The organism is Frankia sp. EI5c, from assembly GCF_001636565.1.
Taxonomy (GTDB): domain Bacteria; phylum Actinomycetota; class Actinomycetes; order Frankiales; family Frankiaceae; genus Parafrankia.
The window spans coordinates 57,672-101,482 of sequence record NZ_LRTK01000009.1 but is presented as its reverse complement, the minus strand read 5'-3'; the positions used below and the strand labels follow the sequence as shown (position 1 = coordinate 101,482).

General features: G+C 70.9%; 32 protein-coding genes and 12 pseudogenes (1 of these 44 only partly in view). 18 read left to right on the top strand and 26 right to left on the bottom strand.

Annotated features, from left to right (window positions below; all coding sequences use genetic code 11):
• Positions 1 to 803 (bottom strand): NAD(P)-dependent oxidoreductase (locus tag UG55_RS07820; RefSeq protein ID WP_242423948.1); only part of this gene is annotated, 803 nt, incomplete at its 3' end.
• 865 nt (positions 804 to 1,668) lie between these two features.
• On the opposite strand from UG55_RS07820, the pseudogene UG55_RS33435 reads away from it, so the two are divergent.
• The 5 genes and pseudogenes from UG55_RS33435 to UG55_RS45190 all read left to right on the top strand — a co-directional run.
• Positions 1,669 to 2,500: pseudogene (locus tag UG55_RS33435) on the top strand (helix-turn-helix domain-containing protein); the annotation flags it as partial.
• A 695-nt stretch (positions 2,501 to 3,195) separates the two neighbouring features.
• Positions 3,196 to 3,519 (top strand): 4a-hydroxytetrahydrobiopterin dehydratase, encoded by a 324-nt coding sequence (locus UG55_RS07805; RefSeq protein ID WP_066064946.1) that lies wholly within the window; start codon positions 3,196 to 3,198, stop codon positions 3,517 to 3,519.
• A gap of 564 nt (positions 3,520 to 4,083) precedes the next feature.
• Positions 4,084 to 4,481 (top strand): annotated as a pseudogene (locus UG55_RS33430) (replication initiator); the annotation flags it as partial.
• Position 4,482: 1 nt separating this feature from the next.
• Positions 4,483 to 5,523, top strand: a 1,041-nt coding sequence (locus UG55_RS07800) for a replication initiator (protein ID WP_242423919.1), incomplete at its 5' end; no start/stop codon positions are given.
• A 242-nt stretch (positions 5,524 to 5,765) separates the two neighbouring features.
• Entirely contained in the window at positions 5,766 to 5,894 is a 129-nt protein-coding gene (locus UG55_RS45190; RefSeq protein ID WP_255360442.1) for a hypothetical protein, read from the top strand.
• Here UG55_RS45190 and UG55_RS33425 read toward each other — a convergent pair.
• From UG55_RS33425 to UG55_RS33410, 4 genes and pseudogenes are all read right to left on the bottom strand, one after another.
• The gene (locus UG55_RS33425) at positions 5,891 to 6,130 is read right to left on the bottom strand and encodes a hypothetical protein (RefSeq protein WP_242423917.1); all 240 of its coding nucleotides are present in this window, start codon (positions 6,128 to 6,130) and stop codon (positions 5,891 to 5,893) included. The genes UG55_RS45190 and UG55_RS33425 overlap by 4 nt on opposite strands.
• 75 nt (positions 6,131 to 6,205) lie before the next feature.
• Positions 6,206 to 6,796, bottom strand: a complete 591-nt coding sequence (locus UG55_RS33420; protein WP_242423915.1) for a recombinase zinc beta ribbon domain-containing protein — start codon at positions 6,794 to 6,796, stop codon at positions 6,206 to 6,208.
• Positions 6,709 to 7,395, bottom strand: coding sequence for a recombinase family protein (locus UG55_RS33415; RefSeq protein ID WP_083986556.1), 687 nt, complete (start codon positions 7,393 to 7,395; stop codon positions 6,709 to 6,711). Before UG55_RS33415 ends, UG55_RS33420 begins: the two co-directional genes overlap by 88 nt.
• A 22-nt stretch (positions 7,396 to 7,417) precedes the next feature.
• Positions 7,418 to 7,549, bottom strand: a pseudogene (locus UG55_RS33410) (IS6 family transposase); the annotation flags it as partial.
• 616 nt (positions 7,550 to 8,165) lie between these two features.
• Between UG55_RS33410 and UG55_RS07780 the strand changes: the two are divergent.
• Positions 8,166 to 8,540 (top strand): hypothetical protein, encoded by a 375-nt coding sequence (locus UG55_RS07780; protein WP_066064927.1) that lies wholly within the window; start codon positions 8,166 to 8,168, stop codon positions 8,538 to 8,540.
• Between the two features lie 149 nt (positions 8,541 to 8,689).
• Here the strand turns inward: UG55_RS07780 and UG55_RS07775 are convergent, their stop codons facing one another.
• From UG55_RS07775 to UG55_RS33405, 4 genes and pseudogenes are all read right to left on the bottom strand, one after another.
• Complete coding sequence (locus tag UG55_RS07775) at positions 8,690 to 9,073, bottom strand: type II toxin-antitoxin system VapC family toxin (RefSeq protein ID WP_066064924.1); 384 nt, start codon at positions 9,071 to 9,073, stop codon at positions 8,690 to 8,692.
• Positions 9,070 to 9,283, bottom strand: a pseudogene (locus UG55_RS07770) (type II toxin-antitoxin system Phd/YefM family antitoxin); the annotation flags it as partial. The gene UG55_RS07775 and the pseudogene UG55_RS07770, both read right to left, overlap by 4 nt.
• A gap of 403 nt (positions 9,284 to 9,686) precedes the next feature.
• Positions 9,687 to 10,202 (bottom strand): hypothetical protein, encoded by a 516-nt coding sequence (locus tag UG55_RS28300; RefSeq protein WP_199865073.1) that lies wholly within the window; start codon positions 10,200 to 10,202, stop codon positions 9,687 to 9,689.
• 260 nt (positions 10,203 to 10,462) lie between these two features.
• Positions 10,463 to 10,681, bottom strand: coding sequence for a hypothetical protein (locus tag UG55_RS33405; RefSeq protein ID WP_066064917.1), 219 nt, complete (start codon positions 10,679 to 10,681; stop codon positions 10,463 to 10,465).
• Between UG55_RS33405 and UG55_RS27030 the strand changes: the two genes are divergently transcribed.
• Complete coding sequence (locus UG55_RS27030) at positions 10,607 to 11,104, top strand: LysR substrate-binding domain-containing protein (protein ID WP_242423942.1); 498 nt, start codon at positions 10,607 to 10,609, stop codon at positions 11,102 to 11,104. The two genes, UG55_RS33405 and UG55_RS27030, sit on opposite strands and share 75 nt — an antisense overlap.
• Positions 11,105 to 11,959: 855 nt before the next feature.
• On the opposite strand, the pseudogene UG55_RS33400 reads toward UG55_RS27030, so the two are convergent.
• The 4 genes and pseudogenes from UG55_RS33400 to UG55_RS07740 all read right to left on the bottom strand — a co-directional run.
• Positions 11,960 to 12,775: pseudogene (locus UG55_RS33400) on the bottom strand (cation:proton antiporter); the annotation flags it as partial.
• A gap of 1 nt (position 12,776) precedes the next feature.
• Positions 12,777 to 13,276 (bottom strand): cation:proton antiporter (locus UG55_RS33395; protein ID WP_242423912.1); only part of this gene is annotated, 500 nt, incomplete at its 3' end.
• 16 nt (positions 13,277 to 13,292) lie between these two features.
• Complete coding sequence (locus tag UG55_RS07745; RefSeq protein WP_066064904.1) at positions 13,293 to 13,775, bottom strand: cation:proton antiporter regulatory subunit; 483 nt, start codon at positions 13,773 to 13,775, stop codon at positions 13,293 to 13,295.
• 306 nt (positions 13,776 to 14,081) lie between these two features.
• Positions 14,082 to 14,483, bottom strand: a complete 402-nt coding sequence (locus UG55_RS07740) for a hypothetical protein (protein WP_128422891.1) — start codon at positions 14,481 to 14,483, stop codon at positions 14,082 to 14,084.
• A 573-nt stretch (positions 14,484 to 15,056) separates the two neighbouring features.
• On the opposite strand from UG55_RS07740, the pseudogene UG55_RS46160 reads away from it, so the two are divergent.
• Together UG55_RS46160 and UG55_RS33385 are read left to right on the top strand one after the other, a co-directional pair.
• Positions 15,057 to 15,917 (top strand): annotated as a pseudogene (locus UG55_RS46160) (lipase family protein); the annotation flags it as partial.
• A 1-nt stretch (position 15,918) separates the two neighbouring features.
• Positions 15,919 to 16,286 (top strand): lipase family protein (locus UG55_RS33385; RefSeq protein WP_242423901.1); only part of this gene is annotated, 368 nt, incomplete at its 5' end.
• Between the two features lie 101 nt (positions 16,287 to 16,387).
• On the opposite strand, the gene UG55_RS07730 is transcribed toward UG55_RS33385, so the two are convergent.
• The 7 genes and pseudogenes from UG55_RS07730 to UG55_RS07710 all read right to left on the bottom strand — a co-directional run bounded on the left by UG55_RS07730 (position 16,388) and on the right by UG55_RS07710 (position 23,693).
• Entirely contained in the window at positions 16,388 to 17,518 is a 1,131-nt protein-coding gene (locus tag UG55_RS07730) for an iron-containing redox enzyme family protein (RefSeq protein ID WP_083986553.1), read from the bottom strand.
• On the bottom strand, positions 17,515 to 18,252 hold the full coding sequence (locus tag UG55_RS07725) for a class I SAM-dependent methyltransferase (RefSeq protein ID WP_066064899.1): 738 nt from the start codon (positions 18,250 to 18,252) through the stop codon (positions 17,515 to 17,517). The genes UG55_RS07730 and UG55_RS07725 overlap by 4 nt, the downstream gene beginning before the upstream one ends.
• A gap of 138 nt (positions 18,253 to 18,390) precedes the next feature.
• Positions 18,391 to 19,224 (bottom strand): annotated as a pseudogene (locus UG55_RS33380) (MMPL family transporter); the annotation flags it as partial.
• Position 19,225: 1 nt separating this feature from the next.
• Positions 19,226 to 20,770 (bottom strand): annotated as a pseudogene (locus UG55_RS33375) (MMPL family transporter); the annotation flags it as partial.
• Between the two features lie 44 nt (positions 20,771 to 20,814).
• Positions 20,815 to 21,147: pseudogene (locus UG55_RS33370) on the bottom strand (RND transporter); the annotation flags it as partial.
• 186 nt (positions 21,148 to 21,333) lie between these two features.
• Positions 21,334 to 23,064 (bottom strand): SulP family inorganic anion transporter, encoded by a 1,731-nt coding sequence (locus UG55_RS07715; RefSeq protein ID WP_083986551.1) that lies wholly within the window; start codon positions 23,062 to 23,064, stop codon positions 21,334 to 21,336.
• A gap of 287 nt (positions 23,065 to 23,351) precedes the next feature.
• The gene (locus UG55_RS07710) at positions 23,352 to 23,693 is read right to left on the bottom strand and encodes a metalloregulator ArsR/SmtB family transcription factor (RefSeq protein ID WP_066064896.1); all 342 of its coding nucleotides are present in this window, start codon (positions 23,691 to 23,693) and stop codon (positions 23,352 to 23,354) included.
• Positions 23,694 to 24,029: 336 nt separating this feature from the next.
• On the opposite strand from UG55_RS07710, the pseudogene UG55_RS33365 reads away from it, so the two are divergent.
• The 4 genes and pseudogenes from UG55_RS33365 to UG55_RS07700 form a co-directional block, all read left to right on the top strand.
• Positions 24,030 to 24,465 (top strand): annotated as a pseudogene (locus tag UG55_RS33365) (helix-turn-helix domain-containing protein); the annotation flags it as partial.
• A gap of 215 nt (positions 24,466 to 24,680) precedes the next feature.
• Entirely contained in the window at positions 24,681 to 24,839 is a 159-nt protein-coding gene (locus tag UG55_RS29080; protein WP_157901501.1) for a hypothetical protein, read from the top strand.
• A gap of 59 nt (positions 24,840 to 24,898) precedes the next feature.
• Positions 24,899 to 26,011, top strand: a pseudogene (locus UG55_RS33360) (ABC transporter ATP-binding protein); the annotation flags it as partial.
• A 1-nt stretch (position 26,012) separates the two neighbouring features.
• On the top strand, positions 26,013 to 28,801 hold a 2,789-nt coding region (locus UG55_RS07700; protein ID WP_242423894.1), incomplete at its 5' end, for an ATP-binding cassette domain-containing protein.
• Positions 28,802 to 28,881: 80 nt separating this feature from the next.
• Here UG55_RS07700 and UG55_RS07695 read toward each other — a convergent pair.
• A complete protein-coding gene (locus UG55_RS07695) occupies positions 28,882 to 30,780 on the bottom strand; it encodes a CocE/NonD family hydrolase (RefSeq protein WP_066064887.1) in 1,899 nt (632 codons plus the stop codon).
• Between the two features lie 1,147 nt (positions 30,781 to 31,927).
• Entirely contained in the window at positions 31,928 to 33,892 is a 1,965-nt protein-coding gene (locus UG55_RS07690; protein WP_083986549.1) for a DHA2 family efflux MFS transporter permease subunit, read from the bottom strand.
• 163 nt (positions 33,893 to 34,055) lie between these two features.
• On the opposite strand from UG55_RS07690, the gene UG55_RS07685 reads away from it, so the two are divergent.
• The gene (locus UG55_RS07685; RefSeq protein ID WP_066064884.1) at positions 34,056 to 34,520 is read left to right on the top strand and encodes a MarR family winged helix-turn-helix transcriptional regulator; all 465 of its coding nucleotides are present in this window, start codon (positions 34,056 to 34,058) and stop codon (positions 34,518 to 34,520) included.
• 55 nt (positions 34,521 to 34,575) lie between these two features.
• Here the strand turns inward: UG55_RS07685 and UG55_RS07680 are convergent, their stop codons facing one another.
• The gene (locus UG55_RS07680; RefSeq protein WP_083986548.1) at positions 34,576 to 35,283 is read right to left on the bottom strand and encodes a TetR family transcriptional regulator; all 708 of its coding nucleotides are present in this window, start codon (positions 35,281 to 35,283) and stop codon (positions 34,576 to 34,578) included.
• A gap of 122 nt (positions 35,284 to 35,405) precedes the next feature.
• Here UG55_RS07680 and UG55_RS07675 point away from each other — a divergent pair, with 122 nt between their 5' ends.
• Positions 35,406 to 37,031 (top strand): MFS transporter, encoded by a 1,626-nt coding sequence (locus UG55_RS07675; protein ID WP_083986547.1) that lies wholly within the window; start codon positions 35,406 to 35,408, stop codon positions 37,029 to 37,031.
• 112 nt (positions 37,032 to 37,143) lie between these two features.
• Here UG55_RS07675 and UG55_RS07670 read toward each other — a convergent pair whose 3' ends face one another.
• The 3 genes and pseudogenes from UG55_RS07670 to UG55_RS33350 form a co-directional block, all read right to left on the bottom strand.
• The gene (locus UG55_RS07670) at positions 37,144 to 37,956 is read right to left on the bottom strand and encodes a TetR/AcrR family transcriptional regulator (RefSeq protein ID WP_242423888.1); all 813 of its coding nucleotides are present in this window, start codon (positions 37,954 to 37,956) and stop codon (positions 37,144 to 37,146) included.
• Positions 37,957 to 38,010: 54 nt separating this feature from the next.
• Positions 38,011 to 38,712: pseudogene (locus tag UG55_RS33355) on the bottom strand (MFS transporter); the annotation flags it as partial.
• A 1-nt stretch (position 38,713) separates the two neighbouring features.
• Positions 38,714 to 39,459 (bottom strand): MFS transporter (locus tag UG55_RS33350; protein ID WP_242423886.1); only part of this gene is annotated, 746 nt, incomplete at its 3' end.
• A gap of 239 nt (positions 39,460 to 39,698) precedes the next feature.
• On the opposite strand from UG55_RS33350, the gene UG55_RS07660 reads away from it, so the two are divergent.
• The 3 genes from UG55_RS07660 to UG55_RS07645 form a co-directional block, all read left to right on the top strand.
• Positions 39,699 to 40,259: a DUF1990 family protein gene (locus UG55_RS07660; RefSeq protein ID WP_083986546.1), complete on the top strand. Its 561-nt coding sequence runs from the start codon at positions 39,699 to 39,701 to the stop codon at positions 40,257 to 40,259.
• 115 nt (positions 40,260 to 40,374) lie between these two features.
• Positions 40,375 to 41,013: a TetR/AcrR family transcriptional regulator gene (locus UG55_RS07655; protein ID WP_128422895.1), complete on the top strand. Its 639-nt coding sequence runs from the start codon at positions 40,375 to 40,377 to the stop codon at positions 41,011 to 41,013.
• 2,373 nt (positions 41,014 to 43,386) lie between these two features.
• Positions 43,387 to 43,811, top strand: partial view of an ABC transporter ATP-binding protein gene (locus UG55_RS07645; RefSeq protein WP_083986544.1) — the 5' portion only. Its footprint extends 397 nt past the window's final position; the window shows 425 of its 822 coding nt (coding positions 1–425); it begins with the start codon at positions 43,387 to 43,389; the stop codon falls past the right edge of the window.

Sequence of the window (43,811 nt, the reverse complement as noted above, 5' to 3'; positions counted from 1 at the left end):
CCGGTGGCGCACACGATGACATCGGCGCGGCCCAATGCCTCGGACTTTGACCATTTCACCGCGAATCCGTGCGACATGGCTTCGACGGCGCGCACCGGATCTGTCTCGTACACGGTGGTGCGGACCGATTTGGCTCGGAGGGTGTTCGCCACGCTGCGGCCGATCTTGCCGTAGCCGATGACGCAGGTCTCACGACCATGCAGGATGTCCCCGTGCTCTCGGAGAAGCGATTCGGTGGAGAACACGATGGACTGACCCACCAGGTAGTCTTCCGGCTGCTTCAGCGGACTGCGGGCTACCGAGAAAACCGGGCAGGGTGGTTTCCCGCAAGCAAGGTACTTGCGGTACCCGTTCTCCGTGTCCTCGACGACTCCCACGATTCGTCCGCTGAACTGTCGACACAGGGAGGTCAGCGCGGGCGCGAAGTAACCGCCGATGTCCAGCAGGGCGAGATCTCGGCCCGCGGCCCGTTCTTCGACGTACGCGAGAACTTTCGCGGGATGGGTGAATCGGTCGCGGTCCAGGTCGTCGCAGTGGTACCGGCTGCTGATAGCGGCCCGCGTCGCCGGGTCACAGGACTTCGGCTTGGGGAGAATCGAGATCAGATCGTTCCCTCGCGCCACCGCTTCCAGGAAGAAGGGCCGGTCGGGCAGCATGTGAGTGATGACGATGGCCGCCACCTCGTGCGCCGACGGGAATGCGTTGTTGACCGCAAGGAAGTACTGCTCAATGCGTCTCCTCGCCGAAGGCTCGGCGAGGATCGTAGCGGGCGCGGTCCGGTCGAGGGTCAGACTGCCGTCCATCTCGTCCACGTTTGGTTGACTCCCGGATCAGGAGGGAATTGCACAGGGTTTGCTGTAGGGCTAATTCTCGTCGAGGGTACGAGGCGATGGGTCTGCCTCCTCGTTCATCGGCTCGCAGCCACCGACCTTCGTGAAGATCGTCCACGCGATGAGTTCGCATGCCTCTCGTGTGATGCGCCGCGTGATCCGCTGCGTCCGGTCCTCCACCTCCAAGGGGAGAATGACGTCAGCGTCCCGTAGCTTCTCGTGCGCCCAGACGTGTGCGTCGTTCCAGGTGCCGAAGATGGCGACCTGCACACCGTAGCCGTTCAGGACGGCGTAGGGTCGGATGCGCCGGGCGATCACCTCCCCGAGCTGAATTCCCCTCCGTCCCTGATCTTGATTATTTGGTTCTTGATCCATCGAGCTTCCTCCGTGATGTTCTCGATTCGTTCCAGTAGTGCGGCGNACGCAAGGGGCTCGACTGGGGCGCGACTCTTGTAGTCGATGAGCTTGCCTTCCAGCTCTTCCATCGCGGTGACGGCAACATCGCTCTGCAATCGCAGAATCCTCAGAGGAAGATCGCCCGACAGTTGCGGAATACCCGGCCAGCCTCCGCTCATCCGTTCCACTGTCCGCCTTCTCCCTCGTTCGACGTTCCGCCNGGAGCGGCACCCGAGGCCGAGGAGCCCACCGCCGTCATTTGAAAAACGGTTTTCCCTGACCCGGCCCCGGGGCCTGGAGACAAGTGTGGAACCAACGATTCGTGATCACTAGACGCGGCACGCATAGGCGCCATGCGTCGTAGGTATGAGCGGCCCACGGCGCTGGATAGACTGCGTAAGCACGATCCGGGCCCGGGAGGTCACGAAGGGGCGTCACTGCGATGAGTGACCAGGTAGACGATTCTCGCTACTGCCGGTGTGGCACGCGCCTCGCCCGGGACAACTACCGGGGATCGTGCGGGCCCTGCCAGCGCCGGGCTCGGGAACAGGGCACGGCCGCGCCGGAGGTCTCGGCCGGATTCTGGACCGCCTCCGATCAGCTTCGGGACGCCCTCGATGAGCGGCACATGGGCCGGGTGATCGCGGCCTACCGCAACCACCCTCATCACACTGTTCTCCTGTCTCAGGAGATGGTGGCCGGATGGATGGGCATCACTCAGACCCAGTTGAGCCGTATCGAGTCGGGTGAGCCGGTGACCGACCTTACAAAGCTCATCCGGTGGGCCGAGGTCCTGCGCATCCCGGAAGACCTGCTGTGGTTCAAGCTCCCACAGCCACGCCCCAGCGAGGCACGCCCCGCCCCGGTCGGCTCTCCCACCGCACCGGCGGTTCCCGGCATCCTCGGGGTGCCGCCCGCAGACACCGCCGGTCCTCCAGCCGACCCGTACCGGGTGATCGCACACGTAGGGGAGGTGGTCATCGTGGCCATCGACCGGCGCACGTTCCTCGCGGGAAGCGGTGCCGGGTTCCTGGTCGGGGGCGCGGTCATGCCCTTGGCGTCGTATCAGCAGGTCGCACCTGAGGCCATCGAGTATCTGGCGGCTCAGCTTGACGGTTACTACTGGGCTGATGCCGCGTTGGGGCCGCACACCGTGATTCCGTCGGTGCTGGTACAGCAGGAACTCATCCGGCAGTTCCTGCGGGTGGCCCGGGGCCCCGAACGGCACGCCCTGCTGCGCACAAGCGTCGCCTACGCGGGCCTGACGACCTGGCNCTACCAGGACGCCGGGGACCTCGTGAGCGCCTCGCACTGGGCGAACCAGGCTCTCGAACTCGCCCACCGGGTGGGAGACACCCAGCTCGTCCGGCACACCCTAACGAACAAGGCGATGATCTGCACCGACCAGCAGGACGGACCCGGCACCCTCGACCTGACCAACGCGGCCCTGACGGACGAGAACGGCCTGTGCGCAAAGGTCCGGGTACAGGCGATGCAGCAGACAGCCCACGGCTACGCCCTCATCGGTGACCGGCGCGGCGCAGACTACGCCCTGGACAAGGCCGCCGCGCTGCTGGCCCGCGTCGATGACGACTACCCGTGGTTCAACGCCTGCCGACGCACCCCCGGCTACATCGAGGTGCAGCGGGCGACCTGCTACAACCGTCTCGGTCTCGGCCGTGAGGCCCTCCCGCTGTGGGAGCAGATCATCTCCGCCCTGCCCGCTACGGCCCGCCGAGACAAGGGTGTGTACCGGGCACGGCAAGCCACCTCACATGCTCAGGCCGGGAACCCGGAGGCCGCTGCGGACGCGGTAACGCACGCGGTCACCGTCGCCCGGGAGACCAGTTCGGCGCGGCTACGACAGGAGCTTCACGGAGTTTGGCACCACCTCACACCGTGGCATGACCATGAGACCGGACAACAGGTCAAAGCTCTGCTGGCGACACTGTAGGAAGGGACGACGAGCATGGGACTACGCGACCCGCTACCGGCCGAGGAGATCACCCGACGTCTGGCCGCACTGGACGGATGGGTGAAGGCCGCCGACCGCGAAGAGATCCACAAGACGTTTCCCGTGGAGTACTACGCCGCGATCGAGGCTCTCGGCACGGTGGCCGAGTCCGCGAAGGAACTGGAGCACCACCCGGACGTCGAACTGCACTGGGGAGAGCTGACGTTCAGTCTCACCACCTACAGCGCCGGACAGCGGATCACCGATCTGGACTTCCGGCTGGTCGACCGCATCGAAGCCGTGCTGGCCCGCTACGTCCAGACGGAAGCGGCGGGATAGCTGAAAAGTGACCCGGCGGGCCTGGACTCTCCGGCCCGCCGGGCTCTACAGCCCCTGTTGGCCTGGGGCGGCTGCCTGGTCGATCGCCGAGCTCGCGCAGNGGCAAGTTCTTGATCCTCGGGGTAGGTTCGACGGCCCCGACTCATTCAAAAAAGTGGAATCTTCGTGCACACATAGGTATAGTAGGCATTGGTGTTCGGGGGGCCGCGGTCCCTGCGCCATGTAAGGCAGTACGCCAGATAGACGAGCTGTCCACGTTGAGCCGCCGGGGAGCGGCAGGACCGGGCTCGGGCTGCTGCACCGTGGGCTACGTGTCCTCGTGGTTCGCGTCCAGTCGTGTTGATGTTCCGTCTGGGGTGCAGATGTGCCGCATGTGGCGTGTCCTGTCGGTGTTCAGGGTTTGTCTCGTTCACGGGTTGACCGGGTAGGTCCGGCCGGCGGTTGAGGTCCGCCGCCGCTGATCTTCCGGTTTTTTTCTGTTCCCCGTTCTCGCTTTCCGTGTGGTGCTGCGGCTGGCCTGTGGGTTCGTCCGGGCTGACCGCGCCTGTGCGGTGAAAGGACGCGGTGGTTTCCGTGGACGTGGGCGTGAGCCTGCCCGAAAACCGGCTGGTGGCGGGTGGCTGTTCCCGACCGATTCGCCTGTCCGGCCATGTCGATCATGTGGATGTTGGTACTGGTGAGGTCCGTCGGGCGTTTACCTCGGCGGGTGAGCCGGGCGGGGTGCTGCATGTGCGGTGCAACAACCGGCGGGAAACCGCCTGCCCGGCCTGTTCGGCGGTGTACAAGCGCGACGCCCGGCGGCTGGTCCTGGCCGGGCTCGCCGGTGGTAAGGGTGTCCCGGAGACGGTGACCGGGCATCCGGCATGGTTCGTCACGCTGACCGCGCCATCCTTCGGGCCGGTGCACTCGCGGCGCCAGCACGGCAGCAAGGGCGGTCCGGTCCGGGCGTGTCACCCCCGGCGNGGGCTGTGCCCGCACGGGAAACCGGCGGGTTGTCATGAGCGGCACCGCGAGGATGATTCCCGGCTCGGTTCCCCGCTCTGCCCGGACTGCTACGGCTACGGCCGCACGGTGACGTGGAACGCGCTCGTCCCGCGGTTGTGGAAGGCCACCCGTGACGGTACGGAATCGGCGGTGGCGGCGGCGGCCGGTCTGACCGTGGCGGGGCTTCGCCGGTCTGCGCGGTTGAGCTTCGTCAAGGTCGCGGAGATGCAGCAACGCGGGGTTGTGCATCTGCATGTGGTGGTGCGGGTCGACGGGCCGGACGGTCCCGGCTCGGTTCCTCCGGGGTGGGCAGCTGGTGAGCTGGTCGCGGACGCTCTGCGGAGCGTGGTCGGGTCGGTGGCGGTGCCTGCTCCTGATCCGGACGCGGGCGCCCTCGACACCGGCGTCGGTGCCGGGGATGGGTGGGCGGTGCTCTGGGGTGCGCAGGTCGATATCCGGCGCATCGCGCTCGATGGACCCACTGACGTCGGGCGAGTGTCCAACTATTTGGCGAAGTACATCACCAAATCGGCGGCGGCCGGTGGGGCGTTGGATCATCCGGTGCGGTCGCTGGCGGCGCTGGGCCGGCTGGTCCTGGCCCCGCACGTGCGGCGGCTGGTGGAGACCTGCTGGCGGCTCGGTCAGGATCCGGCGTTCACCGTGGCGTTGGATGCGGCACTCGGCCGCGACTCCGGCGACGTCCCACGGCTGATCCGCTGGTCTCACCAGGCTGGGTTTGGTGGTCACTGGCTCACGAAATCGCGGGCGTACTCGACGACGTTCACCGCGTTGCGGACGGTGCGGCGGGTGTGGTCCCGCACGATTGGCGCGGCCATGGCAGGCCACGCGCCGCTGGATGCCTTCGGCCGGCTCGACGGCGACCCGAACACGGTCGTTCTCGGCACGTGGACGTATGCGGGCCGGGGCCTGCATCTCGGCGGCTACGGGTCTGACCCTCCCGATCTGCCAGCGTCTCGGGCGGCTGGTAGCCCGGTGGGCACCTGGCGGGCCGAACTGTGAGCACCGAAGGTGCTGTTCAGCCGTCGTTGTTCGATGACCTCGACGACACCGCTACGGGCACCTGTGAAACTGCTCCGGTCGTGGCTGGCCAGCAGGTCAGCACCGCAGGTTCCGAAGGTTCCTCGGCTGTTTCTGCCTCTGCGGCTACCGGGAGTCTGCCGCGGAAACCGACCACGGTGCGGGTGGGTGGGCGGGCCGGCACCCGACCGGTACCGGTGCCGGGTTCGGCGCGGTCTCGGCGGGTGTTCTCCGATGCGGCGGAGGAATGGGGTAGGCGTCAGGCGTTGGCGGCTCCGGTGTGGTCGCGGGAGAAACGGCGCCGGGTCGCGGCGCTGCTCGGGCTGGTCCTGGCCGACGATCCCGGCGGTTAGGTCTCTTCCCGCCAGACCGGGTCCAACAGGTCGGGGTCGAACCTGCGGCCCCTGCCGGCGGGGTGGACGACCACGGCAATCAGATGCTCTTTGATGATCGCGCGCTGGCGGGCAAGGCTGTAGTCGTCCCACTCGGCGCGGACATCGGCGGGGCGGGCGTGCGCGTTCGCGGTGGCCACCAGATGATCGTTCCGTCCCTTGAGAAGGGCTTCTTCCTGCTCCCTGAGCTCTTCCATGGTGGGGAAGTAGTCCTTCGGGGAGATCCGCCGGGGCACCGACGTCCACGCGGCGCGGGTCTCGGTGATGCTCTCCTATACCTCGGCCAGCGCGGCTTCCCCCTCCCACGGGGCAACCTCGACCACGGCGCTCGCGGTCTCCAATTCGATCTTGTTGAACAGTGCCGCCAGGATGTGATCATCGGTGTGGGGTCCGTGCCGGGAGACCTTCCCGCACCCTCCCTGCGTCGGCGCGGGGCACCGGTAGATCGCGTGCTTGCGTTCCCGGTAGGGCGGTGACCCGAACATCGACCGGCCACACCGGCCGCACGCCACCACGCCGCTGAGCAGGTAGCGGCGGGAGTTATGCCCCTGCTGGGCGTAGGTCCGATCTCCGATCTTGGCGATCACCTGTTCCCACCGGCGCACGCCGATGATCGCTTTCCACTGGCCTTTCACCGGGACCTCGATGGTCCGCCCGTCGGGGGTGCGTTCCTTGCGGGTGACGACCTGCATGTACTTCGCGACGTGGCCGTTGATGTTCGGTTCCTCGACGCCTCGGCCGCGTAGGCCGCAGATGCGGGGGTTGCGGTAGACCTTCAGCACGCTGCTCTTGGTCCACTTCTTCCCCCGGGTCCCCCGGATACCGGCGTCGTTCCACTCGTGCAGCAGATCGACGACCGGCACCCCGGCCAGGATTCGGCGGGCGCCTTCTCGCAGGATCGCGGCTTCGGCGAGATCCAAGGTGCGCTTGTCGTCCTTCCAGCCGAACGGACGGCTTCCCCCGACAGGAACCCCCGTTCGGCGCGGTGCCTGTGCGACCGGCGGACCCGGCGGGAGGTGTCCGCGCTGGCCTTGTTCGCCGCGACCGCCTGCGCGCGGGCGTTCGCCTTCCCGTACTCGGTGGTCAGGTCGACGCCGGGCCCGACGATCGGGCGGCGGTACAACTCGACGACCTCGATCGCGTCTTCCAGGTCGCGTAGGTCTCGGGTGAGACGGTCCAGGTCCCACACGATCGCCCCGTCCAGGAACCCGGACCGCAGGTCAGCCAACAGCTCGGCGTAGTCCGGGCGGATCACCCGGGAGATCATCGTGCCGTCTTCCAGCACGATCGTCTTCTTCTTCCAGGCCGATTTCTTCTCCTGGTAGACCTTCTCGATCGTCGCGCCGTGCTCGTCGGCGAACTCGTAGCCGTCTTCGTCCTGGCGTTCTAGCGCGTCATCCCCACCGACCAGTTCCGAATACCGGGTGTACAGACCAAGTCGCAACCCGTTCAACTTTGCCATATAAAAAGTGTAGTTCGTACGATCGTTGCACCCACCGGTACACAGTCACGTGATCAACCTCGAGGCCGCGCTCAGCGAGCAGCTCTTCGACGTCGCGGTACGACAGGGCGAACCGCAAGTACCAGCGGACCGCCAGCATGATCACCTCAGGTGGNAACCGGAACCCCGCGAACTCCGACGTCGGAACCGGTGGACAGGCACGACGTCGACGCATCACTCGATCATGACCGATCGACGGCCGCGAGACAGCGGACTCCGCCGATGCAACAGACCCATTATGAGCTATCGGAGTTGGAGGAGTGCACGGTACATNGGCAGGCATCGTCGATGATAGTGCACCCGCAGCGTCCATCNAAATCTAGGTAGTAAAGACACACTCAGATCGCGAGGAGGAGTCTCGGTTGCAAGTCAGGATCCCTCTCCGGGCTACCGCGATAGGAATTTTCAATGGAACAGTCTGCGGCCTCCTCATCGAGATCGCCGCAGTACTTCTAGACGCCATCGTGCAGGGTGATTTCGACTGGTCAAGAAGAGTCGGCTATGCCGCCATCACTGGCGGGACGGCGGCCGTGTTGACAATCCGAAGGGAGCTCGAAAAAAACAGCGTGCCACGTAAGTCATCGAGATCCGATGGCTGAATCATGCGCACTCGTTGCCGCCGTTAGGCCGTAAGGATGCCAGGGGCCCCGATTCGATAATCCACAATCGGCCCGGTTTCCAAGGTTGAGTAACTGGCATCCGTATCGAGCCTCCATCTCACTGACAGCCTAGTGCCGCGGCTGGCCTTCACCGCCACCTACAACGGCGACAGCACCCTGACCTCACAGACTTACCCCAACGGCCTCGTCGCCACCACCCGCTACGACAACAGCGGTGATGCCACCAGCCTCACCTACGCTAAATCCGGAACCCCCTGGCTGGCCTTCTCCCAGTCATCCTCGATCTACGGTCAGGTCCGCCTTGACGCCACCCCACCCGCTGGGAAAACCCTCGGCTACGACCCGGCCGGCCGGGTCACCACCGTCGCCGACGCCGTCAGCTACGGCGGACCCAGAATCTGCACCACCCGGATCTACACCTACGACGCCGACTACAACCGCACCGCCCTGAACAGTTATCCCGACGGAGCCTGTCAATCCCGGTGAGACATCAGGCTGCTTGGTTCGTGGGTAGCGCCTCCTCGGTCTCGATGATCGCTGGGGGCTGGTTGATCCACGCCCTGGTCGGCAGCGCGGGCGGGGCCGGTCGGCGGTGGAACCGCTCGGGGTGGGAGCCAGCAGGTTAAACGGCGAGCTTAGATCGTGACGATCTTCAGGAGGTCTTCCAGGCCGGTGAGGTCGGCGGCGTTGCGGGTGTAGATGCTGGCTCCGTGGGCGTGGGCGGTGGCTGCGATCAGCAGGTCCATGGTGCGTGCGCGTGGCTGGCGTCCGATTTCGACGACGCGGGCGGCGAGACGTCCGTAGCTGTCGGCGACGGCGTCGTCGACGGGCAGCGGGTCGAATCGTCGTTGGATGGCGCTGAGGCGGGCGAGCCGGGTCGCGCGGGCCTGGGGTGTCTTGGCGACAAGGATGCCGAACTGTAGTTCGGCGATGCTGATGACGCTGACGGCCAGCTCGCCGGGGATGGGGGTGACGCCTGTGGCGACCAGGACGCTGGTGTCGAGGACCCCGCGAGTCATCGGCCTTCCCAGGGATCGGTGAGGGAGTCGTCGACGAGGTTGCGGTCCTGCGGCCAGTCGGTGTCCTCCGGCTGTGCGAAGAGATCAGCCAGATCGTCCCAGCGCCGCCACACACGCGGACTCACCGGGCCGAGGACGGCTGCTGGCCGGCCGGCCACGGTGATGGTGAACCGTTCGCCGTCCTGGGCGCGGCGTATCAGGTCGCTGGCGNTCTGCCGGACCTCTCGGAGCCCTACCTCGTCCATCCTGCGAGGGTAGCACTTGTGCTACCTGCGTGTCGGTGCGCAGATGAGTCGGTGGTCGTGGCTTCGTTCGTCAGCTCTCCGAAGGGGTTACGTTCCGGCGGGTTGGGGGTGCGGGTAGGCGGTGGCGAGAGTGGTGCGCGTCGGCGGACGGCGGCGGGTCTACCACCCCGCCCCGTGGGACCGGCAATCCCGGCCTCGTCCGCCGCCTGCGCGGCTGTACCTCCCCCGAGCCGTTCTGATCCACTGTTCCCGCACGGATCCGCTCGGCCAACCGGCTGAAGTCGATGTCCCACGACGCGAGGCGCCGTGATCCGAATCTTCGTCCGGCTGGAGTTCTACCGGCTCGGCTGGCTACCTGTGAATGAGATTCAAAGGCTGCCGATCTGGGCAAGGCTGCCGACTCGGGCGACATCATGTCCGCCATCCCTTGGGCAGTGCCATATCGGCCAGTCCTCGGAAAATGAAAGATCAAATGGTCGATTGTGTTGTGGGCAGTCGGGCCAGGTCTGAAGATACAGCTCCATGACGAGTTCCTGGGTGCATTGGGCCACCGAGGAGACCGCATCTTCGAACGTCGCCGAATCCGCTTCCTGGTCGTCGCTTCTTCCGGCGTACGCGCTGTTTCCAGCGCCGCAGTAGCTGCCACTCGTGCCGACTGCGACGTAGACCAGTACGTAAGGTTCGTCCCCTTCTATGTCGGGGTCATCCATATCGGAGGAGATCCATCGGAGCTGGAGTCTTCCCAGCTGCGGGAGGGTGGCGTCGATGTCTCTCTGAACAATGAAGAGTGATCGCTCCAGATAGATTTTCGTTTCACTGCCGAGCAGTGCTTCTACTCGGTCGGTCGGACGCTCGAACCAGAGCTCGTCCACGGTTTCTCCCACTCCCCGATCGTATGCCCTCCGGGTCGGAAGATCTGTGCGCCATCCACTGCCTGGACGGGTGCGGGGCGATTCAGCTAGCCAGTGGTTCGGGCGCCGCGCCAACCCGGTCCGTCCCGGTCGCGCCCTGCTTCCGCCACACGGCGGTGCCTCGCAGCGGCACCTGGCCCAGTTCGCCGGCGACAGCGGAGGCGAGGGCGAACAGTTCGGCGGAGGACCCCGGTTTCAGGGGCGGTCGCCGCCGGCCGCCCAGCACCAGCTGGTCACACCCGGCACCGGCACGCGGTGGACGTCCTCGGCCGGTTGGCGAGGGCGGAGCGGGAGCTGGCCGTGATCCGCAGCGGCGACGGTGGGCTGCTGCGTGTGGGGGCGTTCCCGACCGCGAACATCTCCCTGATGCCCCCGCTCTGCGGGCGTTCGCCCAGGCCAGGCCGTCCGCCCTGCGCGGCGACGAGCTGCTCGTCGCCCTCCGGCGCGATCATCCGCTGGCGTCGACCGGAACGGTCGACCTGCGCGAGCTACGCGACGAACCCTGGCTCCAGTACGACTACGAGGACCGTCCCACGATGCTCGCCGATGCCTGCGCCCGGGCAGGTTTCACACCCGCGATAGATCATCAGGATCGCGGAGTGGACGGGGAAGTTCGGCTATGTCGCCGCCGGCCTGGGGTAGCGCTGGTCCCCTCCCTCGCCGCCTGGGCGGTCCCCGCCGAGCTCGCCCTGTGCCCGCTCAGCGACCCCGCCCTGCGCCGGACCATCTACACGGCACTGCCCGTCACCCCGCTGCCCGTCACCCCGCTGCCAGCCGCCCTGACCTTGCGGAACCTGCTCGCGACGGATGCGGGACGGTCCGGTGTCAGGCCGAGCCTCGGGCGCCAGCCGGGTACCCAGCCGGGCCCCGGGTGACGAAGGTGTCTGATCAGAGGGGATATCCCGCCCGTCGGGCCGGCCGCGGGGCCCGGCAGGCGGCGGCCCCGGGCCGGCACCGGGACCCCACCGTCCCACCCGTTCGACGTCCACGGCCCCGCCTGCGGACACCTCGGCCAGCGACCATCCGCCGAAGTGCGGCCACCGGGCCGCCGGCACCCCGCAGACGCCCACCGTAACGGCGCCACCAGGGCTTTCAGTGCACCCACAGACCCCGCAACACCCCTCAGTCACCCCCGCGCCGCGTGTCCGCGAGGATGCGCCGACAGCGACTGAAGAGCTCTGGGTGTCCTTCGCCCGCGGGGGTTGCGGCCCCTGCGTCACCGTGGTCGTCAAGGCGTCTCGGTAGGAGACACGAGGAGCTCTTCAGGTGCGGGATCGCCACGCTCGCGCTCGCGCCCGAAACGCCGACCACCATCGTCAGATCACCGAACGCACCCGCCGAGCGCGCCCGTTGTTCCTGCAGGGCGGTCAGGTTCCGCACGGCCGACCAGCACATCAGCGGCCGCAGCCTGGTGCGGCCGCTGATGTGCTGCTCGTCGGGGCCGAACTGCCCGTTCAGGAGGCCAGCCCGGACTCGTCACCTTCATCGGCCTGGCGGAATCGCTGACGACGCTCCAGCCCGACCCCCGCCCGAGCCTGCTCGTCGCCGGCCTTCTCCTCGCCGGCTACGCCACTGCCGCGATGGCCCCGGCCCTGCTCCTGGCCGAGCGCCGGGACGTCTGACCCCGATACGGCCTGACCCCGATACCGCCGCCGGCGGCGGTACCCGATACCGCCGCCGGCGGCGCCGAGTGATCGGCAGGCCACCGGGCGGCGGGTTGGGGCCGGTCGCTATTCGCGGGCCGCGTCGGTCGGCTTGTCGGACGGGACGGGCTGCGGTTCGAGGGCTTCCGGCGCGTCCCGTGGTTCGGGCGGGTTGACCTGCGCATGGCGCTGGGGTGGTGGTGCCGCCTGCTGCCTGCGGGCCGCGGTGGCCTTGCGCCGCCGCAGCGCGGCCTTGGTGAGCGGCTCGGCGACGCGGGCAGCGATCGGGCCGATGACGGCCATCAGCAGGACGTAACAGGCGGCGAGCGGCCCGAGGCGTGGCTCGACGTGGGCGGAGACCGCGAGGCCCGCGATGACGATGGAGAACTCGCCGCGGGAGATCAGGGCGGCGCCGGCGCGGAAGCGTCCCATGGTGGCGATTCCCGCCCGCTTGGCCGCCCACCAGCCGGTGAACGTCTTCGTGGCGACCCCGGCGACGGCCAGCACCACCGCGGCCAGCAGCGCCGAGGGGATCTCTCCCGGGTCGGTCTGCATGCCGAAGAACACGAAGAAGACGGCCGCGAACAGGTCGCGCAGTGGCGCCAGCACCTCCCGGGCACCTTCGGCGACCGGGCCGGACAGCGCGATGCCGACGAGGAAGGCGCCGACCGCGGCCGACACCTGCACCTGCTGGGCCACCCCGGCGACGAGTAGGGCGAGGCCGAGCGCGCGCAGAAGGATGATCTCGTCGTTGCGGTCGGAGGCCGGGTTGAAGACGAGCCGGGTCACCTTGGAGCTGTGCTTGAGCGCGAGGAACAGGACGCCGACCATGGCGCCGAGCGCGATGGCGAGTGACGCCGCGCCGCGCGCGATCGTCTGGCCCGCCAGCAGCGCGGTGAGGATNGGCAGGTAGACCGCCATCGCGAGGTCCTCGAGAACGAGAACGGACAGCACGACGGGTGTCTCGCGGTTACCGAGCCTGCCCAGGTCGGAGAGGACCTTCGAGATGATTCCGGAGGACGAGATCGCGGTGACGCCACCGAGCACGACCGCGGCTCGCCAGTCCCAGCCGAGCACGAACGCCGCGGCCACTCCGGGTGCCGCGTTGAGTGTCAGGTCGAGGCCGCCGGCCGGGGTGTTCTGCCGCAGCCCCGCGAGCAGTTCCCCCGCCGTGTATTCCAGGCCGAGGGTGAGCAGCAGGAGAACGACGCCGATCTCGGCGCCCACCTCGATGAACTCCTCGCTCGCGCCGAGCGGCAGCAGCCCGCCGTGCCCGAAGGCGAGGCCGAAGATCAGGTAGAAGGGAATCGGGGAGATACCGAACCGGGATGCCGCGTGCCCGACGAGGCCGAGCGTGAAGAGAACCGCACCCAGTTCCAGCATTATTGAGGTGATGTCATGCATATGATCGCGGCGCCCTTCATCCGGACCGAAGGAGTTCACCGACGGCGGCGGTGTTTTCCGGTGTGCCGACGACGACCACGACGTCCTCGGCCTGGAAGCGGAAGTCCGGACGGGGTGAGGCGAGGACCTGCCGGTCGCGGACCACGGCGACAATCGACGCGCTGGTCCGGGTCCTGGCGTGGGTGTCGCCGAGCTGGCGGCCCACGTACGGCGAACCGGCCAGAATCGTGATCTGCTCGCCCACGAGCCCGGCGAACGCCCGGCTCAGGTCGGCCAGTTTCTCCACGATGTGGGGAGCGCCAAGCAGTTCGGAAAGCACGTCGCTCTCCTCCGCGGTGAGGGTTATCGACTCGGCGCAGGAGTCCGGGTCGTGGGCGTCGTAGACCACCAGGACACGGCGACCGCTGTGATGCGAGACCACACCTACCCGCCGGCCGGCACGAGTTGAGAAGTCGTGTCGCAGCCCGATTCCCGGGAGCCCGGTTTCTTCGACATTCATGTGGATCCTCGCAAGTGATTTCTGTGAGTTCTGGTGCAGGGCAGGAACAGTCGCGGACACCCGTGTCGGGGGTGCTGTCGCGGTGCGTGACGCCGTGGACGGCCCGACGTCGCGCGGTGGCCAGCAGGGCAGGGACCGGACCGGATGTTCCCGGCATCGGCGGGTGAGCCTGCGCCGCGAGGGCTGCCGATGNGCGGCCGGCGGCGGAACGGGCGGACGGCGGCGCCCGGGCCGGGGCCTACCTCGCGTCTCTCGCGCCCCGAACCCGGTGATCGTGCCGAGGTGCCGAGGTGCCGCCGACGTGCGTCAGGCCACCGGTCCACCGCGAGCCGGTGGGGGAGCGCGCGCACCGCAGGCACCGATCGGGCCGACGGGCCGGGCCGGTGACCGGGTGCTGCGCCAGGGCAGTAGGACCCCGCAGAGAACGAACAGCAGGAGGCCACCGGCGAGACCGAACTGGTCGACACCGGCCCAGGCGGAGAACCAGACCGTCAGATGGGCCTTGTGATCGAGGTGCGGCCGCTGTTCGTCGCTGTGCGCGACCGCCGTGGGGGGTGTGAACGCCCCCGGAGCGCTGTTGGCCGCGCCGACCACGAGCAGGCCCCGCGGTGTGCTCGTGCCGCTGCCGACACTGAGCAGCATCCACGCGGCGAGGGCGATGACCACAACCCACGCCGCGCGGGTGCGCAGACGGCGGGTTGTTGGCATATCGCCAGGCTAAGGCACTGATGGTTGCTGATGCGGCCGGAACGCCTCCGCCGCCGGCCGGGTGGGCGGGGCGTCGGTGCGCTGAGCCGGTCCGGTGCCCGCCCTGGCTCGGTGTGTGACGGCGGCTCGTGGAAGTCACACTTCGGTGCTACTCGGCGGACCGCTCCGACCACCTGCCCGGGCCGGGGCGACCCGCGGCCGTATTGATTCCCCCGCCGGGGCCCGATGCTCCGCGGCGCTGTGGCCCAGCGTCGAGACACCTGCCTTGAGCTGGGCTGTGCCTGTCTCCTACCGGGTGTTCGACGTCCGCCGCGTGATCGAACCACTCCCGGCACTGACGATCCTGCGGGCCGATTACCCGGCCGGTGTCCGGGCGGAGCCCGGATCTTCATATGGGCAACGAGCGCACAAATTGTTAGGGTGCAGAACCTACTCGCCAGTAGTACCCGGTGGTAACGAGTGTGCATTGCGGTGCCCGGCGTGGGCGGGGCCACCGCCGGCCGTGTCGCCCGCGGTTCTCGGAGACGTCGTCCACCCAATGGCGAACCCGGTGCAGAAAGAAGGTTGATCGGTATGTGGCGCAACTTACCCGGGCGCGGTTTACGACCGCGGGCGCGGATCGGTTCGGTCGTGGTGACGCTTGCCCTCGCGATGCTCGGGGTGATCGTCCCGATTGCCGTCAGCACGACGGCGGCCGCGGCCGCCGGTGCTGTCGAGGGGCCGGCCGGGGATGCCTTCTACACGCCGCCGTCGCCGCTGCCCGCGGGCGCGCCCGGTGACGTGATCTGGTTCCGCAAGCAGGCCGACGTCGGGAACGCGAGCTCGTACCTGGTCCTGTACCACTCACGCGACGCCCTGGGGAAGCCGAACGCCGTCACCGGCACGATCTTCGTCCCCAAGGGGGTGCGCCCGGCGGGTATGCCGGTCGTCGCGCTTGCCTCGGGCACGGTCGGAATGGGTGACCAGTGCGCGCCGTCCAAGAACGGCCTGGTCAGTAGTGCGCAGAACCAGGGCTTCATCGACCGGGCGCTGCAGCGCGGCTGGGCCGTGGCGATGACCGACTACGAAGGGCTCGGTACTCCGGGCCAGCACACCTATGTGGTCGGTCGCTCCGAAGGGCACGCCGTGCTCGACGCGGTGCGCGCCGCCCAGCGGCTGCCCGCGACGGGCCTGACCGTGGCGAACCCCGTCGGCCTGCTCGGTTACTCCCAGGGCGGCGGAGCCGCCGCGTGGGCCGGCGAACTCCAGCCGACCTACGCGCCGGAACTGAACCTCAGGGCCATCTCGGCCGGTGGCGTGCCCGCCGACCTGCTGGCCGTCTCGAAGCAGCTGGACGGCGGCCTCGGTTTCACGGTGCTGGCGATGGCGGCGGGCGGGCTGGACGCGGCCTATCCCGAGCTGAACCTGCAGAGCTACCTGAACGACGCCGGCCGGNAACTCTTCACCGATCTCGGCAACGCCTGCATCGACGCCATCGTCACCTATGCGTTCCACAAGATCAGCGATTACACGACGGCGAACCCGCTGGCCACGCCCGCCTGGATCGCCCGTATCAACGAGCAGAAGCTGGGTGCCGTGCCGCCGAGGGTGCCGACATTCCTCTACCACAGCTGGCCGGTGGACGAGCTGGTGGAACGGCCGCAGGCCGAGGCGCTGAAGAACACCTACTGCGCCGCCGGCGCCCCCGTCCGCTGGAAGACGTATCTCGGCGAGCACGCGCTCACCATCTTCACCGCGCAGGGCGATGCCGTGAGCTTCCTGGGCGACCGTTTCGCCAACAAGCCCTTCACCCGGTCCTGCTGAGGAGAGGCCGACCGGATCTCGACCTTCTTCCGCCGCGCCGTGCCGGGTCGGCCCTTCTTCGACCCGGCACAGCCGGTCGTCGGCCGGTCGTCAGCCGGTCGTCAGGCGGCGGGCGCCGCGAGCAGGGAGGAGCGCCCCGCCTCCCAGGCGTCCAGGATGCGCCGGGCGCACCGGCCTTCGACCGCCATGATCGCGCGGGCGCCGAAGAGTACGTCCGCCCCCAGCGCCGGTTCCGCGCGCACGAGGCCGCCCGCGAGTGCCTCGGCGGCGACGGTCTGGTGATGCGCGTCGGCCACGACGTGGACGGAGAAGAAATGGCGGGTGCCGGCGGGCTGGCCGTGCCGGCGCAGCGCCGTGTCGTAGGCGGCCATCGGCTCGACGGAGGTCATCTCGAAGACGGCGAGGTGGCCGACGAGCGCCCCGCGCAGCCGTCGGTGCAGCCCGAAGTAGGACGCGAGGTTCACCGAGGCGAGCGTCGTGCCGGGTACGCGGTCGAGGTAGGCGCCGTAGCGGGCGTCCAGGCCGAGGCCGAGCATCGTCACGCCGAAAAGGTTCTGGTGGACGTCCCGGGCGGTGCCGTTGCCGTACTCGTCGGCCTGGATCTCCACCAGGGCGGCCTTGGGTAGCCCGGCCAGCCGCGGGATGGCCCAGGAATGGGGGTCGGCCTCCTTGAGCTGCAGCGGCGAGCGGTGGATGGCGAACTCCCGGAACTGCTCCAGGGAACCGTGCTCGGCGAGATGCCTCGAAAGTGACGGCCCAGTCGGCGCCGTGATGATCTCGCGCAGCGCGGCGGGAATCGCGTCCGCGTCGCGGGAGTCGCACTCCGGCAGCGGGACGCTCTCCGCCTCCTGCCGGATCCGGGCCTCCAGCGTCTTCTCCAGCTCCTGACGCAAGGCGAGCAGCGGTGGTGCCCACTCCCAGCGTTCGTCGACCTCGGCGAAGCCGCGGTAGTGCAGCTCGTAGAGGCAGTAGAGGGCGAGCGCGCCGTCATCCCCGTAGAGGATGTCGTCGGCCGGCCGCGGGGCGGGCCCGAGACCGGCCTCCGCCGGCCGCCGCAGCGCGTCGGTGACGAAGGCGCTGAGGGGGCCGCGGGGGCGCGGCAGCCGGCCGGGACGCAGATCGTCCGCCGGCAGCACCGTCCCGTAGGAGGGGATGTCCGGGCGGCCGTCCGCCCGTGCGGGGGCGGCCTGCGCGGGCGCTGCCTGCGCCGGAGCACTGCCTGGAGGGGTCATGAAACTCGCTCCGGTTCCGCGGCCGTGACCATGACCCTGCGCAGGACGTCCGCGTTCATGTCGACCGTGGCCGGAGTGTGACCCGGGTCGGTCGGGTCGCGCAACCAGGTGACGCCGGCCAGCAGGTAACCGGCTTCGGAGCTGAACGCCCGGCCGTCGGCGCGCAGTTCCCGCACGCGCCGGTGGACGCCGGGCTCGCGGCTGTGGCGGCCGAAGGCGATCGGCCGGACGCACCAGTCCGCGACGGTGTAGCCCGAGCGCTGGGCGTGGTCGATCACGCCGAGCGGGTCGGCGATCGAGGCGACCATCAGCATCAGCACGTCGAACGGCCCGGACAGCAGGCGATTTGTCACCTCGGCGCCACTTTCGCCGCCCCACAGCTCCGGCGTGCCGGTGTCGCCGCTCGGCGCGGCCAGGTAGGGCGGGTTGGCGACCGCGACCCGTTCCGGTCCGTCGACGCCACGCTCGAAGAAGTCGCCCTGTTCGACGGTGTACCCGGGCGGCGCCTTCGCGGCCACGAGCCGGCTGGCGACCTGGAAGGACTTCGGATCGCGTTCGAAGCCGCGCACCGGGACCGTCGCCTCGCAGCGGGACAGTGCCGCGGCGATCGGCAGGCCGGTGCCCGCGCCGAGCTCGACGATTCCGTGGCTCAGGTAGCGGGCCGCCACCTCCGATCTGAGCAGACGTTCGACGCACCAGGCGTAGAAATCCGATTCGACCGGGTCGTAGAACATGGGTCTCCCCACTGTCGGCGGCGTGGTCCGCAGGGCACGCGGGAGCCATGCCCCGGAACGGGGGAGTAACGCCTGCGGGGCGGGTGCCCACGGCAAGATCACATCCTGCCGCGGGCCCCGCCCCGCCTGGTCTGCCGCTCAGTCCTCGTTGGCGTCCTTCTTGCGGGGCGTGCCGGCGGACGCGGCGCCCGCGGACGCGGCGGGGGTGTCGTCCGCCTCGGTCGCGCCGGTGGTCTCCGCCGCCGGGCTCCCGGGCTGCTCCTGGGGCGGGCCCGTCACCCGGACGTGCGCCGCGCCGGGCGCGGGGGCGGGACTGGCCCCGCCCCCGGAGGCGGACGCGGAGCCGGCCCCGGCGCCGGTCGCGGACGAGGCCACGGAGGCGGTGGCGGGTTCGGGGGCCGACCCTGCCCGCGGTGCGGCCCCGCGGTAGATCCACCCGTGTTCGTCCGCGAAGAGCAGCAGGGGCGGCAGGACGATGAGGGCGGACAGCAGGGCGACGCCCACGTTCATGGCCACCACGAGGCCGAAGCCGCGCAGCAGCGGCAGCGAGCTGAACGCCAGCACCAGGATGCCGATCACCGCCGCCATCGCGGAGACCATGAAGGCGCGGCCGGTCCTGGTCGCGGCCTCCTCCAGAGCCGTCAGCGGGCTGCGCCCGCGTTCCCGTTCCTCCAGATGCCGCATGACGATCAGAGTGGTGAACTCCGTGCACAGCGCGATCACCAGCGGGCCGCCGACGGCCGTCAGCGGGCTGAGTTCGAAACCGGCGGCCCAGGAGACGATCGCGGAGAGACCGACCGCAATCAGGACCGGCACGATCGACACCAGTGCCCGTGCGATGTTCAGGTGCCGGATCAACAGAATGATGAGTACCGCGATCAGCGCGTAGTAAGTGAGCTCGACGCGGTTCTTCTCGAAGTTCTCCAGCAGACCCGTGCCGACGACGGCCAGACCGGACGGGGTGGCCCGCACNCCGTCCGGCGGGGTCACGGTGTCGCGGATGTCGTTGACCACGACCGCTCGCTCCTGCAACGAGCCGGGACCAGTCCGGAAGATCAGGTTGAGCGCCTTGCCGTCCAGGTTGACGGTGCTCTTGCGGATCGCCGCCGGCGCGACCCCGTAGGCGCGTTCGATGTCGGCCCCGGTCGGCGGCACGAGCGTGGTGTCGGGGATCTCCATCAGGAAGCTGACCGTGGTCACCAGGCTGGACGCGGTGAGCAGATCGCCGGGGTGCTCGTCGAGCTGCTGGTAGGCGAAGTCGTGGACGAACTTCACGGTCTTGTCGTCGAACACGTCCTCGGACTGGATGAAGATGCCCAGCTCGCTGCTGGAGCCGGTGCGCGCCTTCAGGGTGCGGATGTCCTGCACGACCTGGGAGTCCTGGTTGACCCACTTCTCCGGGTCGGTCTGGACCTTCAGATGCCCCTCGGCCAGCGCCCCGCCGGCGAAGACCGCGATCGCGGCCACGACCAGGGGAATCGCGGTGACCCGGGGGAGCGAACCGAGAACGAGCACCGTGCGGCCGAGCGGGCCGTGTGAGTAGTCCTTCGGCGGGGTGGGGCGGCGCCGCTCCCGGAAGCCGAGCGAGGCGGCGATCAGCAGCACCGTCGCGAGGACGATGACCGGCAGGCCGATCGCCAGCAGGACGCCGAAGTCGCGGATCATCGGTACCTGGCTGAACTCCAGGGCGAGGAACGAGACGACGCCGGCGACGGTGGCGAGCAGCAGGGCGGGCATCAGCCGGCCGAACGCCTCCGCGACCGGCTGGCCGGCCCGGTCGAGCTGGGCCTCCTCCTCCACCCGGCTGTGCAGCTGCACCGCGAAGTCGATGCCGACGCCGAGCAGGACCGGCATTCCGGCGATCGTGACGATGGAAAGCGGCACGTCGAGATAGCCGGCGAGCCCGAAGGCCCAGACCAGCCCGACGCCGACGACGCCGAGCGGGAGCAGCCGCCAGCGCACGGCGAAGGCGACGATCAGCAGTACGGCCATCATCAGCAGCGAGATGCCGCCCAGGGTGAGGAAGCCGCCCCGCAGGTAGTCGTTGATGTCGCGGAGCAGGACGGCCGCGCCGGTGGTGGTCACCTCGGCGTTGTCGAAGGTGAGGTCCTTCATGGCCGCCTCCGCGGCCGACGCGCCCTCACCCTCGTCCTTGATCGAGGCGTTGCCCTCCAGCCGCACGATCATCTGCGCGCTGGTGTCGTTCGGGAAGAACGGGCGCAGCGACTTGCGGATGGCTCCGGTGTTGTCGTGCAGGAGGAAGTCGACCCACTCCGGATCGTCGAACACCCGCCGCTGGGCGGGGATGTCGTTGATACGGCCGAGGGTCTTCAGCGAGTCTTCCAGCCGGCGCTGCGCGGAATCCGCGTCGGGGTCGCGGTCGCGGGCGCCCAGCAGGATCTGCCCGGCCGCGCTGTTGATCGGATTCCCGTCGCTGCTCGTGACCAGGTTGTGGGTGAATTCCAGCGCCGTCAGCGGGGTGACCACGGCGGTGATCCGCGGGTCCTTCTCCAGCTCTNCCGACAGTGCACGGAACTTCTCGACGTTGCCGGTCGTGAACANATCCTTCAGCTCGACGTCCGGCTTGACGGTGAACAGGCTGATCATCGCCTGGCCGCCGAACAGCGACTGGTAGGCGACGTTGTCCCGCGCGACCTGCGAGTCGGAGTTGAGGTAGTTGTCCTGCCCGGTGGTGAACTCCAGACGGGGCAGCCCGAGGCCCAGGATGACGGTGACCACCGCCGCCACCACCGCGACGATGCCCGTCCGTCGGCTGAGCGCCCGCCCGACGCCCGACCAGAGCGGGCCGGTCGGGCCGGGCGCAGGTTCGGTCTGGCCCGCGGCGGGCGCGCCAGGCGACGCCGTGGAGTCGGGTGGCACTGGCGAGCTCGACATCGGCACGCTCCGGAGCGGTGAGGTGGTCAGGAATCGGGGTTCGGAGCCGGTTTGGTCCTGGGTGGTCTCAGAGGTGTATAGCGCAGCTCACATCCACATGCCTACTGGTGGGTAGGATTGTTTTTCGGCCTGATGTGTGATAACCGCCCCCGTGCCCGCGGCGTGAAGTCCTCCTGCCGGCCCCGGTCAGCCTGCCATGGATGTGGCGTCGGGTGTGGCGGCGCCCGTGGGTGCGGAAGTGCTCGCCGTGGGGGTCGCGGGGCGGCCCGCGGTCGCGTCCGGACGCGCGCCGAGCTGGTCGCGGGCGGCGCGGACCGCGGTCTCGACGGAGTCGAAAAGGCGTCGGCCGGGCTGGAGACGGTCCAGGATGCCGATGGCGGACAGTGTCCCGATGTGTTCGGGGCGTACTCCCGAGACGTACACGGCGATACCGCGCCGCTCCAGGCGGTCGACGGCGTCACGCAGGACGAGCGCGCCGGTCCCGTCGAGCGCGCTGACGCGGCAGAGCCGCAGGACCAGCACCTTGATGTCGGTGAGGGCCGTCAGCTCGTGGAGGTAGTGGTGCGCCGCGGCGAAGAACAACGGCCCCTCGATGCGGTACACGGCGAGGTGCTCGACCGGCTCCAGGGGGGCCTCTTCGAGACGGGCGCCGCGCGCGACGGCCCGCAGCGCCAGCGCGCCGGCGACCGCCAGGCCGAGAACGATGGCGATCACGAGATCGAAGGCGACGGTCGCGCCGGCGGTCAGCGCGAGCACGAGCGCGTCGGAACGTGAGGCGCGGCCGAGTGCGCGCAGCGAGGAGACCTCGACCATGCGCAGCGCTGTGGCGAGCAGGACGCCGGCCAGCGCGGCCACCGGGACCCGGGCGACGAGCGGGCCCGCGCACAGCATGATCAGCGCCAGGATCGCGGCGTGCGTGAGGGCGGCGAGGCGGGAGGACGCGCCGGTGCGGGCGTTGACCGCGGTGCGCGCGATCGCCCCGGTGGCCGGCACGCCGCCGAACAGCGGGGCCGCGAGGTTGGCGAGCCCCTGACCGAACAGCTCCCGGTCGGGATCATGCCGCTCGCCGCTGGTCATGGCGTCGGCGACGCTGGCGGACAGGAGGCTTTCCAGCGCGGCCAGCGCGGCGACGGCGCAGGCGGCACCGGCGAGTGACGGCACGGTGGCGAGGTCGAGGAAGCCGAGTGAGGGCGCCGGCAGCGTGGAGGGAAGGCCGCCGATGACGGCGACGTCCCAGCCGGTGGTGGCTACCAGGAGTGTCGAGGCGGCGACCGCCAGCAGTGAGAACGGGATGGTGGGCCATCGGCGGGCGCCGGCGAGCATCACGGCGACGACACCGACGGCGAGGGCGGGCGACGTCCACCGCGGGTGGTGGAGGAAGTCGCCGCCGGCGGTCCAGGCCGTGGTCAGTACGCGGTCGTGCTCCCCGGCCGGTACTCCCAGCGCGGCCGGAACCTGCTGAAGGAAGATCACCGCCGCGATTCCGGCGGTGAAGCCCTCCACCACGGAGATCGGCAGGTAGCGCATGGCGCGTCCGACGCGGAGCAGGGCGAGGCCCAGCAGAATGAGCCCGGCGAGCACGCCGACGGTCAGCACCCCGTCCAGGCCGTGCTCGTGCATGATCGGGATGAGGACGACGGTCATGGCGCCGGTTGGGCCGGTGACCTGCAGGTTTGATCCGCCGAAGGCGGCCGCGACGGCCCCGGCGACGATGGCGGTGACGAGACCCGCGGTCGCCCCGGCACCCGAGGAGACGCCGAAGCCGAGCGCGAGCGGTAGCGCGACCACGGCGACGGTTGCACCCGCGAGCAGGTTCGGTAGCGGTCGGCGGCGCAGAGCGGCCACATCCTCCCGACCGGGCAGGAGCTGGCGGAGCGGGGCAGCCCTTCCGGCGGAACTTCTCACGGTTGTGGTCATGGCAAGGTGGACGATCTCCCATGTAGTCGGATTATGAATTGCGTAACTTCGCAAGTGTTGGGTGGGAAACGGTGGGGTGGGTGGAACGGTGGGGCCGGAGCCCGCTCAGGGTCGGAGCCCGCTCAGCCCGGTTCGTCCACGTACAGGGCGAGCCCGCCGCCGGCCATCGCCACGATGCTGTCCACCGCCGGGCGCGCCTGTGTGGGCCGTAGACGGCGAGACCGAACGCAGGGCTGACCCGGGTGACCAGCTGGCCGTCACCCGTCACCCGTCACCCGTCACCCCGCTCATGACCTGCTCGAATCTCCTTCGCGCAGCTCCGCGAGCAGGCCGGCCTGCCCGGCTGCCATCTCCGTCAGGATTCGCCGGGCCGCCCGCATGAGATCGGCGACGTCGCCGCCCGCCAGGGCGTAGACCACGGTCGCACCGTCCCGGGTCGCCGTCACGATGCCGGAGCGGCGCAGCACAGCCAGGTGCTGGGAGAGGTTCGACGGCTCGACCTCGATCGCCGACAGCAGATCCCGCACCGGCATCGGCCCGCCCTGGAGGAGCTCCAGCACCCGGATCCGGACGGGATGGCCGAGCATGCGGAAGAACTCCGCCTTCGCCTGGTACAGCGGAACTCCCACCGGCAGTCCCCTCCGTCCGTCTCCGGCCGTGCCTCGCCTGTCGCTCCACACATGGTAACCAAGCTTGAGGAGTTGCAAAATTTCGCAATGGATCAGGCGGTGACGGTGCGGTGGCGGAGCCGGGGCTGGATGCCACCGGGCGGCGGGCGCCCGTCGTGGCGTTGGCGTCAGGCCGTCAGCCGAAGGAGGTGGGAGTCGGCTCCGACCATGAACGGTCCTTGTTCTGCCAGCAGACGAAGGGCTTTTCGGCGGTTCCCGGACGAGGCCCGCGGTGAGGCGGGGGCGGCTGCCTGATCGGCGGACCTTGCGCGGGAAGGTCGCGGCTATCCTGGCCGTATGTCCACCTCCGCGCCGCCGGCGGGCAGTGGCCCGCGGCCGGCCGGGCGCAGCGTGGCGCAGACGCGGATCCTGACGGCCGCGCTGGAGCTCTTCGCCGTCCACGGGGTCAGCGGGACGTCACTCCAGATGATCGCCAACGCGATCGGGGTCACCAAGGCGGCGGTCTACCACCAGTTCAGGACCAAAGAAGAGATCGTCCTGGCCGTGGCGGAGGCGGAGCTCGCCGAGCTGGCGGCGGCGGTCGACGCCGCCGAGGCCGAGCCGCGTCGCGAGCGCGCCCAGGAGATCCTGCTGGTGAAGGTCGTCGACACCGCCGTCAGGCGGCGGCGGGAGACGAGCGTCCTGCGACATGACCCGGCGATGGTCCGTCTCCTCGGCACACACCAGCCGTTCCAGCAGCTGATCGAACGCATCTACCGCCTCCTGATCGGCGNGGCGGCGGAACCGGAGACCAGGGTTCGCGTAGCGATGCTCTCCGCCGCGCTGGGTGGCGGTGTCTCCCATCCGCTCGTGGCGGATGTGGACGACGAGACGTTGCGGACCCTGCTCCTTGAGGTGACCCGGCGCCTGCTCCTGCCCGCCGCCTGACCAGTCCGGAGCCCCTGCCGGCGCCAGTTCGAAACACGAACCAGTTGTTACGGTCCTGGGGTGGTATCTGACATCCCCGTCGGCACGGTTCGGGCCGTGGCCCGGCGGTCACGCATCCCCGAGGTGAGCGTGCCAGCCGAGGTCGTCGAGGTGCCGCTGGCACTCGACGACACGGTGGACGCGGATCTCAGTGAACGCGCCGCGCGGAGAGGCCGGTGAGTTCCGCCGGCCAGCCGGCGGCCCCTCCCGGCTGGCTGCGCGGCCTGTGGGGCTTCCTCATGCTCCACCGCCGCGACCTCGCGCTGGCGCTCACCGCGGCCGTGCTCGGCAGCGCCTGCCAGGCCGTCGTCCCGCTGATCGCCCGGCACATCGTCGACGACGTGATCGTGCGGCGGACGTCGCCGCTGTGGCCGTGGCTGATCGTGCTGTTCGCGGCCGCGGCCGGCACGTTCGGCTGCGCCTACGTCCGCCGGTACCGGGGCGGGCGGGTCGCCCTCGGCGTGCAGTTCGACCTGCGCAACGCCATGCACGACCACCTGCAGACCATGGACGCCGACAATCTCTCCCGGCTGCCGACCGGGCAGCTCGTGGCCCGCGCGAACTCGGACTCGGCGCTGGTGCAGGGCCTGCTGAGCCTGTTGCCGATCATGATGGGCAACGTCCTCATGCTGATCGCGACGCTGATCGTCATGATCGTGCTCTCCCCGCCGCTCGCGCTCATCAGCCTGGCCGTGGTCCCGACCCTGTTCGTGCTGTCCTACCGCCTGCGGTCCCGCGTCTTCCCCGCCACCTGGGACGCCCAGCAGCGCGAGGGCGCGGTCGCCCAGATCGTGGACGAGGACGTCAACGGCGTGCGGGTGGTCAAGGCGTTCGGCCAGGAGCGGCGGGAGCTGGACCGGGTCGTCGAGGCGGCCGGCGATCTCTACGGATCGCGGATGCGCGCGGTACGGCTGCGGGCCCGCTACCAGCCGCTGCTGGAGGCCGTGCCGACGCTGGCCCAGGTCGCGATCCTCGCCGTGGGCGGCTGGATGGCACTGCGCGGCGACCTGACCATCGGCACGTTCCTGGCCTTCTCCACCTACGTCGGCCAGTTCGCCGCCCCGGCCCGCCAGCTCGCCGGGGTGCTCACCGTCGGGCAGCAGGCCCGGGCCGGCGTCGAGCGGATCTTTCAGCTGCTGCGCCTACGCCCGGCGATCGCGGACGCCCCGGACGCCGTCGAGCTCGGCCCGCTGCGCGGCGAGATCGTCTTCGAGGGGGTCGAGTTCGCCTACCCGGACGGCCCGCCCGTCCTGCGCGGCCTCGACCTGCGGGTCGCCGCGGGGGAGCGGGTCGCTGTCATCGGGCGCAGCGGCAGCGGGAAATCGACCCTGGCGACGCTGCTGAGCCGGTTCNACGACCCGGACGCCGGCCGGGTGACAGTGGACGGCCACGACCTGCGGTCGGTCCGGCTGCGGTCGCTGCGTTCCCAGGTCGGCGTCGCGTTCGAGGAGAGCTTCCTGTTCTCCGCCTCGGTGCGGGAGAACATCGCCTACGGACGTCCCGACGCCGGCGACGCCGAGGTGGAGGCCGCGGCCCGCGCGGCGGCGGCGCACGAGTTCATCACCGGACTGCCCCGCGGGTACGACACGGTCGTCGGGGAGCGCGGCCTGTCGCTGTCCGGTGGCCAGCGCCAGCGGATCGCGCTGGCCCGCGCCCTGCTCACGGACCCGCGGGTGCTGGTTCTCGACGACGCGACGAGCGCCGTGGACGCGCACACCGAGGAGCGCGTCCACGGGGCGCTGCGCGAACTGCTGCCCGGCCGCACCACGATCCTGATCGCCCACCGCGTCTCCACGCTGCACCTGGCCGACCGGATCGTCGTCCTGGACGGTGGCCGGGTGATCGAGTCGGGCACCCACGAGGAGCTGGTCGAACGCAGCGCCGCCTACCGAGCCCTCCTGGCCGGGCTGGACGCGGAGCTGGCGGACGAGCTAGGCGACCGCGTCGAGGCATTCGCCGCCCTCGTCGACGCCGAGCAACCTGACACCGGGCAGCGCGACGGTGCGAGCACCGAGGGCCAGCCGGCGGCCGAGGGCGAGGGCACGTCCTCGGCGGGTATCTCCCCGGCGGGTACGACTCCGGCGGCCGCGCGCCGCGATCTGCTGGACGCGGCCGCCGGTGTCGCCGGGTCTGCCGGTGTCGCCGGGGCAGCTGTGAGCATCGGCGCGGGCCTGGGCGGCGGTGGCCGGGGCGGCAGCTGGCGGATGAACCTGGCGCCCACCCCGGAACTGCTGGACCGGGTCGCGGCGCTGCCGCCGATCCGCGACGTCGCCGACCTCGACGCGGCGGCGGAGAGCCGCCCGGACCCCCGTTTCAGCCTGCCCAGGCTGCTGCGCCGGTTCCGCCGGCCGCTGCTGGTCGGGCTGCTGCTGGTGATCGGGGACGCGGCCGCCGGCCTGGCCGGGCCGGTGCTGGTGCGCACCGGTGTCGACAGCGGGGTCGCCGAGGGCTCCTACCGGGTGCTGTGGTTGGCCTCAGCTCTCTTCCTCGTGATCACCCTGGCCGACCTGCTCGACCAGATCGGCGAGACGTTCGTGACCGGCCGGGCCGCCGAGAAGATCATGCTCTCGCTGCGGATCCGGATCTTCGCCCAGCTCCAGCGGCTCTCCCTCGACTACTACGAGCGCGAGATGTCCGGCCGGATCATGACCAGGATGACCACGGACGTCGACCAGTTCCAGTCACTGATCGAGAACGGGCTGCTCGCCGCGCTGGTCTCGTTCGTGACCTTCGCCGGTGTCGGGGTGGCACTGCTGAGCCTCGATCTGGAGCTCGGCGGGCTGACCCTGCTCGTCGTGCTGCCGCTGGCGGTGGCGACGGTCTTCTTCCGCCGCCGCGCGGGCGCGCTCTACGACCTCTCCCGGGAGCGCATCGCGATCGTCAACGCGGACTTCCAGGAGAGCATCGCGGGGATCCGCGAGGCGCAGGCGTTCGTCCACGAGACGGCGACGGTCGAGCGGTTCCACCGGCTGGGTCAGGACTACCTGCGGTCGCGGCTGGCCGCCCAGCGGCTGGTCGCGATCTACTTCCCGTTCGTCCAGTTCCTGTCGGCGGTGGCGGACGCGATCGTGCTCGGAGTCGGCTCGGCGCTGATCGTCCACGGGCAGCTCAGCGTCGGGGTGCTGATCGCCTTCATCCTCTACATCAGCATGTTCTTCTCGCCCATCCAGCAGCTGTCCCAGGTGTTCGACGCCTGGCAGCAGACCAGGGTCTCGGTAGCCCGCATCGCCGAGCTCATGCGGCTGGAGACCCTCACCCCGGCGCCGGAGCACCCGGTCGACCCGCCACCGCGGCCGCGCGGCGAGCTGGTGCTGGCCGGGGTGCGCTTCGCCTACCCGCCGCCGCCCGCGCCGCTGCCGGGCTCCGGCCCGGCGCGAACCCGTTCGGCGATCGGCCCCGCCGACCCGCGGTTCGCCCGGCTCGAAGACGCCGTACCCCGCCGGCCGCCCGAGGCACTGCGCGGCGTTGACCTGCGCATCGCCGCCGGGGAGACGGTGGCGCTGGTCGGTGAGACCGGGGCCGGCAAGTCGACGGTGATGAAACTGATCGCCCGCTTCTACGACCCGGACGCCGGCACCGTCAGCATCGACGGCCTCGACCTGCGGACCCTCGACCTCGGCACGTTCCGCGGCTGGCTGGGCTATGTGCCCCAGGAAGCCTTCCTGTTCAGCGGCTCCATCCGGGACAACATCGCCTACGGTCGCCCGGCGGCGAGCGACGACGAGGTGGCGGCGGCGGCGCGGGCCGTCGGCGCGCACGAGTTCATCAGCACGCTGCCCGGTGGCTACCACCACGAGGTCGCCGAACGGGGCCGTTCGCTGTCGGCCGGGCAGCGCCAGCTGATCGCGCTGGCCCGCGCCGAGCTGGTCGACCCGGTCCTGCTCCTGCTGGACGAGGCCACCTCGAACCTGGACCTGGCCACCGAGCACCGGGTCTCCGCGGCCATGCAACGGCTGGCGCGGGCCCGGACCACCGTCGTCATCGCGCACCGCCTGCAGACGGCCCGCACCGCCGACCGCATCGTCGTGCTCGACCGCGGCGGGATCGCCGAGGTCGGCTCCCACGAGGAGCTGATCAGCGCCGATGGCCGCTACGCCTCGATGTGGCGCGCCTTCGAGCTGGTCGGCGCCCCCGCCGGATGACGGGCCGCCTCCGGTGACGGGCCGCCTCCGGTGACGGACCGCCTCCGGTGCGGGCGGCGCCTTCCGTGGATGCGGTCAGCTCAGGGCGAGACCTGCACGGTCGGCAGCTGCACGCGGACGCTGGTGGCGTAGATCGTGCTGAGGCCGTTGCCGGGGCGTGAGTAGGGGCTGTACGACGTCAGCAGGTCGAGCCGCGGGCGGTGACCGGCGGCGAAGGTGTAGGCGTTGCCGTTGAGCTGGAACGTCACCGGGCCGGACTGGTTCGCCTTCACCCGGACGACACCCCGGCTGACCAGGATCTCGGTCCCGTTCGGGGCGACGTCCCAGAGCTGCGCGTTGAGCTGGCTGTCGGCGCCGATGTTCCGGATGGTCGCCGTCACCTGCGGCATCCCGGCCAGCGTGTAGGCCTTCGTGCGCACCGGGCCGGTCGCGATGATGCCGTTCGCCGGGGGGAGCGCGATCGACGTCTTGCACGGGTCGGATTTCTGCAGGGCCTGCGAGAACAGCGGGCCGAACTTCGTCGAGTCACCGCCCAGCATGGCGCCGAGGCTGTCGACCGTGACCGTCCCGGTGATGAGTCCGGTGACGATGTCGCCGAGGGTTCCGGGCAGGATGCCCAGCACCGGGTCACGGTCGACCGCGCCGAGGAAGTTCAGCCCGGTCGACGTCGAGGACTGCAGGCCCGACCAGGTGTAGCTCAGCGTGCCCGGATGCGCCGCGGCCCAGCTTGCCGCCCTGACGGCTGCCGGGGTCGGCGCGCCGGCGGGGCAGCTCATCGGCGACAGGGATACCGACTGGGCCGCCGGGGCCGTGCCGAGGCCGCGCAGCTTCGCGTCGAAGAACGCCGAACCGGCGTCGACCAGCCGGGCGACGACGTCGTTGCGGTTGCTGGCGCCCGGGTGGCCGGTGTCGCCCAGTTGCAGCGAGACATCCGCGCCGGGGCTCGCCGCGAGGGCCTGGTTGTAGAGCGCGAGGGCCTGCTGTGCGGTGAACAGGTCGTCCGTCCAGCCGTTCTCCACGAGCATCGGGGCCGGTACCCCCGGAATCGCCGTGGTGCCCTTGTACTTCATGGACTGCAGGAGGCCCTGAATCGCGGTCCCGGTGTACGGCTCGCCCTTCAGAATGGCCTTGTACCAGGCGGTCAGGTCGGAGTGCGGGTCGGCGCCCTCCGGGGCGACGGTTCCGAACAGCTGGGATATCAGGTAGAGAAACGTCGTGTACGACAGTTTCGGAACGCCGAACGGGGAGATGTCGGCCGCGTAGTCCGCCGGTGCCGTGTCGGTGAGGCGGCCGTTGGGTACCAGCGCGGTCACCAGGTCGGCCCAGCCCCAGCGGGGGTAGGCGGCCGCTATGCGCAGCGACGTACCCGCCGGGCTGGTCCACGGGGTGAAGGAGCCGTCGGGCAGTCCGACGCGGTCCTTCAGGAACGCGAGCTGCGCCGAGGTACCTCCGCCGTAGGAGATGCCGGTGACGCCGAGCGCCGCCGGGTCGGCCACCCCCTGGTCGACGAGCTGCCCGAGCAGGTGCTGGACGTCCCGTGCCTCGTACCGGTAGTCGTCGAGGCGGACCCAGCCCTTTTCGCAGCCGGCGCTGGACCTGCTCGCCGCACCGCAGGAGCCGCCGAAGCCGCGAACGGTCGGGGTCACGACCGCGTAGCCGCGCTTGGCATAGTAGTTGGTGTTGTAGTGGTAGGTCAGTGCCTGGGACCCCTCGGGGGAGGTGTCCTCGAAGGCGGTCTTGTCCTCACCGAGCCCGTGCAGGATGACGACGGTCGGGAACGGCCCCGAGCCGGTCGCCGGCAGGGTCACGTCGACGTCGAGCGGCGTGCCGTCCCAGGACGGGACGCGCTGGTCGAGCGTCGCGGTCGGGCAGAAGCGCACGCCGTTCTGGTCGGTGCAGTCGTGCCCGAACGGCGTGACGGCCGCGCTTGCGGTCGCGGTGTCCAGAACGACCAGGCCGGCGGCCATGGTCGTGGTCATCGCGACCGCGCATAAACCTTTTCTCAATCTCCCGCGCACAGCGCTCTCCCTCATTGATGAAACCGCCGACCGGTTCCAGGCCCGCGGGGTGGGATGTGGGGTGTGGGGTGTGGAAAACGGGCCCGGAATTTTCCAGCCAGGCGGGAGTTCGGAGGGCCCTGAGCAGGAGCCAATCCTGGTCACTTGAGACCGATTTGTCCTTAGTGCACCGGTACGAAATCAGGCGCCTCGGTCTGGACCGTCGTGCCAGCGCGCGGGGCCGGGTCGGCGCGGGGCCGGGTCGGCGCGGCGCGGTGCCGCGCCGGCGCGGTGCCGGCCGGTGCGGGTGCCTGGCCGGGCTTCGGGTGCCAGGTCGGTGCGGGGGGCCGGGCCTGGCCGGGCTGCGGGGGCCGGGCCAGGCCGGGCTACGGGGGCCGGGCCTGGCCGGGCTGCGGGGGCCGCGTCGAGCGCTTCGGGTGACGTGGCTGTCTGATCGGCGGGATATCGCGGCTGTTGGGCCGGCGGCGGGGTGCGGTGGGTGGCGGCTGCGGGCTGGTGTGGGGGGCGCACTGTGCCGGCTGTTCGATGTCCACGATCCCGTCGGTGGACGTCTGGGGTGGTGAAGATCGCGTCGTGGTGGGGCCACGGGGCTGCGGGCGCTCGGCGGGACCCCGCGGTAATGGGGCTGCCTGGGCTTTCAGCGCGCCGGCAGGCGCCGCGGCAGCCGTCACCCACCCGTGGGGCGTGGGTCCGGGAGGATTCGCCGACAGCGACTGAAGGGCTCCTTGTGTCCTTCACTCGCAGGGGTTGCGGCCCCAGCGTCACCGTGGTTGTCAAGACGTCTCGGCAGGAGACACGAACAGCCCTTCAGTCGCGGGATCGGCACTGCCGCGCCCGCGCTCGAAATGCTGACCATCGTCGTCAGATCACCGAGCGCGCCCGCCGCACCTCCGCCCGCGCTCCCGCCGGGCCTCCATGCGCGCCGTCCGTCGAGAATCAGCCCGCGCCTCCGCACGCGCCGTCCGCTCCGTGCCCGCCCGCGCCTCCGCACGCGCCGTCCGTCGCGAACCAGCCCGGCGAGCACTCGCCTGCGGCTCCGCCGAGCACTCGCCCGCGCGCCCGCGCCCGAATCAGCACCCGCACGGGTCGAGATCCACGGGATCGACCGCTAGGAGGTCACCCCGGGGGTCGGGGCACCAGCCGGGGCGGGATCCGGGGCGGCCGGGTCGCCGCCGGGAACCGGCTTCCGCTGGGGCGCGACCGCGAGCTCCGGTACAGGCACGGATTCGGGCTCCGCGGTGGCCGGCTCCGCGGTGGCCGGCTCCGCGGTGGCCGGCTCTGCGGTGGCCGGCTCCGCGGTGGCCGGCTCTGCGGTGGCCGAATCCGCGGTGACCGGCTCCGCGGAGCCCGAAACCGCGGTGACCGGCTCAGTGGCGACCGGCTTTGCGCTGGTAGGGGCGTCCGTCGTGACCGCGGGGTCAACGCTGGCTGGGGCGTCTGTGGTGACCGCGGGGTCCGCGCTGGCTGGGGCGTCCCCGGTAACTGGGGCGTCCGCGCTGGCAGCGACGTCCGAGATCGGTTCTGGAGTGGAGGGCGGTGTCGGGGCGCCCGCGGTGCTGCGGGGCGCGGCATGGCGGGGCAGGAAGAGCCCTGAGATGACACCGACCACGGTGAGGCCGACGATCCACCAGAACGTCTCACCGAAGGCGGCGCCGATCTTGTCTGCGACCTCCGGGGGCAGGCTGACCTGCTGGGCGCTTTCCAGCATCCCGCTGCCCGCGCCCGGGATGCGGCTGGCGATGGCGTGCTGCAGTTGCACCGCGACCAGTGCCGTCGCGAGTGATCCGCCCACCCGCTGGAGGATGTTGAGGGCTGTGGTGGCCCGGGGCACCGCCGCCGGCGTGAGCGTCTGGTAGGCCGCGCTCATCGCCGTCATCATCGAGGCGCCGAAGCCCAGCCCGCGCACGAACAGGAACCCGGCCAGCAGCGCCTCGTTGGTGTGTGCGTCCACCTGGGTGAACGCGAGCGTGCCGAGGCCGCAGACCGCCATGCCGATCGGGATGACCCAGCCAGCGCCCCGGCGGTCGGCCAGCCGCCCCGCCAGCGGCATGGCGATCATCGCGCCGAGGCCCTGGGGCACCAGCGACAGCCCGGCCGCGAGCGCGCTCTGGCCGCGGCCGATCTGGTAGTAGAGCGGGAGCAGGAACATCCCGCCGAACAGCGCCGCGCCGACGACGAAGGTGGTGATGCTGGCGAGGGTGAACGTGCGGTTGCCGAACAGCTGCAGGTCGAGGAGGGCGTCCCGGCGGCGCAGGGCGTGCACGACGAAGGCGAGCAGCGCCGCCACGCCGATCGCGCTGCTGATCTGGACCCGCGCGGAGCCGAACCCGCCGTCGGAGCCGGCCTGGGAAAGGCCGTAGACGAGGGCCGCGAGCCCGGGGGAGATGAGCAGCAGGCCCGGAACGTCGAGCCGGTGGTTCGCCTGCCCGCGGTCGTCGCGCGGCAGCACCCGCCACGAGGCGACCAGGGCCACCGCGCCGACCGGCAGGTTCACGAAGAAGATCCAGCGCCAGTCGAGGTGATCGACGATCAGGCCGCCGATGACGGGGCCGAGGACCGGGGCGATCAGCGCGGGCACGCCGACGACGTTCATGACGCGGTTGATCCGCTGTGGCCCGGCCGCGCGTGCCAGCAGGGTCATGCAGATGGGCATGATCATGCCGCCGCCGATGCCCTGGAGCACGCGGAAGACGATGAGGCTGTTCGCCGACCAGGCGACACCGCACAGAGCGCTGCCGATCAGGAACAGCGTGAGCGAGATGTTCCACATCCGGGTCGCGCCGAAGCGCTCCACCGACCAGCCGGTCAGCGGGATGACGACGGCGAGCGCCAGCAGGTAGCCGGTCGTGACCCAGGAGATCGTCGACAGTGAGGTGTCGAAGTCCCGGCTGAGTGTCTCGATGGCGACGGCCACGATCGTCGTGTCCAGGATCGACATGATCGCGCCGAGCGTGACGGTGAGCGCGAGGCGCCGCAGCGCCGGGTCGATCCGGTCGTCGCCGGGGGGTGGCGCGGCGGTCGAGGAGTCACCGGACCGACCCGCGTGGGCGGTCTCATTAGGGTGATCGGACACAGCAAAGCTCCCGGCGACGGTCCAGTGTGGCCCCCGGCGCGGCTCCCGCCGCCGACAGCCCTGTCGCGGCCCAGCATCCGCTGGTCATTGAGTAACGTCAAATATTTACGGCTGACAACGAAAAGTCTTCGTGGACGGCGCATGGACGGGGTACCGTCGGGACATGATCCGTCCGGTCGCCGCGGAGGCATGGCTCGCCCTCCAGGCGCTCCTCCTGGGCGGCGAGGGGTACCGGCAGCTCCACCAGGCCTGCCAGGAGGTCGACCTCCCGCCCGGTGCCCTCAAGGTGCTGCTCGTGCTGTCCGCCGGGGCGCGGCCGATGCGCGAGCTGGTCAGCACCTTCCGGCTGGATCCCTCCTACATCACCAGCACGGTGGACGCGCTGGAGCGCCGGGGGTTCGCCCGCCGCGAGCCCCACCCGACGGACCGGCGCGCCAAGACGGTCGCCATGACCGACGAGGGGGGCGAGGTGGTGGCCCGGGTCAGGGAACGGATGGCGGTTCCCCCGCCCTCCTTCGACGTGCTCTCGCCCGCCGAGCAGGAACAGCTGCTGAACCTGCTCCGGCGCATCCTGGACGCCGAGCCGGACATCCCCGAGATGATCCGCCCCAGGCCGACGACTGACTGACCCCCCTGGGAGCGCCGCGCTGATCCCCCTGGGAGCGCCGCGGCCTCCGGGATCGTTACCTGGGGATGTCGGGTCCCGCCGCGTGGGGTTCCGCTGTGTCGGGTGCTGTCGCGTGGGGTCCCGCCGCGTGGGGTGCCGTCAGCTCTGGGCCGCGCGCGGCGTCGGGCGGGCTGACCGGCTCCTTCAGGAGGGCGTGCAGCGACGGGGTGAGCTGGTCGAACGCGTGCCGGCCGAGCTCCAGCAGGTCGGGCTTGCCGTCGCACGCCTCCCAGTGGACGAGGACGGAGTCGACGGTGGCGAGCGTCCAGGCGGTGAGCAGCCGGGCGGTGAGGGGACCGTGGGCCGTGCCCAGGCGGGTGGTGACCGAGGTGGTCAGCGCGGCGGTCCGCTCCCGCTGCGCCTCGGCGAGGCGGGCGCCCAGCTCGGGCCGGGTGGTGGCCATGCGCAGGACCGCGAGCGCGGGGGCCGGGTTGTCGGCGCACTCCTGCAGCACGGTGAAGGTCGCGGCCCGCAGCGCGGCGATGACCGGCTCGTCGGAGGGCCGGGCGGCCACGATGCTGCCGAACCCGGCGGAGTGGAAGATCTCGTCGACGACGTCTTCCTTCGCCGGGTAATAGCGGAAGAACGTACGCGGAGACACATCGGCCGCGGCGGCGATGTCCTCGATTGTGGTCGCCTCGTAGCCGCGCTCGGTGAACAGGCGCATCGCGGCGCTCGCGAGCGCCTCACGCGTCCGTTCCTTTTTCGTCTCCCGAAGACCCATGGCTGCCTCCTCGCCGCGATCCTACCAATCATCTGGCAGGTAAATGTTAAATGGCACACGGTTGCCACTTTGCTTTCGGGATGTGAGGCTGAGACGAACGCCTTCGAAGGAGTGGAGATCCGATGACCGCACCACCCTCCGCGACCGCTCGGCATCAGCCCGGCAGGGCGAGGAAGCATGCCGCGGTGGCGCCGCCGGGCCGCCTGGACCGGTTGCGGGGGAATCCGTGGCTGACCCTCGTGAGCGTCGCCCTGGGTGTGATCATGGTCGGGCTCGACGGCACCGTCGTGTCGATCGCCAACCCGTTCATCGCCCGGGATCTCGACGCCGGTCTGCAGAGCCTGCAATGGGTCACGAACTCGTACCTGCTCGCGCTGGCGGTGCTCCTGATCGTCGGCGGCAAGCTCGGTGACCGGTTCGGTCGCAAGAAGATCTTCCTGGTCGGTGTCGCCGGTTTCGCGCTGACATCGCTGCTGGTCGGGCTGTCCGGGAGCATCGGTGAGGTCATCGCCTGGCGGGCGATGCAGGGTGTTTTCGGCGCGCTGCTGATGCCCAACACCCTGGCCCTGCTGCGGTCGGTGTTCCCGGCCGAGAAGCTGAACTCCGCCATCGGTATCTGGAGCGCGAGCTCCGCGATCTCCATCGCGGCCGGTCCCATCATCGGCGGGCTTCTCGTCGAGAACGTCTCGTGGGAATCCGTGTTCTATCTGAACATCCCGGTCGGGGTGATCGCGCTGGCCGTCGGCATGGCGGTGGTGCGGGAAAGCCGGAACGAAGAGCCCGGTCAGCGGTTCGACCCGGCCGGCCTGGTGCTGCTCTCCGGCGGACTGTTCGCGCTGGTCTTCGGCGTGGTCAAAGCGCAGTCCTGGGGCTGGGGCAGCATGAACACCATCGGCTTCCTCGGCGGGGCCGTCGTCCTGCTCGTGCTCTTCGTCCTGGCCGAGCTGCGGGTGGCACAGCCGCTGCTGCCGATGTCGCTGTTCCGCGACCGGTCGGTGGCACTGGGAAGCGCCCTGGTGCTGGTGAACTTCTTCGCCATGTTCGGCGTGCTGTTCTTCCTCACGCTGTACCTGCAGAACGTCCACGGCTACTCGGCGGTGGCGACCGGGGTGCGGCTGCTTCCGCTCACCGTCGTCTTCATGTTCGGCAGCCCGATCGCGGCCAGCCTGACCACCCGCTTCGGCCCGCGCGTGCCGATCGGGGTCGGGATGTTCGTGATGTCGCTGGCCCTGTTCTGGATGACCACCCTGGGCACGGACACGTCCTACATGCGGCTGTGGCCGTCGCTGCTCGCCATCGGTGTCGGCATCGCCTTCGTGTCGGTCGCCTCCGCCGAGGCGATCGTCGGGAACGCCCCGCTGGAGCTCTCCGGTGTGGCGGGTGGACTGCAGAGCACGGCGATGCAGCTCGGCGGCGCCATCGGCACCTCCGTGCTCGGCTCCGTCCTGGCCGCCCGCGTCGAGGGAGTCCTCTTCGACAAGACGGTGAACGCCGGTGCCCCTCCCGAGGTCGCGGCCGGAGTCGGTGAGGCCGCCGAGGCGGTGACGCAGGGCCTGGCGCCCGTGCCGGCCGGGGCCTCCCCGCAGATCGCCGACGCGGTGACCGCGGGGGCGCACGCCGCGTTCATGTCCGGTCTGCATGTCGCGCTGCTGGTGGGCGGCATCGTCGCGCTGCTCGGCGCGCTGGCCGCCCCGCTGATCAGGGCGAGCGGACGGCCGTCCGAGGCCACCCCGGCTTTCGCCGTGTAACCGGCACCCGCCATCGGGGGTTCGGGGTGTCCGGGGCTCCCGGGGCCCGGGGCCATTCCGGTGGTGCCGGGTTCCTGGGAGCGGAGCGGCTCCGCCTGTGGATGGTCCGCCGTCAGAGGTTCGGGACGGGGGGACGCGCGAGCGGGGCCGCTCCCGGGCGTAGCGCGGCCATGAAGAGATCCAGGTAACGTTCGACGGCCCCGGCCGTGGCCCCGGGGACTGCCCAGGCTCCGGCTCCGGCTCCGGCGGCGGAGACGGCCCCGGAGTCGCCGGTGGGCCCGGCGGCCGTGTCGGCCGCCGTGTCAGCCGCCGTGTCGGCGGTCGTGTCGGCCCCGGCGATGGCGGACATGTCGACCACGCCGCGCAGGGACCACAGGAACAGGACGACGTCCATGACGGTGACATCCGGGCGGATGGTGCCCGCCTGCTGGCCCTCGGCGAGCAGCTCCGCCAGCGCGGCGCGGAACGCCAGCCGCAACTCGTCCGACTGGGCGGCGTCGTAGATCCGCATCATGTAGCCGCGCTTGCGGATCTGCAGGAGCGCGCACCGGCGGAGCGTCCGCTCCAGGCCCCCGCCGTCGCCGGCCCCCAGCTCCGCCCGGGCGCCGTCCCGCAGGTCACGCAGCAGGTCCTCGGCGATCTGGCGGAGCAGGTGGTCCTTGGTGGGAAACCGCCGGTACAGCGTGCCGACCCCGACCCCGGCGCGCCGGGCGATCTCCTCGACCCCGGCCTCGATCCCGCGCTCGGCGAAGATCTCGCAGGCGGCGGTGATGATCCTGTCCCGGTTGCGGGCGGCGTCCTGGCGCAGGCGGGGCGCGCCCTCGGCGGGTGGCGCGCCCCCGGCGGGTGGCGTGGCTCCGGCCGGTGGCGGGCTCTCGGCCGCCTGGGACGGTGGCGTCGCCGCCGGTGCACTCACCCTGCTCATGACGTCCTCTCCCGGCCGGCGGCCGCACCCGCACGGGGCCGGCCGCCGGTGCGGTCAGTCGACCAGCTCCGCTCCCGCGACCAGCGCGGTCTCCGGGTGCTCGCGGGCACCCGACTGCTGTAGGACGACAGTCTCGTTCCTGATACGTGGAATGAGCAACGCGACCAGTGCCGCCGCGACGGTGGCCACGGTGAGGAAGAGGAATCCGTGGGTGTAGCCGCTTGCCTTCGGTAGCTGGCCGGTGGTCGCGCCACCCGCCACCAGGACCGCCATCACGGCGGAGCCGATGGAGCCGCCGATGGTCCGGATGTTGGCGTTCATGCCGCTGGCCACGCCGGTCTGCGTGGGCGGCACCGACTCGACGATGATGTTCGCCATCGCGGCGAAGACGAGCCCCATTCCCGCCCCGAAGACCGTCGAGGCGAGCAGGATTTCCCAGGGGCGGTCGTTGGCGTAGGCGTACATGACCAGTGGCGCGACGCTGACCAGTGCCCCGCCGACCACCGTGGCACGTGAGCCGATCGCCGCGGCGATTCGTGCGCTGACCAGGCTGACGAAGAACATCGACAAGGTCATGGGCAGTGCGTACAGCCCCGATTCGGTGACGCTCGCGCCCAGGCCGTAGCCCACGCTGCTCGGCGTCTGCAGGAAGGCGGGCAGGAACGTCATCGTCCCGTAGAGGCCCATCCCGAACAGGAGCGCGACGAGGTTCGTCGTCCACACCGGGCGGCGGCGCATCATCTGCAGGTCGATGAGNGGTTCCCTGGCACGGTCCTCGGCCACCAGCCACAGCACCAGCAGGACGACCGCCGCGCCGAACAGCCCCAGGACCCGGGTGGACGTCCAGCCCCAGTTTCTGCCCTGGCTGACGCCGAGCAGGAGTGTGATGAGCCAGCCGGCCAGCAGGAACCCGCCGAGCCAGCTGACTCCGCCGGGCCTGCGGTTCCGGGACTCCGGGACGAACTTCGCCGCCGCGGCCGCCGCGATCAGGACGAGGATCATCGGCGCCCAGAACAGCCAGTGGTAGCCGAAGGCGTCCTCGATCGGGCCGGCGAGCACCAGGCCGATGCCGCCGCCGACGGCGGTGAGCGCCGCCACGACACCGACCGCGGTGCCGACCTTCTCGGGGGGCAGCTCCTCGCGCAGGATCCCGAAGGACAGCGGCAGGATCGCACCACCGCACCCCTGGACCGCCCGCCCGACGATCATGACACCGATGTTGGTGGCGAGGGCTGACACCAGCGCGCCCAGCCCGAGCAGCAGCAGCGCGAGGACGAAGATCTTCTTCTTGCCGACCATGTCGCCGACGCGGCCGAGAATCGGGGTCGCGACCGAGGCGGCGAGCAGGTAGGCGGTCATCACCCAGGTGACCGTGGTCTGGTCGGTGTGCAGCTCTCGCTGGATTGTCGGCAGGACCGGCCCGACAAGTGACTGCAGCAGCGCGAACGCCGCCGTCCCGGCTATGACGACCCCGAAGGTCAGCCGGTAGGTCCCCGACTTCATCCGTGCTCCTAACGAGTTCTTCGGCGGTGCCGCGCCGTGGGTTCGTCGATCGGTGGTGGCGCTGCCCGACACGGATGACAGTGCGGCGGCCACGGAGAAGTGGAGTCCAGATTCCGGTCTGTGTCAAGCGTGATGTGACCGGTNGCTCACCAGATCGCGCCGCGGTTCTGTGAGCCGGTTGTGCACGTACCCCCGAATCCCGGACGGCCCAGCTCGTCCGTGCCCTGAGGTGATTTCACATGCGGCTGGTCGGAAGTTCCCCCGCGGCGCTGGAACGTGCGCTGAGCCGGTATCGAGACCTCGATCTGACCTACCCCGAGCGCGGCGCGACGGCGGGGCCGCTCCCCGCCGGGTACCACCGGGTGGCCCGTCGGGCCGGGCTGGGGCATGGGCGGGCCGCGTTCGAGCGCGCTGCCGGCGCGCTGCTGACCTGGCAGGCGCAGCGCGGCGCCGGGCTGCGCCTCGCCGCCACCGCCCCCGAGGCGTCCACGGGGGTGACCGTGGTGATGTGTGCCGGTCCGGGGCCGTTCGGGGTCCTGGCGCCGTGCCGCGTCGTCTGGACGCTCCAGGAGCCCGACCGCCGCGGTTTCGCCTACGGGACACTTCCCGACCACCCCGTGCGCGGCGAGGAGTCCTTCGTCGTCGAGCGGGACTCCGATGGCGGCGTCTGGCTCGACATCGTCGCCTTCAGCCGGCCGAACGGGGGCCTGCCGACGCTCGGCGGGCCGGTCGGGCGGCAGGTCCAGCGCGTCCTGACCGACCGGTACCTGGACGCGATGCGCGAGCTTGCCTCCCGATAGCGCGCGGGGACGCCGACTGGCCCCGGGTGTCGGCGCGGTCCTGACCAAGTCAGGGTATTATCTGGGAAAGAAAATTTACCTGGTAAAGATCTCGGCAGGTGTCCTGGGGGTGTCGGTGGGTCCGGAGCCGCTGGGGCTGCGTGAGCGCAAAAAGCGGCGCACCCGCGACGCGCTGTCGGCGGCCGCCATCGAGCTGTTCCTTGAGCGCGGGTTCGACAACGTCTCCGTCGCGGAGATAGCGGCCGCGGCCGAGGTCTCCAAGCCGACCCTCTTCGCCTACTTCGACAGCAAGGAGGACCTCGTCCTCCACCGCATCGCCGACCACCGGGGCGAGGCCGGCCGGGTCGTCCGTGAACGGCCCGGCGGCGAGTCGGCCCTGGTCGCGCTGGAGAACCACCTCCTCGCCGGGCTGGCGCGCCGTGACCCGGTGACCGGCCTGAACGACGACCGCGAGGTCCTCGCCTTCCACGGGATGGTCTTCGCCACCCGGAGCCTGGCCGGCCGGCTGGCCCAGTACGCGGCCCGCGACGAGGAGGAGCTCGCCGCCGCGCTCGCCGAGACGGTGCCCCGCGCGGGCCAGCTCGACGCGGCGCTGGTGGCGGCTCAGGTCGGCGCCGTGCGCAGGGTCCTCGCGCGGGAGAACTGGCGGCAGCTCGCCGCCGGCCGCCCGGCCCAGGAGGTGCTGCCGGCGGCGGTCACCGCCGCTCGGCGGGCCTTCCAGGCGCTGCGCACCGGACACCCCGACTTCGCGTGAGTGGCGGGTGCCCTGAGGGTGTCAGCGGATCGGAACCACAGGCAGGAGGCCTCGTGAAGGCGGCGGGCGACGTGAAGATGGCGGGCGACGTGAAGGCGGCGGGCGACGTGAAGGCGGCGGGCGACCCGGCGGTGGCGGGCGACGAGCAGCTGCGGGCGGAACGCGGCCATCTGGAGCGCTCCCTGCGGGCGCTCGGGAACATGCGCGCGCAGGCCCGCGACACCGACATCGCCGGTGGGGACCCGGTCGGAGACAAGGTGACGATCGCGCATCTGCGGGCCGACCGGGCTCGCCGGCTGGCCGCCTTCGACCGCGACGACGACTCGACACCGCTGTTCTTCGGCCGTCTCGACTTCACGGAGCAGGCGCCGGCCGCGCCGGGGCGGCGGGTCTATCTGGGCCGCCGGCACGTGCGGGAGGAGGCGGGCGACGACCCCCTGGTCGTCGACTGGCGGACCGACGTAGCGCGCCCGTTCTACCGGGCGCACCCGGGGGACCCGATGGGCCTGCGCCTGCGGCGCCGCTTCGGGTTCGCCGACGGTGAGCTGACGGCCTACGAGGACGAGCCGTTCGCCGCCACCGGCCCGTCCGCCACCGGCCCGTCCGCCACCGGCCCGTCCGCCACCGGCCCGTCCGCCACCGGCCGCACCGCCGCCACCGGAGCTGGGGCGGCGGAAAGCGGCTCGACGTTGCTGGAACGCGAGATCTCCCGGCCGCGATCCGGGCCGATGCGCGACATCGTGGCGACCATCCAGCCGGAACAGGACGAGATCGTCCGGGCCGGGCTGGAGCTGAGTATCTGTGTCCAGGGCGCGCCGGGAACGGNAAAGACCGCGGTGGGGCTGCACAGGGCGGCCTATCTGCTGTACACGTACCGTGAGCGGCTGGCGCGCGACGGGGTACTCGTCGTCGGCCCCAACCGCGCCTTTCTGGGCTACATTGCCGCGGTGCTGCCGGCGCTCGGCGAACTCACCGTCCTGCACCGCAGCGTCCTGGACCTGCTGGACGAGACGGTGGTGCGGCGGACCGATCCGACCGACCTCGCCACCCTCAAGGGTGACGAGCGGATGGCGACCGTCATCCGGCGGGCGCTCGACGGCGGGATCGGTGTGCCGACGCGTCCCGTCGCAGTCGTGACGAAGGACGGCCGCTGGACGGTCAGCGCGGAGGAGGTCACGGAGCTGCTCGCCGCGGTGCGCTCGTCGGCGTTGCACTACGGCGCGGGACGGACCCGGCTCGCGCGGCGGATCGCGGCCGCGGCCGGCCGCCAGGCGGAGCGGAGCGGGCGGTATCTCACCGACGGCGGGATCGAGGCCCTGGCCCGCTCCCCGGCGGTCCGTGAGGCGGTCGAGGCCGTCTGGCCGAAGGCGGACGGCGCGAAGCTGTTCCGCCGGCTGCTCACCGACGGGCCCTTCCTCGCCGCCGCGGCCGACGGTGTGCTGACCCGGGACGAGCAGGCGCTGCTGCTCGGGTCCGCCGCGGCCGTGAGGGGTGTCAGGTGGTCGCTCGCCGACGCCTACTGCATCGACGAGGCCCGGAGCCTGATCGAGCGCATCCCCGGCTTCGGCCACGTGATCGTCGACGAGGCGCAGGACCTCTCGGCCATGCAGTGCCGGGCGATCGGCCGCCGGTGCGCGGACGGCTCGCTGACCGTCCTGGGCGACCTGGCGCAGGGAACCACCGCCTGGGCTGCCACCTCCTGGTCGTCCACGCTGAGCCAGCTGGGCCGGCCGACCGCCAAGGTCGAGGTGCTGGCCCGCAGCCATCGGGTGCCCGCGGAGATCCTCGGGTACGCGAACCGTCTGCTGCCGGCCATCGCCGCGGACGTGCCGCCGTCGAGTTCGGTGCGCGGCCTGCCCGGCGCTCTGACGGTGGTGCGGGCCGGCCCGGGCCGTCTCGCCGCGGAGGTCGCCGGGTACGCCCGCCGGGCGCTGGCGGCCGAGGGCTCGACGGCGGTGCTGGTCGCCGACGGCCAGGCGGCGGCGGTCGAGGCAGCGCTGAGCGGGGCCGGCCTGCGTCTCGTCAGGCTCGGTGACGACGCCGCGGTGGACCGTTCCTGCCTGCTGCCCGCCTCCCTGGCCAAGGGCCTGGAGTTCGATCAGGTCGTGCTGGTCGACCCGGCGGCCATCGTCGCCGGGGAACCGCGCCGGAGGAACGGTCTGCGCCGGCTCTACGTCGCGCTCACCCGCGCGGTGACCTCGCTGACGGTCGTGTACGACGGTGAGCTGCCCGAGGAGCTTCGAGGGTGACCGACCGGAGGACGGGTGGTGGGGAGAACCCCACCGCGGAGAGGCCATCTGGGCCCATCGATCAGCGGGTGCGTTCTTCCTAGCGTCGTGGGTGTCGCGTTTCCTCACCCTGCGGAGCTGTCCGATGACCAGCCACCCGACCCCGGCCAGCCCCCCGGCCGGCCATCCGACCAGCCATCCGACCAGCGCTTGGCCGGGCCGTCCGGCGGGCCACGGCCCGGTGCTCGAGGTCCGGGAACTCACCCGCACCTACGGCGCGGGAGCCGGCGGCGTCGCCGCGCTGTCCGGGGTGTGCGCCGCGTTCCACCGCGGTACCTTCACCGCCGTCATGGGCCCGTCCGGCTCGGGTAAGTCCACCTTCCTGACCTGCGCCGCGGGCCTTGAGCCGCCGACGTCGGGCCGGGTGGTGATCGACGGCGCGGACATCACCGACTGGGACGAGGACAGCCGCACCCGGCTGCGTCGCGAGCGGATCGGATTCGTCTTCCAGAGCTTCCACCTGATGCCATACCTCAGCGCCGCGCAGAACGTCGGCCTGCCGCTGCGCCT

Excerpts from the sequence above, each read along its gene's own strand:
- UG55_RS07685 (WP_066064884.1), top strand. The coding sequence starts at position 34,056 with ATGATCCGTCCGGTCGCCGCGGAGGCATGGCTCGCCCTCCAGGCGCTC.
- UG55_RS33405 (WP_066064917.1), bottom strand. The coding sequence starts at position 10,681 with ATGATCGCGCCGGAGGGCGACGAGCAGCTCGTCGCCGCGCAGGGCGGA.
- UG55_RS07680 (WP_083986548.1), bottom strand. The coding sequence starts at position 35,283 with ATGGGTCTTCGGGAGACGAAAAAGGAACGGACGCGTGAGGCGCTCGCG.
- UG55_RS33425 (WP_242423917.1), bottom strand. The coding sequence starts at position 6,130 with ATGGAAGAGCTCAGGGAGCAGGAAGAAGCCCTTCTCAAGGGACGGAAC.
- UG55_RS07660 (WP_083986546.1), top strand. The coding sequence starts at position 39,699 with ATGCGGCTGGTCGGAAGTTCCCCCGCGGCGCTGGAACGTGCGCTGAGC.
- UG55_RS07730 (WP_083986553.1), bottom strand. The coding sequence starts at position 17,518 with ATGACCCCTCCAGGCAGTGCTCCGGCGCAGGCAGCGCCCGCGCAGGCC.
- UG55_RS07740 (WP_128422891.1), bottom strand. The coding sequence starts at position 14,483 with ATGCCAACAACCCGCCGTCTGCGCACCCGCGCGGCGTGGGTTGTGGTC.
- UG55_RS07805 (WP_066064946.1), top strand. The coding sequence starts at position 3,196 with ATGGGACTACGCGACCCGCTACCGGCCGAGGAGATCACCCGACGTCTG.
- UG55_RS07715 (WP_083986551.1), bottom strand. The coding sequence starts at position 23,064 with ATGACCACAACCGTGAGAAGTTCCGCCGGAAGGGCTGCCCCGCTCCGC.
- UG55_RS07775 (WP_066064924.1), bottom strand. The coding sequence starts at position 9,073 with ATGACTCGCGGGGTCCTCGACACCAGCGTCCTGGTCGCCACAGGCGTC.
- UG55_RS07725 (WP_066064899.1), bottom strand. The coding sequence starts at position 18,252 with ATGTTCTACGACCCGGTCGAATCGGATTTCTACGCCTGGTGCGTCGAA.
- UG55_RS07670 (WP_242423888.1), bottom strand. The coding sequence starts at position 37,956 with ATGAGCAGGGTGAGTGCACCGGCGGCGACGCCACCGTCCCAGGCGGCC.
- UG55_RS07745 (WP_066064904.1), bottom strand. The coding sequence starts at position 13,775 with ATGAATGTCGAAGAAACCGGGCTCCCGGGAATCGGGCTGCGACACGAC.
- UG55_RS07695 (WP_066064887.1), bottom strand. The coding sequence starts at position 30,780 with ATGACCACGACCATGGCCGCCGGCCTGGTCGTTCTGGACACCGCGACC.
- UG55_RS07675 (WP_083986547.1), top strand. The coding sequence starts at position 35,406 with ATGACCGCACCACCCTCCGCGACCGCTCGGCATCAGCCCGGCAGGGCG.
- UG55_RS33415 (WP_083986556.1), bottom strand. The coding sequence starts at position 7,395 with ATGGCAAAGTTGAACGGGTTGCGACTTGGTCTGTACACCCGGTATTCG.